This is a genomic window from Pseudomonas weihenstephanensis (genome assembly GCF_016812185.1).
GTDB classification, from domain to species: Bacteria; Pseudomonadota; Gammaproteobacteria; order Pseudomonadales; family Pseudomonadaceae; genus Aquipseudomonas; species Aquipseudomonas weihenstephanensis.
Map to the genome: position 1 here is coordinate 281,651 of NZ_JAAEBV010000003.1, position 56,366 is coordinate 338,016.

56 protein-coding genes, 1 tRNA gene, 1 pseudogene and 1 riboswitch (2 of these 59 running past the window's edge) are annotated in these 56,366 nt (G+C 56.3%); of the genes and pseudogenes, 39 read left to right on the forward strand and 19 right to left on the reverse strand.

Annotated features, from left to right (window positions below):
* From GYN01_RS12120 to GYN01_RS12130, 3 genes are all read left to right on the forward strand, one after another.
* Positions 1–8 carry the 3' portion of a YfdQ family protein gene (locus tag GYN01_RS12120; protein ID WP_048364932.1) on the forward strand. It extends 814 nt beyond the left edge of the window, so the window shows 8 of its 822 coding nt (coding positions 815–822); the start codon falls outside the window, past its left edge; the stop codon is at positions 6–8.
* A gap of 145 nt (positions 9–153) precedes the next feature.
* Complete coding sequence (locus GYN01_RS12125; protein ID WP_203302665.1) at positions 154–390, forward strand: DUF4224 domain-containing protein; 237 nt, start codon at positions 154–156, stop codon at positions 388–390.
* A gap of 5 nt (positions 391–395) precedes the next feature.
* Positions 396–1,460, forward strand: a complete 1,065-nt coding sequence (locus GYN01_RS12130) for a phage integrase (protein ID WP_203307196.1) — start codon at positions 396–398, stop codon at positions 1,458–1,460.
* Positions 1,461–2,360: 900 nt separating this feature from the next.
* On the opposite strand, the gene GYN01_RS12135 is transcribed toward GYN01_RS12130, so the two are convergent.
* Positions 2,361–3,185: a restriction endonuclease gene (locus GYN01_RS12135; RefSeq protein WP_203307197.1), complete on the reverse strand. Its 825-nt coding sequence runs from the start codon at positions 3,183–3,185 to the stop codon at positions 2,361–2,363.
* A 456-nt stretch (positions 3,186–3,641) separates the two neighbouring features.
* Between GYN01_RS12135 and GYN01_RS12140 the strand changes: the two genes are divergently transcribed.
* Positions 3,642–4,541: a DUF6602 domain-containing protein gene (locus GYN01_RS12140; protein ID WP_203307198.1), complete on the forward strand. Its 900-nt coding sequence runs from the start codon at positions 3,642–3,644 to the stop codon at positions 4,539–4,541.
* A gap of 808 nt (positions 4,542–5,349) precedes the next feature.
* Here GYN01_RS12140 and GYN01_RS12145 read toward each other — a convergent pair.
* Positions 5,350–5,423, reverse strand: a tRNA-Cys gene (locus GYN01_RS12145).
* 467 nt (positions 5,424–5,890) lie between these two features.
* Between GYN01_RS12145 and GYN01_RS12150 the strand changes: the two genes are divergently transcribed.
* Positions 5,891–6,322, forward strand: a complete 432-nt coding sequence (locus GYN01_RS12150) for a hypothetical protein (protein WP_048401931.1) — start codon at positions 5,891–5,893, stop codon at positions 6,320–6,322.
* Between the two features lie 160 nt (positions 6,323–6,482).
* Here the strand turns inward: GYN01_RS12150 and GYN01_RS12155 are convergent, their stop codons facing one another.
* Entirely contained in the window at positions 6,483–7,046 is a 564-nt protein-coding gene (locus GYN01_RS12155) for a helix-turn-helix domain-containing protein (protein ID WP_203307199.1), read from the reverse strand.
* 166 nt (positions 7,047–7,212) lie between these two features.
* On the opposite strand from GYN01_RS12155, the gene GYN01_RS12160 reads away from it, so the two are divergent.
* From GYN01_RS12160 to GYN01_RS12190, 7 genes are all read left to right on the forward strand, one after another.
* On the forward strand, positions 7,213–8,070 hold the full coding sequence (locus GYN01_RS12160) for a DMT family transporter (protein ID WP_238936250.1): 858 nt from the start codon (positions 7,213–7,215) through the stop codon (positions 8,068–8,070).
* Between the two features lie 180 nt (positions 8,071–8,250).
* The gene (locus GYN01_RS12165; protein ID WP_048364938.1) at positions 8,251–11,169 is read left to right on the forward strand and encodes a monovalent cation/H+ antiporter subunit A; all 2,919 of its coding nucleotides are present in this window, start codon (positions 8,251–8,253) and stop codon (positions 11,167–11,169) included.
* A complete protein-coding gene (locus tag GYN01_RS12170; RefSeq protein ID WP_003446102.1) occupies positions 11,169–11,513 on the forward strand; it encodes a Na+/H+ antiporter subunit C in 345 nt (114 codons plus the stop codon). The genes GYN01_RS12165 and GYN01_RS12170 overlap by 1 nt, the downstream gene beginning before the upstream one ends.
* Positions 11,510–13,195, forward strand: a complete 1,686-nt coding sequence (locus tag GYN01_RS12175) for a monovalent cation/H+ antiporter subunit D (protein WP_048401926.1) — start codon at positions 11,510–11,512, stop codon at positions 13,193–13,195. Before GYN01_RS12170 ends, GYN01_RS12175 begins: the two co-directional genes overlap by 4 nt.
* Positions 13,192–13,680, forward strand: a complete 489-nt coding sequence (locus tag GYN01_RS12180) for a Na+/H+ antiporter subunit E (protein ID WP_048401925.1) — start codon at positions 13,192–13,194, stop codon at positions 13,678–13,680. The genes GYN01_RS12175 and GYN01_RS12180 overlap by 4 nt, the downstream gene beginning before the upstream one ends.
* Positions 13,677–13,955: a K+/H+ antiporter subunit F gene (locus GYN01_RS12185; protein WP_048364941.1), complete on the forward strand. Its 279-nt coding sequence runs from the start codon at positions 13,677–13,679 to the stop codon at positions 13,953–13,955. Before GYN01_RS12180 ends, GYN01_RS12185 begins: the two co-directional genes overlap by 4 nt.
* Entirely contained in the window at positions 13,952–14,323 is a 372-nt protein-coding gene (locus tag GYN01_RS12190) for a Na+/H+ antiporter subunit G (RefSeq protein WP_048364942.1), read from the forward strand. Before GYN01_RS12185 ends, GYN01_RS12190 begins: the two co-directional genes overlap by 4 nt.
* Positions 14,324–14,499: 176 nt before the next feature.
* Here the strand turns inward: GYN01_RS12190 and GYN01_RS12195 are convergent, their stop codons facing one another.
* The 3 genes from GYN01_RS12195 to GYN01_RS12205 form a co-directional block, all read right to left on the reverse strand.
* Complete coding sequence (locus GYN01_RS12195; RefSeq protein WP_048364943.1) at positions 14,500–15,990, reverse strand: DASS family sodium-coupled anion symporter; 1,491 nt, start codon at positions 15,988–15,990, stop codon at positions 14,500–14,502.
* Positions 15,991–16,078: 88 nt separating this feature from the next.
* Entirely contained in the window at positions 16,079–16,348 is a 270-nt protein-coding gene (locus GYN01_RS12200; RefSeq protein WP_053221352.1) for an energy transducer TonB, read from the reverse strand.
* A 52-nt stretch (positions 16,349–16,400) separates the two neighbouring features.
* A complete protein-coding gene (locus GYN01_RS12205; protein WP_048401919.1) occupies positions 16,401–17,432 on the reverse strand; it encodes an Ldh family oxidoreductase in 1,032 nt (343 codons plus the stop codon).
* A 131-nt stretch (positions 17,433–17,563) separates the two neighbouring features.
* Here GYN01_RS12205 and GYN01_RS12210 point away from each other — a divergent pair, with 131 nt between their 5' ends.
* The 14 genes from GYN01_RS12210 to GYN01_RS12275 all read left to right on the forward strand — a co-directional run bounded on the left by GYN01_RS12210 (position 17,564) and on the right by GYN01_RS12275 (position 29,129).
* Positions 17,564–18,439 (forward strand): MurR/RpiR family transcriptional regulator, encoded by an 876-nt coding sequence (locus GYN01_RS12210; RefSeq protein ID WP_048364945.1) that lies wholly within the window; start codon positions 17,564–17,566, stop codon positions 18,437–18,439.
* Positions 18,440–18,452: 13 nt separating this feature from the next.
* A complete protein-coding gene (locus GYN01_RS12215; protein WP_048401917.1) occupies positions 18,453–19,202 on the forward strand; it encodes a transporter substrate-binding domain-containing protein in 750 nt (249 codons plus the stop codon).
* A gap of 103 nt (positions 19,203–19,305) precedes the next feature.
* A complete protein-coding gene (locus tag GYN01_RS12220; protein ID WP_048364947.1) occupies positions 19,306–20,025 on the forward strand; it encodes an ABC transporter permease in 720 nt (239 codons plus the stop codon).
* Positions 20,022–20,732: an ABC transporter permease gene (locus tag GYN01_RS12225; RefSeq protein WP_048364948.1), complete on the forward strand. Its 711-nt coding sequence runs from the start codon at positions 20,022–20,024 to the stop codon at positions 20,730–20,732. The genes GYN01_RS12220 and GYN01_RS12225 overlap by 4 nt, the downstream gene beginning before the upstream one ends.
* A gap of 48 nt (positions 20,733–20,780) precedes the next feature.
* Positions 20,781–22,022: an NAD(P)/FAD-dependent oxidoreductase gene (locus GYN01_RS12230; RefSeq protein ID WP_203307200.1), complete on the forward strand. Its 1,242-nt coding sequence runs from the start codon at positions 20,781–20,783 to the stop codon at positions 22,020–22,022.
* 79 nt (positions 22,023–22,101) lie between these two features.
* On the forward strand, positions 22,102–22,827 hold the full coding sequence (locus tag GYN01_RS12235) for an amino acid ABC transporter ATP-binding protein (protein ID WP_082149407.1): 726 nt from the start codon (positions 22,102–22,104) through the stop codon (positions 22,825–22,827).
* Positions 22,828–22,984: 157 nt separating this feature from the next.
* Positions 22,985–23,548: a nicotinamide riboside transporter PnuC gene (pnuC, locus tag GYN01_RS12240; protein WP_048364951.1), complete on the forward strand. Its 564-nt coding sequence runs from the start codon at positions 22,985–22,987 to the stop codon at positions 23,546–23,548.
* Entirely contained in the window at positions 23,545–24,069 is a 525-nt protein-coding gene (locus tag GYN01_RS12245) for an AAA family ATPase (RefSeq protein WP_048364952.1), read from the forward strand. Before pnuC ends, GYN01_RS12245 begins: the two co-directional genes overlap by 4 nt.
* 323 nt (positions 24,070–24,392) lie before the next feature.
* Positions 24,393–24,851, forward strand: coding sequence for a hypothetical protein (locus GYN01_RS12250; protein ID WP_048364953.1), 459 nt, complete (start codon positions 24,393–24,395; stop codon positions 24,849–24,851).
* Entirely contained in the window at positions 24,848–25,417 is a 570-nt protein-coding gene (locus GYN01_RS12255) for a hypothetical protein (protein ID WP_048364954.1), read from the forward strand. Before GYN01_RS12250 ends, GYN01_RS12255 begins: the two co-directional genes overlap by 4 nt.
* Positions 25,418–25,487: 70 nt before the next feature.
* Positions 25,488–26,261 carry a hypothetical protein gene (locus GYN01_RS12260; RefSeq protein WP_048401912.1) on the forward strand — a complete coding sequence of 258 codons (774 nt, stop codon included), beginning with the start codon at positions 25,488–25,490 and terminating at the stop codon, positions 26,259–26,261.
* A gap of 60 nt (positions 26,262–26,321) precedes the next feature.
* Entirely contained in the window at positions 26,322–27,002 is a 681-nt protein-coding gene (locus GYN01_RS12265) for a C39 family peptidase (protein WP_203307201.1), read from the forward strand.
* Positions 27,003–27,045: 43 nt separating this feature from the next.
* A complete protein-coding gene (locus GYN01_RS12270) occupies positions 27,046–27,792 on the forward strand; it encodes a hypothetical protein (protein ID WP_048364957.1) in 747 nt (248 codons plus the stop codon).
* A gap of 47 nt (positions 27,793–27,839) precedes the next feature.
* Positions 27,840–29,129: a hypothetical protein gene (locus GYN01_RS12275; protein WP_203307202.1), complete on the forward strand. Its 1,290-nt coding sequence runs from the start codon at positions 27,840–27,842 to the stop codon at positions 29,127–29,129.
* Between the two features lie 64 nt (positions 29,130–29,193).
* Here GYN01_RS12275 and GYN01_RS12280 read toward each other — a convergent pair whose 3' ends face one another.
* Positions 29,194–30,519 carry a sigma-54 dependent transcriptional regulator gene (locus tag GYN01_RS12280; protein ID WP_203307203.1) on the reverse strand — a complete coding sequence of 442 codons (1,326 nt, stop codon included), beginning with the start codon at positions 30,517–30,519 and terminating at the stop codon, positions 29,194–29,196.
* Between the two features lie 342 nt (positions 30,520–30,861).
* On the opposite strand from GYN01_RS12280, the gene GYN01_RS12285 reads away from it, so the two are divergent.
* Entirely contained in the window at positions 30,862–31,128 is a 267-nt protein-coding gene (locus tag GYN01_RS12285; RefSeq protein ID WP_048364960.1) for a hypothetical protein, read from the forward strand.
* A gap of 158 nt (positions 31,129–31,286) precedes the next feature.
* Here the strand turns inward: GYN01_RS12285 and GYN01_RS12290 are convergent, their stop codons facing one another.
* The 7 genes and pseudogenes from GYN01_RS12290 to GYN01_RS12315 all read right to left on the reverse strand — a co-directional run bounded on the left by GYN01_RS12290 (position 31,287) and on the right by GYN01_RS12315 (position 41,169).
* Positions 31,287–31,859, reverse strand: a complete 573-nt coding sequence (locus tag GYN01_RS12290) for a vWA domain-containing protein (protein ID WP_338053159.1) — start codon at positions 31,857–31,859, stop codon at positions 31,287–31,289.
* A gap of 92 nt (positions 31,860–31,951) precedes the next feature.
* Positions 31,952–32,959, reverse strand: a complete 1,008-nt coding sequence (locus tag GYN01_RS12295; RefSeq protein ID WP_048401904.1) for a magnesium chelatase ATPase subunit I — start codon at positions 32,957–32,959, stop codon at positions 31,952–31,954.
* Between the two features lie 15 nt (positions 32,960–32,974).
* Positions 32,975–36,745: a cobaltochelatase subunit CobN gene (gene cobN / locus GYN01_RS12300; RefSeq protein WP_203307204.1), complete on the reverse strand. Its 3,771-nt coding sequence runs from the start codon at positions 36,743–36,745 to the stop codon at positions 32,975–32,977.
* 3 nt (positions 36,746–36,748) lie between these two features.
* The gene (cobW, locus tag GYN01_RS12305; protein WP_238936231.1) at positions 36,749–37,816 is read right to left on the reverse strand and encodes a cobalamin biosynthesis protein CobW; all 1,068 of its coding nucleotides are present in this window, start codon (positions 37,814–37,816) and stop codon (positions 36,749–36,751) included.
* 93 nt (positions 37,817–37,909) lie between these two features.
* Positions 37,910–38,108: riboswitch (cobalamin riboswitch) on the reverse strand.
* A 64-nt stretch (positions 38,109–38,172) separates the two neighbouring features.
* Positions 38,173–38,348: pseudogene (locus tag GYN01_RS22680) on the reverse strand (amidase); the annotation flags it as partial.
* Between the two features lie 58 nt (positions 38,349–38,406).
* Positions 38,407–39,489 (reverse strand): NAD(P)H-dependent flavin oxidoreductase, encoded by a 1,083-nt coding sequence (locus GYN01_RS12310; RefSeq protein ID WP_048364965.1) that lies wholly within the window; start codon positions 39,487–39,489, stop codon positions 38,407–38,409.
* Between the two features lie 111 nt (positions 39,490–39,600).
* Positions 39,601–41,169 carry a L,D-transpeptidase family protein gene (locus GYN01_RS12315; protein ID WP_048401899.1) on the reverse strand — a complete coding sequence of 523 codons (1,569 nt, stop codon included), beginning with the start codon at positions 41,167–41,169 and terminating at the stop codon, positions 39,601–39,603.
* A 138-nt stretch (positions 41,170–41,307) separates the two neighbouring features.
* On the opposite strand from GYN01_RS12315, the gene GYN01_RS12320 reads away from it, so the two are divergent.
* Positions 41,308–42,021, forward strand: coding sequence for a murein L,D-transpeptidase catalytic domain family protein (locus GYN01_RS12320; protein WP_048401897.1), 714 nt, complete (start codon positions 41,308–41,310; stop codon positions 42,019–42,021).
* 113 nt (positions 42,022–42,134) lie between these two features.
* Positions 42,135–42,401 carry a hypothetical protein gene (locus GYN01_RS12325; protein WP_203307205.1) on the forward strand — a complete coding sequence of 89 codons (267 nt, stop codon included), beginning with the start codon at positions 42,135–42,137 and terminating at the stop codon, positions 42,399–42,401.
* 1,747 nt (positions 42,402–44,148) lie between these two features.
* On the opposite strand, the gene GYN01_RS12330 is transcribed toward GYN01_RS12325, so the two are convergent.
* Positions 44,149–44,523: a type II toxin-antitoxin system VapC family toxin gene (locus GYN01_RS12330; RefSeq protein ID WP_203307206.1), complete on the reverse strand. Its 375-nt coding sequence runs from the start codon at positions 44,521–44,523 to the stop codon at positions 44,149–44,151.
* A complete protein-coding gene (locus tag GYN01_RS12335; protein WP_203307207.1) occupies positions 44,520–44,747 on the reverse strand; it encodes a type II toxin-antitoxin system Phd/YefM family antitoxin in 228 nt (75 codons plus the stop codon). Before GYN01_RS12335 ends, GYN01_RS12330 begins: the two co-directional genes overlap by 4 nt.
* A gap of 292 nt (positions 44,748–45,039) precedes the next feature.
* Here GYN01_RS12335 and GYN01_RS12340 point away from each other — a divergent pair, with 292 nt between their 5' ends.
* Positions 45,040–46,599 (forward strand): ATP-dependent nuclease, encoded by a 1,560-nt coding sequence (locus GYN01_RS12340; protein ID WP_203307208.1) that lies wholly within the window; start codon positions 45,040–45,042, stop codon positions 46,597–46,599.
* Positions 46,587–47,627 (forward strand): AAA family ATPase, encoded by a 1,041-nt coding sequence (locus GYN01_RS12345; protein WP_203307209.1) that lies wholly within the window; start codon positions 46,587–46,589, stop codon positions 47,625–47,627. Before GYN01_RS12340 ends, GYN01_RS12345 begins: the two co-directional genes overlap by 13 nt.
* Positions 47,628–47,687: 60 nt before the next feature.
* Here GYN01_RS12345 and GYN01_RS12350 read toward each other — a convergent pair whose 3' ends face one another.
* The 3 genes from GYN01_RS12350 to GYN01_RS12360 form a co-directional block, all read right to left on the reverse strand.
* A complete protein-coding gene (locus GYN01_RS12350; protein WP_203307210.1) occupies positions 47,688–48,482 on the reverse strand; it encodes a DNA adenine methylase in 795 nt (264 codons plus the stop codon).
* Positions 48,483–48,639: 157 nt separating this feature from the next.
* On the reverse strand, positions 48,640–49,659 hold the full coding sequence (locus tag GYN01_RS12355; RefSeq protein ID WP_094992990.1) for a phage portal protein: 1,020 nt from the start codon (positions 49,657–49,659) through the stop codon (positions 48,640–48,642).
* Entirely contained in the window at positions 49,659–51,416 is a 1,758-nt protein-coding gene (locus tag GYN01_RS12360; RefSeq protein WP_203307211.1) for a terminase ATPase subunit family protein, read from the reverse strand. The genes GYN01_RS12355 and GYN01_RS12360 overlap by 1 nt, the downstream gene beginning before the upstream one ends.
* A gap of 168 nt (positions 51,417–51,584) precedes the next feature.
* On the opposite strand from GYN01_RS12360, the gene GYN01_RS12365 reads away from it, so the two are divergent.
* From GYN01_RS12365 to GYN01_RS12400, 8 genes are all read left to right on the forward strand, one after another.
* Positions 51,585–52,418: a GPO family capsid scaffolding protein gene (locus GYN01_RS12365; RefSeq protein WP_203307212.1), complete on the forward strand. Its 834-nt coding sequence runs from the start codon at positions 51,585–51,587 to the stop codon at positions 52,416–52,418.
* A gap of 41 nt (positions 52,419–52,459) precedes the next feature.
* Positions 52,460–53,494 carry a phage major capsid protein, P2 family gene (locus tag GYN01_RS12370; RefSeq protein ID WP_203307213.1) on the forward strand — a complete coding sequence of 345 codons (1,035 nt, stop codon included), beginning with the start codon at positions 52,460–52,462 and terminating at the stop codon, positions 53,492–53,494.
* A gap of 3 nt (positions 53,495–53,497) precedes the next feature.
* Positions 53,498–54,202: a phage terminase small subunit gene (gene gpM, locus GYN01_RS12375; protein WP_203307214.1), complete on the forward strand. Its 705-nt coding sequence runs from the start codon at positions 53,498–53,500 to the stop codon at positions 54,200–54,202.
* Between the two features lie 117 nt (positions 54,203–54,319).
* Positions 54,320–54,781 carry a head completion/stabilization protein gene (locus GYN01_RS12380; RefSeq protein ID WP_203307215.1) on the forward strand — a complete coding sequence of 154 codons (462 nt, stop codon included), beginning with the start codon at positions 54,320–54,322 and terminating at the stop codon, positions 54,779–54,781.
* On the forward strand, positions 54,781–54,993 hold the full coding sequence (locus GYN01_RS12385; RefSeq protein WP_203307216.1) for a tail protein X: 213 nt from the start codon (positions 54,781–54,783) through the stop codon (positions 54,991–54,993). The genes GYN01_RS12380 and GYN01_RS12385 overlap by 1 nt, the downstream gene beginning before the upstream one ends.
* A 50-nt stretch (positions 54,994–55,043) precedes the next feature.
* Positions 55,044–55,358, forward strand: coding sequence for a phage holin, lambda family (locus GYN01_RS12390; protein ID WP_169964835.1), 315 nt, complete (start codon positions 55,044–55,046; stop codon positions 55,356–55,358).
* Positions 55,355–56,197: an N-acetylmuramidase domain-containing protein gene (locus GYN01_RS12395; protein WP_203307217.1), complete on the forward strand. Its 843-nt coding sequence runs from the start codon at positions 55,355–55,357 to the stop codon at positions 56,195–56,197. The genes GYN01_RS12390 and GYN01_RS12395 overlap by 4 nt, the downstream gene beginning before the upstream one ends.
* Positions 56,194–56,366, forward strand: partial view of a hypothetical protein gene (locus tag GYN01_RS12400; protein ID WP_169892405.1) — the 5' portion only. It continues 34 nt past the right edge of the window; only the first 173 of its 207 coding nucleotides appear in the window; it begins with the start codon at positions 56,194–56,196; its stop codon lies beyond the right edge, outside the window. Before GYN01_RS12395 ends, GYN01_RS12400 begins: the two co-directional genes overlap by 4 nt.

Genomic DNA, 56,366 nt, shown 5'->3' on the forward strand with positions numbered 1-56,366 from the left:
CTTTGTAAATAACCACCCGCACCATCCCGCCGCGGGCCTCTCACCAACGATCCCTGCGGCGGGTTTTAACGAGGTACACAGCACATGCATGCACAGCACGCTTTAGCCAGAAAATCGGGAGCCGAGAGGCACGAGCCCCGGGAGAGCCGCATGATGGCATTTCAAAGTGAAACGCTTACTGATGAAGAGCTGGCAACCATTACCGGCTATCAAATCCCATCCAAACATATCCAGTGGCTAGTCGAAAACCGCTGGGAGTTTGTCCTGACTGGTGCTCGTCGCCCAATTGTTGGTCGGTTATATGCCCGAATGAAGCTGGCAGGCGTGAAGCCTGTAGCCGGAAATGTTGAGGCCGAAGTCTGGACCCTCGACTTGTCGAAGGTTAGTTGACCCCCATGCGTAAAAAAAACACGGCAAACCTAGATCTTCCACCGCGAATGATCCGCCGCATAAGAAAAGGCACGACCGGGAAAATATGGGTGTCGTACTACTACAACGGCAGGGACGCAGCCGGAAAGCGAAAAGAGATACCTTTGGGCACGGATCTCGACCAAGCAAAAGTTGAGTGGGCCAGGCTTGAACGCAAGGCACCGCCGAAACCCAACCACCTGATGGCCTACCTGTTTGACCGGTACGAGAAAGAAATCATCCCCGGCAAATCAATCCGTACTCAGTCCGATAACCACAAAGAACTTAAGCAACTGCGACGAGCATTTGAAAACGCTCCTATCGAATCGATTACGCCCCAAGTTGTGGCCCAATATCGCGATGCAAGAACAGCCAAAGTCAGGGCTAACCGCGAGATCGCCCTACTCTCCCACGCGTTCACCATTGCACGGGAATGGGGTCTCACAGATAAGGCCAACCCTTGCTTTGGTGTTCGCCGCAATAAGGAGAAACCGCGAGACTATTACGCGGGTGAAATCGTATGGAACGCGGTATACACCGAGGCGGTGCAGGAACTGAAAGATGCAATGGACATGGCGTATCTGACTGGGCAACGTCCGGCCGATGTACTCAAAATCGCGGCAACTGATCTGAACAATGGTTTTTTGCTAATCGGACAGGGCAAAACTGAAAAGCGCTTACGCCTTCGTTTGGAAGATGCAGGCGTCCAATCCGGACTGAGCACCTTCATTGATGACTTGCTGGAACGACGCGCTATTAACGGGGTTAAAACTTCGACGCTGATAACTAACTCGTCGGGGCTGCGTATGAGTCAGCAGATGCTACGCAACCGGTGGGACGATGCGAGGGAGAAAGCTGCTATTAAAGCTGCTGCAGATGGTGATTCAGCACTTGCTGCTAGTATTAGGCAGTTTCAGTTCAAGGATATCCGCCCCAAAGCAGCCAGCGAGATCGAGCTAACGCACGCAAGCCGCTTGCTGGGGCACTCCACTGAGGAGATTACGAAGAAGGTGTATCGGAGAGTTGGGGAGATTGTTAAGCCTACAAAGTGATCCAAATGCGGCCAAGATGATAGTTACCAAGGACGGCAATAGCCGATGCACAATTCGAACCAGTTTCGCCTTCATAAGAGGTTAAAAATGTCCGAAAGAGACTATTCCGGATAGGCTGCTACCGGCCAGAAGCGGACGCTAAGAGCAGAAGAATCAAATCTGTCCGTTTCTTTCTCGCGATCTGTCAGCGGGAGGGGATACGTGCGATTCCATATTTTTTTACAGGGTTGTGAAATTTTCGCGGTCTAACTCGACTTCCTGGGGTAGGATTGAATTAGGGCGATCCTAGCTAAGCCAGGACGTCTTAGGTGGGTGACTCCTCCGACTGCGACCCCGTCAGGCCGCTTAAGGTGATGGTGTACGAGTCCGTTCCCGGTGGAGCCGATCGGATACCTCAAACACTTGAGCCGATGCTTGTGGCCATTCGCGGTAAGCCAAAAGCAAGCGCCCGGCACGGCGCTTTATAAATAACCAACCTTTAAAAGTTGGCAGCGCTGTCAGCACTTCGCAGGGCTCCTGCCATGTTCAAGTTGCGGACAAAAGCGGTACAGGTGGAAGTCAGTCTTTGGGCGCTAGCATTTATTGCTAGTGGTCTGTTAGACAGATTTTTTTCCTAGGCAGATGGGGGGAGGGATACCTCCCCCCTGATCCTGGCAATTCACTTCGGTTACGCGCTCAATAACCAGTCCACGTTGGATTTGCAAATTAGAGTAATGATTTTAAGTAGCACCCCCATTCCGGACTCGTAGAAACTCGTCTGCAACATTGAGAATGTGTATTTTCCTTACTTTAAATTTCATCTTCTGGCCAGCAAGCAGCCTTATACCGCGACTATATCACTATTATCTTTCCATAACGTGTAGGGCAAGCCATGAGTACATGGTAAGCCCCTGTGTATCGTTAATTATTTTTATGATGCATGTGCTCAACTTCTCCACTGCTGAAGTCTTGCAATACCGCCTCTACAAGATTCATAGCATCAATTTCAAGATCTTGATCAAACTGCGTAGACATGTACGCAACCACAACTTTGCCTAGCTTCAATTCCCGATTGTCAGAAGTTACGAGATAAGAATTCTCAGGAAACAATGTCGTCTCACATTCGACGCCAAATTCATCAGATTCTGTCAGGACATGCCGATCAAGCCAAAAATTAAAAGCACAGGGCTCATGACCTTCGTCTCTGACGACTATTTCAGTTGAGTTGGTAGACATGACTGATGGGTCTTGTTCGACAATATTTCTGGTTGCCTGATCCTTCCCGTCAAACGACAATTTGAAATCAAGGTAATGATTTCTTAGAAATTTCATTTGAATATTGACTATTTGAATATAGCCATCCCAGTCCTCCCCGCGTGGCTTCCTAATAAGCTTGAGACCCATTTCGTAAAAGTCTGCGTATTCTTTGGCGCCAGATTGAAAGCCTATGGTTGTAACTATTATTCCTATGCTATTTGGAATGTCTGTTGTAAGCCCATGTAGGTTTCTAACGTGCAACAAACTTACAGCATGACTGTAGTGCTTGCATTCTATGAGTACACGGTGAGTTACCCCCGCGTATTTGTACTCCCAAAAAACATCTATTTGGTGTTCAACACCAGATTTACCCTTGATTTTCACGTTATGTCTTACGTCAATATTTTCTACACCTTGAAGAGCAAGGATCTCCTCATAAATTTTCTGAGCCAACTTCTCATAATCTGTGGAGGTATCAGAGATTTTCAAGACGTTCTTCCTTGATGCATGACGAATAGATGGAAATCACTCATAAACCGATAATAGAGGGTTCTCCGTAACCCCGCCCGCTTCATGGATGATATTGATGCTGGACGTAAGCTTTCGGGTTAACTCTGCTTGTCGTGAATGACCGCTTTTAGCAGTTTTCGACCCAAAACGGACCCTTACGGTCACTAATGGGTCAGTCGTTGTTCGTTGGATCGGATTTCGCCTTGTCCTCATTAACCTCCACTCTGACGCGACAACGCGTCGATCTGCAATAGGTGGGTTTGTTCTGCGCTGTAAGGGTGCATCCAGGATGGCACAGTCGCTCAGTATGGCAATGCCATTGACAGAACAAGACGCTGGAATTAAATGTGGCACTTTGCTAGCGTCAGAGGCTACCGAAAATGCTTGTTGGATCTCGCGTTTTCGCAATTTTTGAAGCTGAAATGTGGGGTGGGTATGAGCGCTAGCAAATTCTATAAGCTTGAACAGCAAAGATTGTTCTTGGAAGCCGAGAAAATATCACTATTTACCAACCATGGTCCTACTATAGGTGCTTACAGAGAAGGCGTTCTCAGGGACTATATAAAGAGATTCATGCCGAGCTCATTGAAAGTTACATCGGGGTTCGTATCAGTCAATAAAAATCATGCGAATCTTATAGAGGGCCAGAGTCGGCAAGTAGACATACTTATTTGTGATACCGACCAATATGTTCCGCTTTTGGAGGTTGATGGGTTTTCAGTCATCAGGCCGGAATCTCTGAGGGGATGTGTCGAGGTGAAATCCTCACTTACATTTTATAAGAACCGGAATCCAGAGGGTTCGATAGAGACCAGCGATGCCTATCCGTTGGGTGGAGGCTATACCACTGCTTATCGATGGGCGGGTACCCTCGTAGATGCTTTGGAAAACATAAAGCACTGCGCTGATGCATGTGAGTCCAGGAAAGCGGAGGGATACTTTTCAAGCATCCTAGCATTCGACTCTACGTTTGAAACTCGAAAAATCTACGAAGCGCTGGACAGTGGCAGCCTGCAGAAACAGCTGGGCATTAATCATCTGCGACAACTTCCGATTTCAATTTGTGTGCTTTCAAAGTTTATAACATTCTTTTTTGAAATTGATATGTTTGAGTCGGGCAAGCAATATCCAATTGAATATGAGACATTTTATAATGAAATGACTGCTGTTAAAGGAAGTGAAGAGTATCCGTTGCAGTTTTTCTCTGCCTACTTATACAATCAGGTCGGTTATTCACATTCGAAAAGGCCAGCAGAGTCTGAAGGGATTCATGCAGGAATAGGCAGCGTAGGCATCTGGAGCCATCACTTCGACCTCTGCTCGGGTGATTTGTAACGATGTGATCTTAAGCGTCGAGTCCAGACGCGGAGTGGCTTTCAAGCAGCGGGCCACCTGAGGGCAAAAAGACAGCTATGCACTGACGAAGGCCTTGAATACTCCTTGCGACCACTCCAGACGCACATCGAACCGCCTCCACGGACACCTCGCGCCGATTGCCGAGCCAGTGCGGTACATTCGATGCGGCTCAGCACAGCCAAGAGCCAAGGGCGCGATCACCGGCTCGGCGTACACCCGTTGCGCTGAACTTTCACGCGCAGCCAAATGCTGGCATGATTAAGGACCTGGAGTGATCAAAATCTCACGCAACCGGGTCGCCTGACCCATTAGCTGCAGTACGCCCCCACGACCGATTACTACCGAACCAACGCTGACGGTGGCTACAGGCATAAATTGGCCTTTGTTGAAAGGCCGCTTCTGGCTGTTCTCTGCCCATCACGACTGACTGCTTTTGGCCGATTCTGTTGAAAAAGTCGGTCCTTTCAAATTGCCCATGTACTGACTGCTGAAAAAGCCATTTTTGCGCGCCGCCACGCGAAATCTGACCCCCGGCATCCTCTGCTCAAAGCAAAGATTTCAATCTCAAGCGCGTACTTTTCTAACCATGGAAACCATGGCCGACTTTTTCAACAGAATTGGCCGAAAGCAGGCTACCTAGGCTATAACACCCCAACCCTCCGTCACAAGGCTCCAGCTACGGATTAAAGAGGCTGCTTGCGGAAGCAACCCAAAAAATTGCGGAAGCTATCGTCAAATCGCAGGCATAAAAAAACCCCGTAGACGGTAATCTACGGGGTTTTCAATATGGAGGCCGAGGCCGGAATCGAACCGGCGTGGGCGGATTTGCAATCCGCTGCATAACCATTTTGCTACTCGGCCATTCGCTTCTGACCTCTCAATAAGGCATCAGAAACAAAAGAAATTTTATCGCGCTTATTACTTCAAGCATTTGATTCTTCAGCAGTTCAGGCAGTGCCCCGTGCTGATGGCGCGCATTATGTACCAGAACACTGAAGCTGGCAACCCCCTGAATTCTAATAATTTTTCATGGTTACGTGAGGGATGGACCGCCAACTGGGAATATCCTCCGGCCGGCCATCGCTCGCCCATGCAAAGAACGTTAGGCCGTGACATTTGAGGATAGGCATTTCAAGGTTTAATTAAGGAGTGACGCCTCCCTCCCTCGCTGAGAGGAAACTAACCCTCAGCCATATTGCAATCTCCTACAGAACGCATCATTTCTACCCTCGACCAATGAGGATCCGACTGACTTCAACGTTCGAGCCACTCCCGTAAAGTCTCGCCGCCGTTAACGAACGGACTGACGCATTTATTGGAGCTTCAAGATGAAAAAAATATGGATGACTGCAGCAGTTGTAGCAGTAGTTTTGGTAACCAGTGGCTGCATGAGCCACAACGTAAGCCAACCAAATGCCCCGATCGCGGGCAGTGTCACTGCCGATTTGAAAGCAAACATTGATGTCGGTGGTGAAATTAAAGGCCAATCCTCTGCGAACATCCTGTTTGGTGTGTTGAAGATCAGTGGGGACAGTGAGTTCGCTGACGGGGTGACCTATGGTGGTCAGGCCTCAGCCTTCAGCCTGCCAGATCCCGTATCGGCCATTAAGGCCGCTGCCGCTTATAAAGCCGTCAAAGATTCAGGCGCGGATTTGATCGTAGCCCCCCGCTACGCGGTCTCTGTTGAGGATTACTTCATCTTCAAGGCAGTGAATGTCACTGTGACCGGCAATAAAGGTACGATCAAGAGCATCCGTTAGACCGTCACTTAGTCTGTCTGCTGTTTAAGAGGCTGCTTGAGCTGATCCCCCAGTCAGTACATACCCGGTCGTGACAGGTTAACCTAATGGCCTGTAACCACTGCGAGCGGTCACCCTGGAGCAGTTGGGCTGGACGGGGCGCAAGCCCCGTCATCTGCACCTATATGACAACATTGCGTACAAAGCGCACCACGCAATCACTTTCATTACGATAAACGTGAGGCTGGTTGCTGGCGTACATATAAAACTCGCCCGCATTGAAGCGTAAGGCCTGGTCGTCGATGATCAAGGTCAAGCATCCCTCAAATACATATAGCTGCTCACTCCAGCCTTCAGCATCAGCTTCCGAGAAATACGTTTCCCCCGGCTCCAGCCGCCACTCCCACAACTCCACTTCCCTGGTTGCTGCGGCCTTTGCCAGCAAGACGGCCTTGCTGCCCGCGATAGCCCCGGTCCATGCAACTTCATTAATGCGACTCGGGTCTGGAGAGCCCGGCGCCTGAATCAAGTCGCTGAAAGCGACATTCAGGGCTTCAGCCACTCGATCCAGAGTGCTGAGGCTGACATTTTTCTCACCCGCCTCTATGGCAACCAGCATGCGCCGACTCACGCCGGACAATTCGGAAAGCGCGCTTTGGCTAAGCTGTGCGAGCAATCTCAGGCGTCGAACGTTTTGACTGACGTGCTGGAGCACCGAAGCACGCTGTGAATTTTCTTTGGGCACTATATTGCTCACCTCATGGGACTGCGCAGTATACTGCTCAGCAGTTGGCGCATTGTGCGTCGCCCTCCCCGTAACGTGCAAGGTCGTGACATCTTTGAAAGCTTTTAGTCTGCAACCTTTAACTTCACGCCTCAGCAAAGCTGAATGCGTGCTGATCCTGATTACCATGGTTTGGGGGGTGACCTTTCTACTGGTGCAAAACGCCCTGACGTCCAGCGGCCCCCTGTTTTTTGTAGGCCTGCGCTTTGCAGCGGCAGCCGTCATGGTCGCGCTTTTTTCATTGCGCAGTTTGCGCGGCATAACACTGTTCGAACTCAAGGCAGGGATGTTTATCGGCGTGGCGATCATGCTGGGTTATGGCCTGCAAACGATTGGTTTACAAAGCATCCCAAGTAGCCAGTCGGCCTTTATTACCGCGCTTTACGTCCCTTTTGTACCGCTGCTGCAATGGTTGGTGCTGGGACGTCGCCCTGGCCTGATGCCAAGTTTGGGGATCATGTTGGCATTTGCAGGGTTGATGCTGCTGTCTGGGCCCAGCGGCGCATCGCTAAACTTTAGCTCCGGGGAGATCGCCACACTAATCAGTGCTGTCGCCATAGCGGCCGAGATTATTCTGATCAGTGCTTACGCCGGTAAAGTCGATGTCAGACGCGTAACAGTGGTGCAATTAAGCACAGCCTCCATTCTGGCGTTTATCCTGACCGTTCCGACTCAAGAAGCCGTTCCGGATTTTTCGTGGCTATTATTAATCAGTGCTGTGGGCCTCGGTGCCGCCAGCGCCGTGATACAGCTTGCAATGAATTGGGCACAAAAGAGCGTTTCTCCGACACGCGCTACCCTCATTTATGCAGGCGAGCCGGTGTGGGCCGGTATCGCCGGACGTCTTGCCGGTGAGCGATTGCCCGGTATTGCATTGCTTGGCGCAGTATTGATTGTTGCAGCAGTGATCGTGAGTGAGTTAAAAACAAAGGGTAAAACAATCGAGGAACCCGATGAGAAGCAAGGCGATAAAGCCTGCGACTGATTCCAGTTCTCTGACACACAACGTAAATACTCATACTCGGGAGCGCTCATACAAGGATGAAGTTGGGCAAACCCTTCAACGGTTTGTACACATTTTGTAGGATTGAGCCGCAGCATGGCTGTTGGTGATCCCCTGCTCGCCACGTATGATCGCTCACAAACTCCTGCAGATTAGAAGCCTATGTCCCTGATAGTTCTACTGCTTCTGCCCTTTATCGGCAGCTGTCTAGCGGCTGTTTTGCCGCACAACGCGCGCAACAGTGAATCACTGTTAGCCGGTCTGATTGCACTCGTTGGCACCATTCAAGTCGCTATGCTCTATCCGCAAATCGCCCACGGGGGCGTGATACGTGAAGAGTTCATGTGGCTGCCCAGTCTCGGCTTGAACTTTGTTCTGCGTCTGGACGGGTTTGCCTGGCTGTTCTCGATTTTAGTGCTGGGAATCGGCACCCTGGTGTCGCTGTATGCCCGCTACTACATGTCCCCCGAAGACCCTGTACCGCGCTTTTTCGCGTTTTTCCTGGCGTTCATGGGCGCGATGCTCGGTCTCGTGTTGTCAGGCAACCTGATTCAAATCGTGTTCTTTTGGGAACTCACCAGCCTCTTTTCATTCTTGCTGATTGGTTACTGGCACCATCGCTCAGATGCTCGACGCGGCGCCTACATGGCGTTGATGGTCACCGGCGCGGGGGGACTGTGCCTGCTGGCAGGCGTCATGCTGCTCGGCCATGTCGTCGGCAGCTATGATCTGGATGCCGTGCTGGCAGCGGGCGATCAAATTCGCGCCCATAGCCTTTATCCAATCCTGCTCACACTCATACTGATCGGCGCCCTCAGCAAAAGCGCACAATTTCCGTTTCATTTCTGGCTGCCTCACGCAATGGCGGCACCCACCCCCGTTTCGGCGTACTTGCATTCGGCAACCATGGTCAAGGCCGGGGTTTTTCTGTTGGCAAGGCTGTGGCCTTCGCTCTCGGGCAGTGAACAATGGTTCTGGATCGTCAGTGGTGCGGGGGCCTGCACCTTGGTATTAGGTGCTTATTGCGCCATGTTCCAAAACGATCTCAAAGGTCTGCTCGCCTACTCGACCATCAGCCATTTGGGCCTGATCACCTTGCTGCTGGGCCTGAACAGTCCATTGGCCGCTGTCGCTGCTGTCTTCCATATCCTCAATCACGCCACCTTCAAAGCGTCATTGTTCATGGCCGCAGGCATCATCGACCACGAAAGCGGCACGCGAGACATTCGCAAGCTCAGTGGCCTGTTCAAGCTGATGCCGTATACGGCGACGCTGGCCATGGTCGCCAGCGCCTCGATGGCGGGTGTCCCCCTGCTCAACGGTTTTCTGTCCAAAGAAATGTTCTTCGCCGAAACCGTGTTCATCAACTCCACAAAATGGGTTGAAATCGCACTGCCTGTCATCGCGACCGTTGCCGGTACGTTCAGCGTGGCCTACGCCTTGCGCTTTACGGTCGATGTGTTCTTCGGCCCACCCGCGACTGACCTGCCGCACACACCGCACGAGCCGCCGCGCTGGATGCGCGCCCCGGTAGAGCTGCTGGTATTCACCTGCTTGATGGTCGGCATCTTCCCGGCGCAAACCGTAGGCCCGCTGCTTGCTGCCGCCGCGCAACCCGTCGTGGGTGGCGAACTGCCCGAGTACAGCCTGGCCATCTGGCATGGCCTCAATGCTCCAATGATCATGAGCCTGATTGCCATGTCGGGGGGCATCCTGCTCTACGTGCTGCTGCGCAAACAGCTCAAACTCGATCGTTTTGCCCTTCCGCCGTTGATTCGCTACTTCAGTGGCAAGCGTTTCTTCGAGCGCAGCCTGGTCGTCATCATGCGCGGGGCACGGCGTATGGAGCGTCGCATCAGCACCCAACGCCTGCAAAGCCAGCTGTTCCTCTTGGTATTGGCGGCCGTGATTGCCGGTTTAATCCCACTGATCTACAGCGGCCTGAGCTGGGGCGACCGCCCCAAAATCCCGGGCTCAATCGTGTTTGTCACCCTGTGGTTGATGGCCATTGCCTGTGCACTGGGCGCCGCCTGGCAAGCCAAGTATCACCGTCTTGCGGCCCTGACCATGGTCAGCGTCTGTGGTCTGGTGACGTGCGTGACCTTCGTATGGTTCTCGGCGCCCGACCTGGCCCTGACCCAACTGGTGGTCGAAGTCGTGACGACCGTCCTGATTTTGCTTGGTTTACGCTGGTTGCCACGCCGGATCGAAGAAGTCTCGCCACTGCCCAGCTCATTGCGTAAGGCGCGCATTCGTCGCCTGCGTGACTTGCTGCTGTCTGCCGTTGTGGGTGGCGGCATGGCCCTGCTGTCTTACGCGATGCTGACCCGCCAGACCCCTAACGACATTTCCTCGTTCTACCTCAGTCGCGCCCTGCCTGAAGGCGGGGGCAGCAATGTGGTGAATGTGATGCTGGTGGACTTCCGGGGCTTTGACACCCTGGGAGAGATCACCGTTCTGGTGGCCGTTGCCCTGACTGTGTTCGCCTTACTGCGCCGCTTCCGCCCTCCCAAAGAGAGCATGGAGCTGCCCGCCCAGCAGCGTCTGCTGGCCAAGGACGTGGTCACCGACCTGGTGAACCCGCGCAGCGCCAGTGACACTGCGCTGGGCTTCATGATGGTGCCTGCGGTGCTGGTGCGCCTGTTGCTGCCCATCGCGTTCGTGGTGTCGATGTATTTGTTCATGCGTGGGCACAACCAACCGGGCGGCGGTTTCGTCGCCGGGCTGGTGATGTCGGTAGCGTTTATCCTGCAATACATGGTTGCCGGTACGCAGTGGGTTGAAGCTCAAATGAGTCTGCGACCGCTGCGCTGGATGGGTACAGGCTTGTTGTTCGCCACCGTCACCGGCTTGGGGGCGATCGGTTTTGGCTACCCGTTCCTGACGACTCACACCGCGCACTTCAGCTTGCCGGTGTTGGGTGATATCCACGTGGCCAGTGCATTGTTCTTCGACATCGGCGTCTACGCCGTTGTGGTGGGCGCTACGTTGCTGATTCTCACTGCGCTCGCTCACCAGTCAGTACGGGCGCACCGTCCAAGCCAGCAAGCCGCTGCACAATCAAAGACAGGAGCCGCTTGATGGAAGAAGTCATTGCTATTGCTATCGGGGTGCTCGCGGCCTCTGGCACCTGGCTGGTGCTACGCCCTCGTACCTTTCAGGTGGTCATGGGCCTGTGCCTGCTGTCTTACGGGGTCAACCTGTTCATTTTCAGCATGGGCAGCCTGTTCATCGGCAAAGAACCGGTGATCAAGGACGGCGTCCCGCAAGACTTGCTCAACTACACCGACCCATTGCCGCAGGCATTGGTGCTCACTGCAATCGTTATCAGCTTTGCCATGACCGCGCTGTTTCTGGTGGTCTTGCTGGCCTCTCGGGGCCTGACCGGTACCGACCACGTGGATGGCCGGGAGCCTAAAGAATGAACCTGATGCCGCATCTGATTATTGCGCCCATCCTGCTACCGCTGCTCACCGCCGCGTGCATGTTGCTACTGGGTGAAAAGCACCGCCCCATGAAGGCCCGAATCAACCTGGTGTCGACCCTGATTGGCTTGGCCATCTCTGTGACCTTGTTACTCTGGACCCAGCAACAAAGCGCACCGGCTTCGATTGGGGTCTATTTACCGAGTAACTGGCAGGTGCCGTTTGGCATTGTGCTGGTGGTCGATCGCCTGTCCGCCTTGATGCTGGTTCTGACGGGGGTGATCGCCAGTTGCGCGCTGCTGTTTGCGATGGCGCGATGGGACCGGGCCGGTGCCAGTTTCCATGCCCTGTTCCAGATCCAGTTGATGGGGTTATACGGTGCGTTTCTGACCGCAGACCTGTTCAATCTCTTCGTGTTCTTTGAAGTGTTGCTGGCCGCCTCTTACGGGCTGATGCTGCATGGCTCGGGCAAAGCCCGCGTGTCTGCGGGCTTGCATTACATCTCGATCAACCTGCTGGCTTCCTCTTTGTTCCTGATTGGCGCGGCCCTGATATACGGCGTCACCGGCACGCTGAACATGGCCGATCTGGCGCTGAAAATCCCGCTGGTGCCTGAAGCCGACCGTGGTTTGCTGCACGCCGGAGCGGCCATTTTGGCAGTCGCCTTTTTAGCCAAGGCCGGCATGTGGCCGTTGAATTTCTGGCTGGTCCCGGCTTACTCCTCTGCGAGTGCGCCAGTCGCTGCGCTGTTTGCCATCATGACCAAAGTCGGCATCTATACCGTTCTGCGCCTCTGGACCCTGCTTTTTTCAGGTCAGGCGGGCGCTTCGGCGTACTTTGCCAGTGACTGGCTGATCTACGGCGGCATGGCCACCATTGTGTGTGCCGCCATCGCCATTCTGGCCGCACAACGACTCGAACGCCTGGCCAGTTTGAGCATTCTGGTCTCGGCAGGGATTCTGCTGTCGGCGGTGGGCTTTGCACAGCCCAACCTCACGGCCGCTGCCCTGTTTTACCTGGTCAGCTCCACCCTGGCCCTCAGTGCCCTGTTCCTCTTGGCTGAACTGATCGAACGTTCACGTTCTTCAAATGAAATGCTCCTTGAAGATGACGTCGGGCAACTGCCCAGTTTGATGGAATCGCTCAATCCGCCGCGTGGCACCAACCTGGACGACGAACAAAAAGCCGTGGTGGGGCAAATCATTCCCTGGACCATGGCCTTCCTCGGCTTGAGCTTCATTGCCTGCGCGCTACTGATTATCGGCATGCCGCCACTGTCCGGGTTCATTGGCAAACTGAGCCTGCTCAACGCCCTGCTCAACCCGATGGGACTGGGCAATGCCAGTGACGCACCTGTTTCTACCGCCGCGTGGTGTCTGCTGGCACTGTTGATTCTTTCCGGGCTGGCGTCGCTGATTGGCTTCTCGCGCCTGGGTATTCAGCGTTTCTGGACACCTCTTGAGCGGCCATCCCCGCTGTTGCGCCGCTATGAGTGCATTCCTATTGTGGTGCTGCTGGGGCTGTGCGTCGTGCTGACCTTCAAGGCTGAACCCCTATTGCGCTATACCCAGGCCGCGGCAGACACGCTGAATAACCCCGAGCGCTACGTCATGGCGGTCATGGGTTCACGCCCTGTGCTCAGTCCTGAATCGAAAGCGGCCATGCAAGAGGTGCAACCATGAAGCACCTGTTCCCTGCGCCGTGGCTGTCACTGGCATTGTGGTTACTGTGGTTACTGCTGAACTTGTCCTTAAGCGCGGGCAATCTACTGCTGGGGGCGGCCCTGGGGTTTTTGGCCCCGCTGATGATGGCTCCGCTGCGCCCGCTGCCGATCCGCATTCGGCGCCCCGGCGTGATCATCAAACTGTTCTTTCTCGTGGGGCGTGACGTTATCGTCTCTAACATCGCGGTTGCGTGGGGTGTCTTGAATGCGGGCAAAAGACCACCACGATCCCGGTTTATCAAAATCCCGCTGGATCTGCGTGACGCCAACGGCCTGGCAGCCTTGTCGATGATTACCACCGTCGTACCGGGCACTATTTGGTCGGAACTGGCACTGGACCGCAGTATCCTGCTGTTGCACGTGTTCGATCTGGACGATGAAGCGCACTTCATTGAGCACTTCAAGTCCTCATACGAGCGCCCACTGATGGAGATCTTTGAATGAGTGCCCTGCTCTCCAATGCGATTTTGCTGAGCCTGTTCGTTTTCAGCCTGGCCATGGTCCTGACACTGATCCGGCTGTTCAAAGGCCCCTCTGCACAAGATCGGGTCCTTGCACTGGACTACCTGTACATCGTGGCCATGTTGATGATGCTGGTGCTAGGCATTCGCTATGCCAGTGACACGTACTTTGAAGGTGCACTGCTGATAGCGCTGTTTGGCTTTGTCGGATCGTTTGCGCTGGCCAAATTCCTGCTGCGCGGTGAGGTGATCGAATGAATTCAATCAGCGAGTTATCCCTGTGGATTGAAATACCGGTAGCGGTCTTGCTGGTGCTGAGCAGCCTGTTCGCCCTGTGCGGCGCCATCGGCTTGTTACGCCTCAAGGACTTCTTCCAGCGCATGCACCCGCCTGCGCTGGCATCCACCATCGGTGCCTGGGGCGTGGCACTGGCCTCGATCCTGTACTTCTCGGCGCTTAAATCCACACCGGTACTGCACGCCTGGCTGATCCCGATTTTGCTGTCCATCACCGTTCCGGTCACTACGTTGCTGCTCGCACGTACCTCGTTGTTCCGCAAACGCATGGCAGGCGAAAACGTACCGGCAGAAGTCAGCAGCGGCGGGCGCAGCGAAGGTGGCAGTTAAACGGTTACCCACATTCTTGTAGCCGTTGCCCAATGCATCGCCAGATTGCGCAGCAATCACAAACCTGAACGCTGCGCAGTATCGGATGTAGCGGGCGGCATGGTTTTACGACCACCCAGCCGCTGAGCACAGCCTTCGGCAGCGGCGACAAGAGACGCTAGACGCTGCCGCAGGCTTTACATCAACCCCAACCACTTCCAGTACGTCGCGCCAAAGCCCAGCATCAACACATACCCCACAGCGGTAACAATCAAACCCACCTTGGCGAATTGTTTGGCGGTGAAGGTCTGCGTGCCCAGGCACACCATGTTTTGTGGCGCATTGATCGGCAAGATAAAGCCATAACTGACTACAAAACCCAGCAGCATGGTCATGCCCAGCCGATTGAACTCACCCGGCAAGGTTTGCAGCACTGCAATCAAAATGGGTAATAAAGCCGAGGTCAGCGCGGTTGCACTGGCAAATCCCAAATGAATCAAAATCAGGAACGCACCCAGAATCGCAAAGATCCCCAGCGGCCCAACCTGATCAAGCCCCGTGTGCGCCACCACCTGCACGCCCAGCCATTGCCCGGCCTGGGTAGTGAGCAGCGCAGTCCCCAGGCTGATGCCCACCCCGAATACAATCACCGTGCCCCACGGAATACGTGATTGCACGTCTTTCCAGGTCATCACCCCATACCGCGGCAACAGCAAGAAAACCAGGCCCGCATAGGTGGTCGAGGTGGTGTCAAAGCTGTGCAATTTGCCCTCGGTCGCCCACGCCAGCAACAGAGCAATGGACACCGCCATCAAGCGTTTTTGCGGGCCCGTCATCGGCCCCAATTCACGCAATGATTGCTCCACCGCTTCCTTACCGCCCGGAATGCTGTCGCTTTCAGGCGGCAGCATTTTAAGCACCACAAACAACAACACCGCTGACATGATGATCGCCCACGGCGCCCCGGCAATCAGCCAGTCGATCCAGCTCACACGTGCGCCCAGCATCTTGTCCATAAAGCCCACGGTCAGCAGGTTTTGCGCCGCCGCCGTTTGAATCCCTACGTTCCAGATGCTGGTACCTTGCGCGACCACAATCATGATCCCGGCGGCGATGTTGGAACGTTTGTCCACACCGAACGCCAAAATCACCCCCATCATGATCGGCACCACGCAGGCACTGCGCGCCGTGGCGCTGGGCACCACCAGGCTGAGCAAAATGGTGACGGCGATAGCTCCCAGCAGAATGCGCCGGGTACTGGTACCGATTTTGGACAGCGTCACCAACGCGATGCGCCGGTCCAGACCGGTATGGGTCATGGCCGCCGCAATAAACAGCGCACCCGCCACCAGCGCCAGTGCGGCATTAGAAAAGCCAGTCAGGGCCATCGTGATCCCGGCCGAGGTGCCATACAGTTTGGATGGATCGTCCAGTGTCGGCGCCATACCGATCAAAAACGCCATCAGCGACGTGATCATGATCGCACTGGCTTCGTAAGACACTGCTTCGGTGATCCAGACCACCACCGCAAAGGCCAGAATCGCCAGCATACGGTGCCCTGCGACCGGTAAATCTGCCGGCAGTGGCAGCAACAAAATGCCGACCATGACCAGAACAGCAATCACGAGACCCAAGGGCAATTTCAATTTCGCCGTCGTCGGCTCCGGGGTGGTTGCAGGCGCATTCATGGTCATCTCCTCATGCATAAAATCGCCTGCAGCATAGGTCAGGATCGAGGCTCGGGCTTTGATGTTTGTCAGCTTGGGGCGTGATGCATTACTGAATTGTGTAGTGGACGGTGTTGCGAACGCCCGGCACGCTCACGGCCTGCCCATCCACCACGCGCGGTTGATATCGAAAGGGGGCGGCCGCCAACAGCGAGGGACGCATAAACATCGGGCGGCCGTTGCCGACCACCTTGGGGTTTTCGACCTTGCCTTGTGGGGTGACCGAATATTCCACCGTGCAATCCTCTTCAATGCCTTTGTCAAGTGCCCGTTGCGGGTAGGCCGGTGCTTCTTTGCTGATCGGCAGGTATGCGGACATCGGCCACAGCTGCGGGCTGTTGAGTCCGCTGCGCGTTAGCTGCCGCCAGCCGTTATTGCGCCAGCGCGCGCAGCCTGGCCAGTTCGTCCGCTGCCAACGGAATGCCCGCAAGCAGCGATTTGGCCCGTTCCTTAAAGCGACGATCACCCGGCAGGCGTTCAAGCCCCACGGCTTGCATCTGACGCACCAGTTCGCTGCTGCGTTGCGCAAAACTGTTGCCGCCCGATTTGCCGGGATCAATCACAATCAGCAACTGCCCGGTCCACGGTGTTTGCGCCCCCGGATGCTTGGACCAGTCAAATTCGAACGAAAAGTTACCGCCAGTCAACGCCGCGGCCAGCAACTCCACCATCATCGACAGCGCCGACCCCTTGTGCCCGCCAAACGGCAGCAGCGCGCCGCCGTCAAGGATGGCTTTGGGGTCTTGTGTCGGTTCACCGCGACGGTCCACGCCCATGCCCGCAGGCAGCTCATGGCCTTTACGCGCAGCAATTTGGACATCGCCATGGGCAATGGCGCTGGTGGCCAGATCGAACACGATGGGATCGGCATCGGCGCGTGGCGCAGCGAATGCGATAGGGTTGGTGCCGAACAACGGCTTTTGCGCACCATGCGGCACCACGCAGGTCATGCTGTTGACCACGCTCAGCGCCACCAGACCTTCTTCGGCGAACGGCTCAACGTCGGGCCAGAGCGCGGCAAAGTGGTGCGAATTACGAATGGCCAGCACCGCAATCCCGGCACTGCGGGCTTTTTCGACCAACAGCGCACGTGCGGCTGCCAGCGCAGGTTGGGCGAAGCCATTGGCCGCGTCTACCCGGATAAAGCCTGAAGCCACGTCTTCCACCTTGGGGGTGGCCTGCCCATCCACCCAATGGCTGGCCAGTGACGACAAATAGCCCGGGATGCGAAACACGCCATGGCTGTAGGAGCCATCGCGTTGTGCCCGTGCGCAGTTGTCGGCCAACACCCTGGCAACGGCCGTCGAGGTGCCGTGGCGTTCAAAAATCTGCTGCAACAAAGTGGTCAGTTGATCCAGAGACAGCGATTCCACGGCCTGCGCGGAAGAGGCGGACTGAGACATGCGGGCGCTCCAATCGAGTTGTTATTGTGGGGCCAACTATCCGGCGGTGACAGATATCTGTCAATTGTTGACTTAATGACAGAAAACATTCACTTTCTGCAACGCGCTGAAATAAAAACAGGAAAACAGCCGTGAGTCAGTCGATCAAACAACGTTTGGAAAGCAGTCTGTCAACCGCCGCGCCTTCGGGCCGGGCGATTGCCAGCTACATGCTGGCCAACCTTTACGCGCTGCCTTTCCAAACCGCCGCCGACATCGCCAGCACACTGGGGGTCAGCGAATCCAGCGTCGGGCGTTTCTGCCGCGCACTGGGTTACAGCCATTTCAAAGAACTGAAAAACGACCTTAGAGACGACTTGGGCGATGGTCCCTGGCTGGTCGGTGATCGCCTGCAAGAGTTCCGCCAGCAATCAAGCCAAAGCCCGCAGGCACTGCCACGCAGCTTTGAGCTGGAAGTCGGCGCGCTGGTCAAGGTCTACGAACACAGCCTGACGCGCGAATGGCAAACCGTCAGCCAGCGCCTGGCCACGCGGCGCAACGTGTTTATTGCCGGTTTTCAGACCGAACGCGGGATCGCCGCCTCTATGGCGCACTTGCTGCAATACCTGCGCGATGGCGTGCACCTGGTGGATGGCGCCGCCGGGCATTACGCCGATGTGCTGTTATCCCCCGCCAATGATTGCGCACTGGTGGTGTTTGAGGCCCGGCGCTACTCGCGCCATGCCCAGCACCTGTGCCGCAAGGCGCGTGAAGCGGGCATTGCGGTAACGCTGGTGACGGACACCTTTTGCGACTGGGCCGACGCCTACGCCGATGAAGTGTTTCGCGTACCCAGCCAATTCAATCTGTTCTGGGAATCCACGGCAGCCATGCTGTCGCTGGTGCATTTGCTGGTCAATGAAGTGTGTAAACAACTGGGACCCGACGTTGAAAAACGTCTTGAGGCAACCGCGGCCTTGCACAACGAGTTCGTGGGCTACACCTCCTCACCCGGCACAAAACAATAAAACGAGGTGCTAGATGAACAATGTCATTCGCTTTGCCAGTGCATGTGCAATGGTTGTGGCCGCAGCGTCCAACGCTTGGGCCGATAAACTGACAATCGCCACGGAAGGCGCCTACCCTCCGTTTAACTACGTTGACTCAGACAACACGCTGCACGGTTTTGACGTCGACATCACCCTGGCGCTGTGCGAGCGCATGAAAGCCGAGTGCACCCTGGTGGCTCAGGATTGGGACGGCATCATCGCCGGCCTGATGGCAAAAAAGTACGACGCCATTGTGGCCTCGATGATTGTGAACGAAGAGCGTAAACAGAAAATCGCCTTCACCAATCACTATTACCGCACCCCGCTGTCGATCGCGGTGCCAAAAGATTCGCCGATTACCGATGCCCAGAGTGATTTCAAAGGCAAGGTCGTCGGTGCACAGAGCGCTGCAACCCAAAGCATCTATGCCGAGGAGCACTACAAAGACGCGGATCTCAAACTCTATCCAACCCTGGATGAGGCCAATAGCGAACTGGCCAACGAGCGTGTTGACGTGGTGATTGCCGATAAATTCCCGCTGCTGGAGTGGGTCAATAAAACCGGAAAAGATTGCTGCAAGATTATTGGCGATGTCGACGGCACGATGGCCGATGCTGCCATTGCCGTGCGCCAGCAAGACACCGAACTGCGCGAGCGTTTCAACAAAGCGCTGGACGAGATCGTGGCTGACGGCACTTACAAAAAGATCTCCAGCAAATACTTCGACTTCGACATTTATTAAGTTGCCTGCCCTGTATTAAGGGCATCCCGCCCATTACCTTGCCCTGCGCACCCTGTGTGCGCAGCGGCTGAATATCGGCCCGATTTTGCCCGGGGATTCGAGCATGCTCGATCAACTTTCTCTGCTTTCATTTGCCAGTGGTGGCTGGGGCTCGGCACTGCTTGCCGGCTCGCTGGTGACCATTGCCCTGGCCTTGAGCTGCCTGCCCATTGGTTTACCTCTGGGCCTGGTGGTGGCGGTGGCCGCACGTTCCAAAAACCGCTGGATGCGCGCTTGGGCGACAACCTTTTCGACCGTGTTTCGCGGGCTGCCAGAACTGCTGACGCTGCTGATCATTTACTACGGCTGCCAGATCGCTGCGCAAAAGATCCTGGCGCTGATGGGCTACGACACCCAATTTACGATCAACACCTTCGTCGCCGCCATGATCGCCTTCAGCCTGGTATTTGCCGCGTTCTCCAGTGAAATCTGGCTGGGAGCGTTCAAAACCGTCCCTAAAGGCCAGTTCGAAGCCGCCTCGGCGCTGGGCCTGTCGCCCTTCACCACGTTTCGTAAAGTCGTGTTGCCACAACTGGCACGCATTGCCTTGCCCGGCCTGTCGAACAACTGGCTGTCGCTGCTCAAGGACACGTCGCTGGTGTCGACCATTGCACTGGTCGATTTGATGCGTCAAACCAACCTGGCCGTCAGCGTGACCAAAGAGCCCATGCTCTTCTACAGCGTGGCGTGCTTCATCTATCTGTTTTTTTCAGCCATCTCGGGGCGCCTGTTTGCCTTTCTTGAGCGCCATTTCAACCGCCATCAGCGGAGCGTGCAGCCATGAGCCTGACGGAACTGCAAAACATGTTTCTCAGCCCCGACTTGCTGGAACGCTATGGCCCGCGTTTTATCGACGGATTGCTGGTAACCAGCAAACTGGTGGCCATTTCATTCACCCTGGGTGCCGTGCTCGGCCTGTTGATTGCGCTGGGCCGATTGTCCAACAGCCGTTTCTTGCGCAGTTTCACCGGCGCCTACGTGTACTTTTTTCGCGGCTCGCCCCTGCTGGCGCAACTTTTTTTGCTGTATTACGGCCTCGGCTCGTTCAAAAGCCTGTGGCAAGACGTGGGCCTGTGGTGGTTCTTTCGCGATGCGTGGCTGTGCACCTTACTGGCGTTCACCCTCAACACGGCGGCGTACCAGGCCGAAATCTTGCGCGGCGCCATCCTGTCCGTGGCACAAGGGCAGCGTGAAGCCTGCAAGGCGCTTAACCTGTCGCGCTGGACCACCTTTCGCAAAATCGTCCTGCCGCAGTCGTTGCTGGTGGCCATCGGTCCGCTGGGCAATGAACTGATCCTGATGATCAAAGCCAGTGCCATTGCCTCGCTGGTCACCATTTATGACCTGATGGGCGTGACCAAGATGGTGTTTTCGCGCAGCTTCGACTTTCAGGTCTACCTGTGGGCCGCCGTGCTCTATCTGTTGATCGTGGAAGTGGTGCGCCGCACCTTGAAACTGATCGAAGGCCGCCTCGGCCGTCATTTGCAGTAAGCCCATTGTTCGGGCTGCGAACACGGCCCTCGTCTCAAGGATTTGTTTATGCATTGCGACACCATCGTTCTGGGAGCCGGCATTGTCGGCGTCAGCACCGCGTTGCAACTCCAGGCCAGAGGCCGCAACGTCGTGCTGCTCGACCGTGCTCAGCCCGGCAGCGGTACCAGCCACGGCAATGCCGGGCTGATTGAACGCGCCAGTGTTATCCCCTACTCGTTCCCACGCGAAATCTCACGCTTGCTGCGCTATGGTCTCAACCAACAGTCGGACGTGCGCTACAGCCTTAAGCACCTGCCCAAAGCCGGACCGTGGCTGATGCAGTATTGGCGCCAATCCAGCGACAAAGGCCTGGCCAAAGCCACCCGGGCCATGTTGCCGCTGATTGAACGCTGCGTCAGCGAACATGACCTGCTGGCAGAGCCTGCAGGCATGAGTGCACTGATTCACGACAGTGGTTGGGTCGAGGTTTATCGCACCCGGGCCGACTTTGAAAAAGCCCAGCGAGATGCCGTGGCGCTCGTGCAATACGCACTCAATTACCGCGTGCTGGGCCAACAGCAAATCCATGCGCTTGAACCCGGGCTGCATGAGGATGTGGTCGGCGGCATTCACTGGCTCGACCCCAAAACCGTGAGCGATCCCGCCGGCCTGACCCGCGGCTACGCCGAGCTGTTTATCAAGCGCGGCGGCACCTTTGTGATTGGTGACGCCAGCAGCCTGCGCCCTACGGCCGGGCAATGGCAGGTAGACAGCCACAAAGGTTTGATTGTGGCCAACGAAGCCGTGGTAGCCCTGGGCCCGCAGGCACGCGATATTTTTGAGCCGCTGGGTTATCGCATTCCGCTGGCGATCAAGCGCGGTTACCACATGCACTACGCTGCCAAGGACGGGCACACCATGCAGCACCCGATTCTGGATTCAGTGGGGGGGTATGTGCTGGCACCGATGGTTGGCGGGATTCGCCTGACCACCGGTATTGAGTTTGCTGACAGCGACGACCCGATCAACGAGATCCAGTTGCGCCGCTGCGAAGAGCGCGCGCAGCGCCTCTACCCGCTGGGCGAACGACTGGACCCCGAGCCGTGGCTGGGTCGGCGCCCGTGCCTGCCGGACATGTGCCCGGTGATTGGCCCGGCCAGCCGGCATAAAGGGTTGTGGTTCAACTTTGGGCATGCCCATCACGGCTTGACACTCGGCCCGGTGACAGGCCGCCTGCTGGCCGAAATGATGACCGGCGAGTACCCGTTCACCGATCCGACGCCCTATAGCGCCGAGCGCTTTTACTGATCACTGGAGACACACAATGCATGCACAACCTGCTTACGTTCACACGCCCGTGTCTCCATCTACCGACACCCGCAAGGTGGTGGTGGATATTGCTGGACTGAACAAGTACTACAGCGCCTTTCATGTGCTCAAAGGTATCGACCTCAAGGTGCGCGAAGGTGAACGCATCGTCCTGTGCGGCCCTTCAGGCTCGGGCAAGTCCACCCTGATTCGCTGCATCAACCGTCTGGAAATTGCCGAACAGGGCCGCATCCTGATCAATGACACCGACCTGTCGCACACCACCCGCGAAGCCGCCAACGTGCGCAGTCAAATCGGCATGGTGTTTCAACACTTCAACCTGTTCCCGCACATGAGCGTGCTCGACAACTGCATTCTCGCGCCGATGTCGGTGCGCGGTCTGTCGCGAAAAAAAGCCACCGAGCTGGCACAGCATTTTCTGACCAAAGTGGGCATCGCCAGCCAGGCCGATAAATACCCCAGCCAGCTCTCCGGCGGCCAGCAACAGCGCGTGGCGATTGCCCGAGCCTTGTGCATGGAGCCGAAAATCATGCTGTTCGACGAGCCCACCTCAGCGCTGGACCCGGAGATGGTCAGCGAAGTGCTCGACGTGATGGTTAACCTGGCAGGCAGCGGCATGACCATGCTCTGCGTGACCCACGAAATGGGCTTCGCCCGCCAGGTGGCCGAGCGCGTGTTGTTTCTGGACGGTGGCATGATCATCGAAGACTCGCCGCCCAACGACTTCTTCAGTGCGCCGAAAAGTCCGCGCGCCAAGGCCTTTCTTGCACAGATCGTGCATTAAGCTGCGTTCGGCCAGCCCGGCACCTGCTCGCCGCCTCCCCTGGAGGCGTGGGCAGATCGGCCTCCTCCCCTACGGGATGTTTGTCGTTGCCGACGACCACAACGAGCGCACCTGAGGTTACAATCCTCGCCCTTCTCTCTCCCCCCAAGGAACCCCCATGTCAGGGCTTGAACTGTTTGCCGCCGCACTCGGCGTCATTGCCGTCTGGTTGACAGTCAAACAAAACCCTTGGTGCTGGCCCATCGGGCTGGTCATGGTGTTGCTCTATAGCTGGATTTTCTTCGAGGTGAAGCTCTATTCCGACATGCTGCTGCAAGTCATTTATGCGGCATTGCAACTCTATGGCTGGTGGCAGTGGACACGTGCTGGCGCACAACACCAAGGTCGTCAAGTGACGGCGCTCAACACGCGCCAGGTCGCCACGGGGCTGGCCATCGGCGCCGTGGGCAGTCTGGCTCTGGGCGCCGCCATGGCGCACTGGACCGACGCCGCGCAGCCGTGGCTTGACGCTGCGCTGACCGCTTTCAGCCTGGTGGCGCAAATGTGGATGGCGCAAAAACGGTTGCAGTGTTGGGCGCTGTGGTTTGTGGTCGATGTGATATTTGTCGGTTTATTTGTGTACAAGGGCTTGTACCTCACGGCAGGTCTGTACGCCCTGTTCACGGTGATTGCGATTCAGGGCTGGCGTGACTGGCGTCTTGATCCGGCGCTGCGTACATGAAGGTCGTGGTGTTGGCCGGGCCTGAGTCAAGCGGTAAAAGCTGGTTGTCGGCGCAGTTGCAACAGCAGTTTGGCGGCCTGTTGGTCGCTGAATATGTGCGCTATTTCATGGAGCAAAACCCTCGCGATACCTGCCTTGGCGATATTACGGCCATCGCCCGTGGTCAATTGGCATGGGAGGACGCCGCTCGCGCCCAAAGCCCGCAATTGCTGATTCTCGACACGCATTTGCTGAGCAATATCCTGTGGAGCAAGACCCTGTTCGGCGACTGCCCGGCCTGGCTTGAACCTGAATTATTGAGCCGTCATTACGACCTGCATCTGCTGTTGTCGCCCGAGGATGTGGACTGGACGCCCGACGGTCTGCGTTGCCAACCGAGCCTGGTCGAGCGCCTGCAATTCTTTGAACAAAGCCGCACGTGGCTCGAACAGCACCGTCAACCCATGCAAATCATTCGCGGGCGTTGGGATGAGCGCCAAGCTTGCGCACTGCACGCTGTGGGCCAGCTACTGGCCAATTGACACAAATCCGCGCCTGATATGTCCGCTACTGAAACACCCATGCCCTCACCCCCCCTTGATTAACAGGGCCTGCAGGCGATTCAGGCGACTGTGTAACAGTGCCGTTACATAGGCTATTGGAGCCGCCAAACCCGCACCAAGCACCCGCAGCCCACCATTACACGCTCGAGCCGCTGTCTCAGCATTGAGACAGTGGAGGCGACGCGTCCCTGGCACCAACTGACAACTCATTGCTTTTAAACGCAATTGAAAAAGCGGCACAGCTTCTGCTCTCTCTTTCGCAACGCTGATCAGGGCCAGCGTATTGAAGAGAGAACGATGTCATGGGGACTTTACGCACTCAACTCACCCGTTACGCGCTTACGGCTTGCAGCCTCAGCGCTGTACTCGTTTGCCTGAGCGCCCAGGCGGCGGACAACGGCGAAATCGTTATCACGCGCCAGGTGTACCCGCATGCCGTCGGCAGTATCCCGGCCCCGCCTGACCCCAACCCCACCGTCGTCAACGCCAACCCTGCAGCACAGATCAATGCGATGACGGCCCAAGGCGAACTGGGCGATGGCGATTTTGCCCGCATCAGCACGGGTTCGAGCATTACCCGCACCATCACCACCGGTACCCATAACCTGCCAGGCATGATCGACCACACCGGCATGCCAGGCCTGACCAGCAGTGGTCGAGCCGGCGGCTCAGGTGGCCCGAGCGCCAATCTCGGGGGCCAGATCAATCGCAGTATCGAGCAAGGCATGCGCCCGCTCACCACCTTGGGCGGCGGGCAATGAACGTGAAAATCTCTGTGCTGGTGCTAGCCCTACTGGCATCCCCCCCCGTGCTGGCTGACAGCAATCAGGCCCAAATCAATAATTCCGGCACCGGTTACACCGGCAACATGATGATCAACCAGGCTGCCGGAAACCAGCAGCAACAAGTCAATGCCCGCACTATTTCCATTGGCAGTCAGGTGCAGGGCAACACCAGGGTGAACCAGCAACTCACTGGGCAGGCCGACCCCGCGCTGGACGCCCAGGTCAGTATTAACGGCGACTCGTTCAGTCATGGCAGCGGTATTTTGGGGATCAACCAATCTGCGGGCGCCAACAATCAAATGGTCAACGCCGTGCGGATCAGCATCAGTACAGCGGCGCAAAGCATCGACGACAACGCCCTCGCGCAACAGAACGTGGCGTTGACACCAAACTCGGTAACGGGAGCACTCAACACAGGCAGCCGCCAGGTCGTTACCAGCGATCAGGCCTTCACCGGCAGCCGTGGAGTGCTTCAAGTCAACCAGAGTGCAGGGGTGGGGAACCGCATGGCTAACACCCTGAATGTACGGGTCGCGCAATGACTCGGGTAACGCGCAGTGCAATTAGAAAAATGCCAACACTCACTAAACTAATGAAGCACGGAGAATCACCATGAAACCTGCAATGGCTCTTAAACCACTGGTTTTCGCTCTGGCTGCACTTATGGCTGTGGCCGCTCAAGCGGACACCAGTGATCGCCACCCCACCCCTACCCCCACGCCTACCACCGCTGTGGTTAACGGCGCCAGTGCTGTGATCGCGGATGTGCAAGTCAGTCACGACAACAACATCACCAATAACGGCACGCTGAACAGCGCAAAAGTTGACGATTCGATCAAAAGCACCAGCGGCAACATCGGTGCCAACGTCGCGTCGGGTGCCGGTAACCAGCAAGATAACGCCGCAGCCATCGCCAACAATGACCAGAACTTTGTGCTCGGGACCGGCGCTGCGCTGACCAGCGCCAGCCAGTCCAGCTATTACAACAAAGTGAACAACCACGGCACTCAGAACGGGGCAACACTCAACAACTCGGTCAACACCACCTCGGGTAACGTTGGGGTAAACGTGGCTGCGGGCGACCTTAACCAGCAGAAAAACAACCTGGCCATTGCGGTGTCCGGTGGCAACCTGGCAACCGCCGGTGCCGGAGCAACGCAGACCTCCAACAACCTGACCGTGGTTAACGACCTCAGCTCGGTCAGCACCCACACCCCGTGGAGCTTTGGTTCAACCACCCCCCGCGTACCGGTCAGCAACAACTCCAACATGACCAATGCGCTTAAATCCACCTCCGGCAACGTGGGTGCCAACGTCGCGTCAGGCGTGGGTAACCAGCAGAGTAACTCGCTGTCTATCAGCAGCGTCAGCAAAACCGCCATGTAACACGCCGGTTCAAAGGGCCTCTGCATCAGAGGCCCTTTCTTTGTTCGAGGTGGCCTGCTCATGTTACGCATCGCACTCGCTGTGTTGCTGTGTTTGACCGGTGTTGCGCAAGCGGCGCAAATGGCGGTGGCTGCGTTGCCGGGCGCCAACCTGATTTACAAACCGGTGCAAAGCATTCGCGAACGTCGTTTCACTGACCTGGTGGAACAGAAAACCGACTTCAGTTGTGGCGCCGCCGCACTGGCGACGATTCTGCGTCAGGCGTACTGGCTGGATGTCGATGAAGACCATGTGATCAAGGGCATGCTGGTCAATGCAAACGAAGAGCTGGTGCGCACCCAAGGTTTTTCGATGCTCGACATGAAGCGCTACATCGAAAGCATCGGCATGCGGGCACGGGGTTATCGCATCCCGGCGCAAAACCTGCAAAACATCAACGTGCCGGTGGTGGTCCTGTTGGACATTCGTGGCTACAAGCACTTTGTGGTGCTGCAACGCACACAGGACAACTGGGTGTACATCGGCGACCCGGTACTGGGTCATAAGCGTTATTCCCAAGACGATTTTGTTAAAGGCTGGAACGGCATTGTGTTTGCCGTGATTGGCCCCGGCTACGACAAAACCAATGCATTACGTGATCCGCCTGTTCCGCTCTCGGCCAAGAACACACTGAACGGGTTCAGCCCAGTCAAAGATGCCGAGCTGCTGGACTTCGGTTTTATCCAAAGCGATTTCTTTTAAGTGCACACACTGACCACGGGGCAGGACGCTTCGGGAGAGGCACATGAATATCAACTATTGGCTGGCAATCAGTTGCGTTGCCGTCTGTTTGCAGGCGCAAGCTGACTCGATGTTTAAACCGATTGAATTGAAGGATCAGGAGTTGGCTGAGTTGCGCGGGCGGTTTGTGATGCCCGGACGCATTGTCAGTTTCGGTCTGGTCATGAGCAGCACCTGGACCAACGCCCAGGGCAACAGCATAGGCGCCAGCACCTCCCTGCACTTACAGAACTCGGTCACACCGCAATTCTACGTGACCACCTACTCGACTCAAGGTCAAAGCCGTCCCGGCACGCCCACCGTCGGCACCGGCAGCGTGGTGGGCGGCGCCGGGCTAGGTGCGGGGCAAGGCGTGGTCCAAAGCGTGCGCGCGGCGGGCGACAACAACGGGGCCAACAACACTGTCGATATCAATGTCAGCTATGGCAATCAGGCGCCAGTGCTTAATCAGCAAGGTACATTGCTCACGGCCAACGCCCCGGTACAGCTCAACAATGCGGCGGGCAACCTGAATGTTTCAATAAGCGGCGGCGCGGTTCAGTTAGCAATTACCGCCAACAATAACCAAGGCACTACATTGCAGCAGATCGCTCAAGGCGGGGTCTTACAGAACACCACGTTGCTCGGCGGCGGTAATGCGGTGAATAACATGACGCAGTTAAATATGGTGCTGCGTAACAACGCGGTGAATACCGACGGACTTAATTCCAGCATTAGCCAACTAAAAGCCCTTCGCGCTGCGGGATATTGAACTAGGCTGAGGCACTACTAAATAGACTTCCCCGGACGGCTTATTTCATGCATCGATCGTTTACCTTTCGCGCCGTTGTATGTATGAGCACTCTGCTTCCCTGCGCGCTGCTACAGGCAGCCCCGGAGGGTGATGTCGAGACACTAAAGCAAGAATTACTGGAACTGCGTCAACGTTACGACCAGCAACAAAAAGCCCTGGCAGTACTCGAACAGCGAGTACGTCAAGTGGAAGAACAGCCTGCAGCCCCAGCCCCGCAACGGCTGGTCAAGTCTCCGGCAGACCTCAAGCGCGGCCAGACCGTGTCACAAGCCAGCGGCGGCGGTGCAGGCGGCAGCGGCAGTTCTTACGGTCAAGCCCTCAAAGACGACTCGGCACCAGCGCAGAGCGTGACCAACCTCTACGACGAAGCCAGTGGTTTTTTTGGCGGCGGCAAGTTCAGTGTTGAAACCGGCGTCACCTACTCGCGCTACGACACACGCCAGTTAAACCTCAACGGCTTGCTGCTGCTCGACTCGATCCTGCTCGGCAACATCGACCTGGACCGGATCAAGGCCGATAACTGGACGCTTGATCTCACCGCACGCTACAACCTCGATAATCGTTGGCAGTTCGACATCAACGTGCCGGTGGTCTATCGCGAGTCGACCTTTCAATCGGCGGGCGCAGGTGGCGACGCCACCCAAACCGCCGAAAAAACGGTCACCCGCGACCCGACCCTGGGTGACGTCAACGTCGGCGTGGCCTACAAGTTTCTCGACGAGTCCGCCAACACCCCCGACGCGGTATTTTCTGTGCGTGTAAAAGCGCCCACGGGTAAAGACCCCTACGGCATCAAACTGGTCCAGGCGAGCGGCAGTGGCGACAACATTTCCTACCCTGAAAGTTTGCCCACGGGTAATGGCGTGTGGTCCATCACGCCCGGCATCTCACTGGTCAAAACCTTCGACCCGGCGGTGCTGTTCGGCTCACTCTCCTACACCTATAACCTGGAGGACTCCTTCAGCGATATCGGCTCCAGGGCCAATCAAACCCAACCGGGCAGCGTCAAACTGGGTGATAGCTACCAGATCGGCGCCGGTATCGCCTTTGCTCTGAACGAGAAAATGAGCATGTCGTTCTCGGTGTCTGACCTGATCCAAAGCAAAAGCAAAATCAAATACAAGGGTCAGGACTGGCAAACCCTCACCACCAGCGACGCCAACGCGGGTTATTTCAATGTGGGCATGACCATTGCGGCCACCGACAATCTGACCATCGTACCCAACCTGTCGATCGGCCTGACCGAAGACGCGCCCGACTTCACTTTCAGCCTGAAATTCCCGTACTACTTCTAACCCAACGCCCATGGAAAAGGCCCGCCGTGGGTGAACACGGCGGGCCTTTTCGTTGTGCCCCGCCCTAGCGGATCTGGTGCTTGTGCAACAAACGGTAAAACGTAGGCCGCGACACGCCGAGCACGCGTGCGGCCACGCTGAGGTTATTGCTGTGGCGTTGCAATACGTCACACAGTGCCTGGCGTTCGGCCCGGTCTTTGTATTCTTCCAGCGTGCCCATTGCCACGCAGGGCGCTTGGCGCGCTTCAAGGCCCAGGTCAGGCGGTTCAATCTGCCGCCCTTCCGCCAGCACCAAACCGCGCCGAACCCGGTTGGCCAACTCGCGCACGTTACCCGGCCATTGATGATTGCCCATCGCAACCAGGGCCTGGGCACTGAAGGTGCGCGGGCGGCGGCCGGTTTCAAGGCTGTAGAAGTGTGAAAAGTGATTGGCCAGCATGGCCAGATCACCATGGCGTTCACGTAAAGGCGCGGTTTCCACCTGCAATACGTTGAGGCGGTAGTACAAGTCTTCACGAAACCGCCCATTGACAATGGCCGCCTCCAAGTCGACGTGGGTGGCCGCCAACACCCGCACATCCACGGCAATCGGTTGACTGCCACCCACCCGTTCGATGTGTTTTTCCTGCAAAAAACGCAGCAAATTGGCTTGCAACTCCAGCGGCAGGTCGCCAATTTCGTCGAGGAATAACGTACCGCCGTTGGCGGCTTCAATACGGCCGGTCTTGCGTTGATGCGCCCCGGTAAACGCACCTTTTTCGTGGCCAAACAACTCGGACTGGATAAGGTGTTCAGGGATCGCCCCGCAATTGATCGCAACAAAGGGTTTGTCGTGACGCTGTGACTGACGGTGCAGGGTGCGGGCAACCAACTCCTTGCCGGTGCCGCTTTCGCCGCGGATCAACACCGGGGATTCGGTGGGTGCCAGTTTGCCCAGGAGTTTGCGCAGGTCACGAATGGTACGGCTTTCACCCAGTAACTCATGACCGGCGCTCGCCACCGCACTCAAACCCTGCCCACGTAACCGGGCCATGCCAAACGCTCGCCCCAACGTGACCTGGACCCGTGATACGTCAAAGGGCAAGGTGTGGAAGTCAAAAAACCACTCGCCGACAAAATCGCCCATTTTCTTCAGTTTCAAGACCTCAGGACTGAGCACGGCAATCCACTCGGTGCCGCTGCGGCTGATCATGTCTTTGACGGCTTCAGGGCGCTCCAAGTGAAACGGTTGCAGGCGAAGCAAGCCTACGTCACATGAACGATCAAACACGGCGTCCAGATTACAACTGTCCACATCCCAGCCGATGGTGCGCAGCCCGGGCAGTATCTGATGACAATCATCACAAGGATCAACCACTAACAGACGGCGGGATGAGGACAATTCGAGCATGACTGTTCCTTGGCGCCAAAATAATAAAAGGTTTTTAGAAACAGTAAGTTGTAGAAGCTGTTGGTAACGGTAGTCATTCTTTGACGCGCGCTTGTACCGTTTCTTTATAAGCCTAATATCAAATTGAACTTTACCCACTCAAAGAGCATTAGCTGTCACTCAAAAGAATGTTTTCGAGCACGCTGAAAATTGACCTGAATCAGGTTTATGAAAAAAGGTTTAAAAAAATCGATTCTATGTGTGACCTGAGAGGGGGCATCGGTCATCAGTACAAGTAACCAACCGAACGGTATGCCCAGCCGACGGTTAATCACTTGATGGGCCTATTAGAGAGACCACCTTATGAACGCCCCGCTCCGTTTCAACGAAGCACTTTTGATTGCCGGCCACGCTTTTGAGCCTTTCCAATGCGTTGCCTGGGCTGCACAAGAAGGCCATGGCGAACTGAGCCTGAGCGTCATTGACCGCACCAATACCCGTATTGTTAGCAAACAGATCCCACGCAGTGCCTGCGCTGACGCCGCCCAACTCGAAAACCTGCTGGCCCAAACCCGCGCCGAGTTAAGCAATGACGGCTACACGCTGCAACCTTGGGTGATGCCGGCTTAAGGCGCAGATCAATACGGCTGTAGCCCTGATGAGTCGTGCGAGGCTACGTCTGCCCGCGCAGCAGTTGTAACAGCATCAATCTGGTGGTTCAGACACACCGCAGTGCTCGGGTTTACGGCTGCTGCGCACCCGAGCGCTGCTTCGTGCCTCGTCAGCGCCTACACGATTTTGAGTTCGTCGATGTGCCGGTAATCCATGCCCAGACCGGTCGCCATTTGCTTGGCCCGGCCCAGGCGGATCGGCCCGCGCTCTATATCGACAAGTACCCCCGGGCACTCGATCCGCGGTAGTGTTGACCACTCTTTGAGCCGACCGTCCGTGAACAGCAACACCTGCTGCTGTTCATTCACAAGGCGCTTTTGCCGGGTGCTCAGCCAGGACGCCGCCTCAGCCAGCGCCTCCAGTAATGGCGTGCCGCCTCCCGCCCCCAAAGTAGTCAGCCAGTCGTGCAACGTCTTTGAGGCTTTTAGCCCGCTCACGTGCCAGGTCGGCACATTGCCACTGGCGGTCATGACGGCAACCCGCGCACGCTCGCGGTAAGCCTGTTCAAACACCTGGGCCAATAACCCTTTGGCATCGGTCAGCGATTGATGGCGACGGGTTGAAGCCGAAGCATCAACGATCACCAGCCACATGGCCTGCGGCGTACTTTGACGCTGATTAAAGGCCAAATCCCGGCGTGTTCGCGGGCGCCCGCGCAGCAGTGTCTGAACCCAATCAATTGAACCCAATGCACCCCTGCGACTGGCACCTTGCTTGCCCGTTTTCAACATTCCGGCTTGGGGTTTGGCACCCGCCCCCAACGCTGAAAGGGGGCGAATGCCTAAGGCTTTTTTGGCCAGACGGGTATTTCTCGGCGCGCACCTACCGCCTGTGGCTGGGCTGGCAACTCGCCCCACTGCCCTTGCCCTGCGCTGGAAGTCGAGTTGCCGGTTGTGGTTTGAGGCGGCATCGACTCCGGGGCTGGCGATTGTGCCGCATGCGCTCGCCGACGATGACGCAAGGCAAACTCGGCGACGGCATCTATGTCGTGCTGGGCAATTGCGCTGGCGCCGCGCCAGGCCGCATGGGCACGGGCAGCACGCAGCCACACCAGGTCGGCACGCATGCCGTCGACACCTGCGGCGAAGCAACACTCGGTAATGGTTGCCAGCGCCTGGTCATCCAGCGCTATCTGGCCGAGCAATGCGCGGGCCTGCTCACACCGTGCGCGCAAGGCATCCTGATGGCTGGCCCAGCGGGCGCAAAAGCCTTGCGGATCAGCGTCAAAATCCAGACGCCGACGAATGATTTCGCCGCGCTCGGCCGGTAGCGGCTGCCCGCTCATGACCACATTCAGGCCAAAACGGTCGAGCAACTGCGGGCGTAATTCGCCCTCTTCCGGGTTCATGGTGCCAATCAGCACAAAACGCGCCGGGTGACGATGGGATATGCCATCACGCTCAACCACGTTGGTGCCGCTGGCGGCAACGTCGAGCAACACGTCGACCAGGTGGTCGGCCAGCAAGTTCACTTCATCGACATACAGCACGCCGCCATCGGCCTTGGCCAACACGCCGGGCGAAAACTGCGCCGTGCCTTGACCCAACGCGGCATCCAGGTCGAGGGTTCCGACCAGTCGCTCTTCGGTAGCCCCCAACGGCAGCGTGACGAACTGACCGCTGGCCAGCACATCTGCCAGGCCGCGGGCCAAGGTCGATTTGGCCATGCCGCGCGGGCCTTCGATCAGCACGCCACCGACCTTGGGGTCAATTGCAGTCAGGCACAGCGCCAGTTTCAAATCCTCGGCGCCCACGACTGCGGAGAGTGGAAAGTGCGGGGTGTCAGTCATGTCCAGATTTCCAAGTCAGTCTTCTTCAATGTCGAGCAGCAGGTTTTCCAACGCCTCGCGGTACTCACCCGGCTCACGCCACAATCCACGCTGCTGGGCTTCCAGCAGGCGTTCGGTCATGTCGCGCAGGGCGTGCGGGTTGTGTTGCTGCACGAACTGGCGTGTGTCGCCATCCAGCAAGTAGGCATCAGCAAGCAACGCGTACTGATGATCGTCGATCAAATGCGTGGTGGCATCGAACGCAAACACATTGTCCAGCGTGGCGGCCATTTCAAACGCGCCTTTATAACCGTGACGCTTAACCCCCTCGATCCACTTGGGGTTGGCGGCACGCGAACGGATCACCCGGTTCAGCTCTTCTTTGAGGGTACGGATTTTAGGCAAATCGGGCTGGCTGTGGTCGCCGTGATAGCTGGCCGCCGATTGACCGCTCAAGCTTTCCACGGCCGCCAGCATGCCACCCTGGAACTGGTAGTAATCATTAGAGTCGAGCAGATCATGCTCACGGTTGTCCTGATTTTGCACCACGGCCTGTACCTGACTCAGGCGCTGGGCGAACTGGTCACGCGCGGCCGTGCCTTCATCGGCACCGCCATACGCATAACCGCCCCAGTTCAGGTACACCTCGGCCAGGTCCTCGCGGCTCTGCCACACCCGCCCATCAATGGCATTTTGCACCCCGGCGCCATAAGCACCGGGCTTGGCCCCGAATATGCGCCAGCCCGCCTGGCGTGCAGCGGCTTGCGGCGCAATGCCTTCGCGCTCCAATTGCTCGCGCTCGGCACGCACTTTGGCCGCCAGCGGATTCAGCTCATCCGGTTCATCCAGCGCCGCCACGGCTTGCACGGCGGCGTCAAACAGGCGAATGAGGTTGGCAAAGGCATCACGAAAGAACCCGGACACCCGCAGCGTCACATCGACACGCGGCCGGTCGAGCAAGCTGACCGGCAGGATTTCAAAGTCATCCACCCGCTGGCTGCCCGTGGCCCACACCGGGCGTACGCCCATCAGTGCCATGGCTTGCGCGATGTCATCACCGCCCGTGCGCATGGTGGCCGTGCCCCACACCGACAGTCCCAACTGACGCAGATGGTCGCCGTGGTCTTGCAAATGACGTTCGAGAATCAGGTTGGCCGATTGAAAACCGATGCGCCACGCGGTGGTGGTGGGCAGGTTGCGCACATCCACCGAAAAGAAATTGCGCCCGGTGGGCAATACATCCAGTCGCCCGCGGCTCGGTGCGCCACTGGGGCCTGCGGGCACAAAGCGTCCCTGCAAGGCATCGAGCAAACCTTGCATTTCAGCCGGGCCGCACGCATCCAGACGCGGGGCGACCACCTCAATCAAGGCGTCAAAAATGCTCTGCACTTCGCACCATTGCTCGCCGTCAGGCAGGTGCAATTGACCGTCTAACGCCTGCTCGATCAATTGCGCGGCATACAGTTCAAGGCGCTCACGGGTATCACCTGCGGTGCGCCAAAGCGCCTCACTGACCGCCAGCAACACCCCCGGCCGGGGCGCTGTCCACGGTTCAGCCAGGGCGCAATCGAGCGGGTCAAAGCCCAGTTCGAATGCCTTGGCCAGCGCACGCAATACGCTGGACTGCGCCCCACGTCCGTCGCCACGCGGAATGCGTAACAACGCCAACAGCGTGTCGATGCGCAAACGGCCGCTGGGCGATTCGCCGAAGATGTGCAGCCCGTCGCGTATTTGCGACTCTTTGAGGTCGCACAGGTAGGTGTCGAGCCGCGGCAGCCAGATCGCAGCATCGGCATCGCTGTCGAGCTTTTCATCCAGTTGTAATTCGCGGTCGATATGGGTTTCGCGCACCAGCTTCAGAATGTCGCGTTGCAGCTCACGCGCGCGCCGCGGGTCCAGCAGTTGGGCTTCGTAATACTCGTCAGCCAACAGCTCCAGATCGCGCAACGGGCCATAGGTTTCTGCACGGGTCAGTGGCGGCATGAGGTGGTCGATGATCACCGCCTGCGTCCGCCGTTTGGCCTGCGCGCCCTCGCCCGGGTCATTCACGATGAACGGGTAGACATTGGGCAGCGGGCCGAGCAGTGCGTCGGGCCAGCAGTGCTCTGAAAGACCGACGCCCTTACCCGGCAACCATTCCAGATTGCCGTGTTTGCCGACGTGGACCACGGCGTGCGCGCCGTAGGTGTGACGCAGCCAAAAGTAGAACGCCAGATACGCGTGCGGCGGCACCAAATCCGGGTCGTGGTAGACCGCGCTGGCGTCCACTTGGTAGCCACGGGCGGGCTGAATGCCGACAAAGGTCTGGCCAAATCGCAGGCCGGCGATCATCAGCCGCCCACTGCGAAACATTGGATCGTTTTCAGGGCTGCCCCACCGTTCCAGCACGGCGCGCTGATTGGCTTGAGGCAAGGCCCTGAACATGGCGCCGTATTCGTCCAGCCCCATGCTTTGATGGCAAGGTCGCAGGTCAAGGCTGTCCAGGTCGTTACTGACGCCGCCAAGCAAGGCGTGAATCAGCGCGGTGCCACTGTCGGGCAGGTCGGCGTCGAGCGGATAACCCTGCGCCTGCAACGCGCGCAATATATTCAACGCGGCCGCCGGGGTGTCCAGCCCTACCCCGTTGCCGATACGACCGTCACGGGTCGGGTAGTTGGCGAGAATCAGGGCAATGCGCTTTTGCGCATTGGGCACCCGTGCCAGCTCAACCCAGCGCCGCGCCAGGTGTGCGACAAAGTCCATGCGCTCCGGTTGCGCGCGGTAGCACACCACATCCGACTGGCTGCGCTCACTGCGCCAGGCCAAATCTTTGAAACTGATGGGGCGGCTGATGATGCGCCCGTCCAGTTCCGGCAAGGCTATGTGCATCGCCAGATCACGCGGGCCAAGGCCCTGTTCGCTGGCGCGCCAGCCTGGCTCGTTGTCTTGGGCGCAAATGGCTTGAATCACCGGGATGTTGCGCCGAAATGGCCGCAGGTGCGGCGCTTCGGGGCTTGATTGAGCAAACCCGGTGGTGTTGAGAATGACCCCGGCTTCAACCTGATCCAGGAGGTCCTGCACCACCGCCAGACAACCGGGTTCCTTAAGACTGGCCACGGCGATGGGCAACGGATTCAATCCGGCCTGTTGCAGGCGCTGGCAAAACACATCGACAAACGCCGTGTTGGCCGCTTGCAAATGCGAGCGATAGAACAGCAGCGCCGCCACCGGGTAGTCCGGGTGCCAGTCGGCTTGCCAGTCCTTGAGCTGTGGGCTGGAATGCGCAGGGTGATAGATCGCGGTGCGCGGCAAAGTGAGCGGCGCGTCCCACGCATAGTCGCGGCCCAGCCACTGCTGGGCCAGGCAGTTATACAGTTGCAGTGCGTTGTGTCGCCCGCCCTGACGCAAAAAATGCCATAAGCGTTCGCCCTGTTCGGGCGCAACCGTGCTCAGCGCACTGAGTTCCGGGTCGGGACGATCGTCACCGGGCACCAGGATCAGCGTGACCCCGCGCTCGGCCAACTGCATCAGTTGTTCTATGCCGTAGCGCCAATAGCCAATCCCGCCGTGCAGCGACAGCACAATGACTTTGGCGTGTTGCAGCACCTGATCGACATATAAGTCGACCGAGGCATGATTTTGTATCTGCATCGGGTTGGCCAGACGCAGGCTGGGGTAGTCGTGCGGCAACTGCTGGGCCGCTTCGGCCAACAGCGCCAGGCTTGAGTCGCCGCTGCACAGGATCACCAGCTCGGCGGGGGTTTGCCCCAGGTCAGCAATGTTGTCGTCTGATACAAAGCCGCCGGGTTGGGTCCTGAGCAAATGCATGGTTTAGGCGCTCAACGCTGTACGCAGGGAGGCTTCGAGCAGGGCGGCGTCCAAGTCCTGGCCAATCAGCACCAGCTTGGTCACACGGCTTTCATCAGCGCCCCAGGCGCGGTCGAAATGCTTGTCAAAACGCGTGCCCACACCCTGGATCAGCAAGCGCATCGGTTTGCCAGGAATCGCAGCAAAACCTTTAACCCGCAAAATACCGTGCTTGATTACCAGTTGGGTCAAGGCGTCCAGCAGTACACGCTCTTCGGCTTGCGGCAATTGGATGGAAATGGAGTCGAAGGCATCGTGGTCGTGGTCGTCATGGTCATCGCCATCATGATGATGGTCGTGATGACTGTGGCGGCTGTCGATGTGTTCTTCCGAGCCGTTGCCCAGGCCCAACAGCACGTCCAGCGGCAGGCGACCGCTGCTGGCTTCGATGATTTTCACCGCAGGCGGCAGCTCTTCGGCAACTTCTGCGCGCACCTTGGCCAGGTCCTGCAGGTTGATCAGGTCGGCTTTGTTGAGAATCACCAGGTCGGCGCTGGCCAGTTGATCGGCAAACAACTCATGCAACGGTGATTCGTGGTCCAGGTTAGGGTCCAGTTTGCGCTGGGCGTCGACTTGATCCGGGAACGCGGCAAACGTACCGGCCGCAACGGCTGGACTGTCGACCACGGTAATCACCGCATCAACGGTGCAGGCACTGCGGATTTCTGGCCACTGGAACGCCTGGACCAGCGGTTTTGGCAGTGCCAGACCCGAGGTTTCGATCAGGATGTGGTCGATGTCGCCACGGCGTGCCACCAATTCGCGCATCACCGGGAAGAATTCTTCCTGCACGGTGCAGCACAGACAGCCGTTAGCCAGTTCATACACACGGCCGTTGGCTTCTTCTTCGGTGCAACCGATGGTGCACTGCTTGAGGATTTCACCATCAATGCCCAGCTCGCCGAACTCGTTGACGATCACCGCAATGCGTCGACCCTGTGCGTTGTCGAGCATGTGACGCAACAAAGTGGTTTTGCCCGAGCCGAGGAAGCCGGTAACGATCGTGACGGGGATTTTGGCCAGTGTTTTCATCGGATGCCCTTTGGCAAAGCGGCGGGCATACGGGACGACGACCGCAGGCAGTGTGCGGTCGTTTTCGCCACCGGATCACCCCGCCCGGTTGAAGTAAGAAACAGTCACGAGGCAGGTCTCCTGGCTTACGGCTGGGCCTCAGCCAGTGGCTGTGCCCCTCCTTGCGCCTTCCCGCGGATCAGGCAGTGGCGATGCAAGGCAATTGACCGTTTACAGTTGCGGGGGCAGCCGCGGCATACCGCGTTCCCTTCTTAGCTTCGCGTGGCGAAGAACCTCGAACGCGCAAGGCTACGCAGTGCGTTGTAACAGGTCAATGTTAAGGCGCATGGTGTCGCGTGAGACGGTGGGCAATTTAGCCCAAGGCCGCGGGTGAACATCATGCCTATCGGCAGTGATAGGGCCGGTTCCCCGCTGACATTGGCCAGCACGGTGAAACTGGCGCCGCCCATCGCGTTGTGGGTGTCACATTGGCCGTGACCGGGGACAGGATCAGGTCATAGCACTGAAATTGATCTTCCATGTAGTCGCCAATGACGCAGGTGCCGAGTGCGCCAGCGCCTTGGGCGTCTTCGCGAACAAAACACTCGGCCTTAGGCTGGGCGGCGTGCGGCATACGCATCGATCAATGTGCGTGTCAGCTCATAAGAGGACAGCTCGGCAGTACGCCCTGGGCTTAACGTAAAGCCCTGGCCCGCCCACAGGTTAATGAAGTCGCCTGAACCGTGGGGTTCGGTTTTGGCTTTGAGCGCCAACAACACCCCGCCGGCCAACGGAAAGGCTGGCGCCTGAGGGTTGATCGGGCCCATTTCGCGCATCACTCGATTGACGATCCCGCGCGCCGGGCGCCCGGTAAATAGATTGGTCAGCGCCGTTTGGCTACCACTGGCTTCGCGCAGGGCGCGGCGATGCGGTTGCGTCAACGTGGCCTGCGGGCAAAACAGATACGCCGTACCGATTTGTACTGCACTGGCGCCTAACGCAAACGCGGCTGCGATGCCCCTGGCATCCGCAATCCCGCCTGCTGCAATAACAGGCACACCCACCGCGTCAACGATCTGCGGCACTAGGGCGAACGTACCGATTTGTGTGCTCAGCTCATCACTCAAGAACATCGCCCGGTGGCCACCGGCTTCGTAGCCCATCGCAATGATTGCGTCGCAGCCGTGGCGCTCCAACCATATCGCCTCCTCCACCGTGGTGGCCGAACTCAGCACTTTTGCACCACAGGCTTTAACCCGTGCCAACAGCTGCGGAGCCGGTAAACCGAAATGAAAACTCACCACTTGCGGGCGTAACTCTTCAACCAGCGCACACGTCGCCTCGTCAAACGGTGCGCGGCTTGACACGGGAGCAGGCGCATCATAATCGACACCCAACTCTTGGTAGTACGCCTTGAACAGCGACTTCCACTGTTGGGCACGACCTTCATCGTGGGCGGGGGGCTGGTGGCAAAAGAAGTTGAGGTTCAGTGGTTGATCGCACGCCTCGCGAAAAGCTGCAACCTCGGCACGAATCGAGTCCAACGTCAGCGTGGCACACGCCAGAGACCCCAGCCCACCCGCCTTCGCCACGCCGATCATGAGGTCTGCGCCCGCCCCCAACATCGGTGCTTGAATGATCGGCGCGCTAATACCTGCCAATTCAATAAAGCGTGAATCCGGCCAACCGTTCATGCGGGTATCTCCAGAATCGATCATCAGAAAAAAGTGAATTGAAGCGCGCCATGGGGCTTGAGTGATTCAAAGCCGGGATGCCTGCCACCCCGCTACAAACACGAACCCTGACTACGGGGTTGGTGACTTGCTGACAAGCGCCGCAATCAGCGCTGGATCGTGGTCATAGATGTCCGGGGCGAAGGACACTTTACCGTCCTTGTGGGCTTGTGCGGTCCAGTAAGTCATCAAGATGGGCATGGGTTGTGCCAGTCGAAACTCATGAGTGCGACCGGTACTGAGCAATTCTTCGGTGCGGGTTTTTTCCGCAGGATTGACCAGCCAGTCCCGCAACTCAAAAGCCGACTCAACCCGCACGCAACCCGAACTAAAGGCGCGTGGGCCTTTACTGAACAGCGCCTGGCTCGGTGTGTCATGTAAATACACCGAGAACGGGTTAGGGAAGCGCACCACAATTTTGCCCAGCGGATTGCGCGGGCCTGCACCCTGGCGCAACAAGATATTGCCGGGGCGATCCCAGTTGACATCCTGAGCGGCCAGCACTTGCCCGTTGCTGTCGAGCACTTGCAAATCATGGCGGGCCAGATACGACTGATCGCGGCGGATTTGCGGGAGTTTGTCCTGTTTGAAAATGGTCGGCGGAATGGTCCATGTCGGGTTCAGCGTCAACCGCGTGACGCGCGACTTCAACAAGGGTGTTTGTCGATCCGCCCTGCCCACCTGCGTTCGGGTCTGCCAAACCGGCACCCCATTCTGATAGACCATCAGCAGCGCCGCGGGCACATTGACCAACAAACTGGTGGGTTCGAAATCGTGCGCCATCCAGCGAAAACGCTCTAGGTTGATACGCAACTGATCACGCCGCATCTGTGGGCTGACGTTCATCTCTTTCAAGGTGCCCGGCCCGATGACCCCATCGGCTTGCAGCGAATGATCCAGTTGAAAACTCTTCACTGCAGCGGCCAACTCAGGCGAGTAGGTGTTGTTACTCACGTTGGGTAATGCGCTTAAATAGCCTTCGCTGAGCATGCGCTGCGCCAACACCGGCACCCGCGCATCCTGCATGCCGGGTTTAAGCAGGGGGCCACTGCCCACAACCGGCCACGTCGGCAAGGGTTGTTGGCGCAAACGTGCATAGACCTTGCGCAAATTTTGATAACGCTCAAGCGCTGGACGTGCCTGATTGAATGCATCGGCGACGTCCTGCACACCCGGCACTGCAAGGGCAAGAAGTGCCGCCTGGCGGTCCGGCATAACGTCGTTGGAGTGCCACACCGGCTCGAAGCGCGACGGGTCTAGACGACCGTAATGCAAGTCGTGCAGGGCTTGCAGGTAGTGCAGGCTGATGTCGATGTCGGCACACATGCCCTCGTTTTTGGGCAAGGCGTAGTGCCCGGGGTCGAGGCCATCATCCGCAAGCTGGGGCAACGCGGCCTGCAAGGCAGAAAGGCGACCGTTGACCGACCACACCGGCTGATAACTCTGGCCCTGGTAAAATCCCTGCAACAGTGGCTGAGTGGACGCAGTCAGGCGCGGTGCCAACTGCGGGCAAACCTTGGCCAGTTCTGTGGGCGCCACTTGCAACAACGTGACGGGATCAACCGGCACTTCATCCGCCAGCGCGACCAATGGCGCTACCAGCAAGGCAAGGCTCAAGTAACATGCGTGTTTTTTGATCAACTGCTTTACTCCAATCCATGGCCATCCGGTAGATGGGGCACCGTATCACCCGTCGCACTCAGGCCAGCCTTTTATACAGTCGTTGCGCGTTACCCGCGAAGCGTCAGGAGCCCATTCAACAGTGAGAATATTCAACTTATGCTGATTTTTTTGCGTCGGCTTTGTCTGGCCGCTGCGACTCTGGGCACACTCTGTAGCCCCGTGTTCGCCGCCAGCCCCTCTAAACCGGTATTGTTCAACAGCCTCGCCCAGGCAGCACCAGAACTCAATCCCCAAGCACTAAAAAGTGCCCTCAGTGCGATGCAATGCGCGGTCAACAACGGCGCCAGTCAAGCTCAACACCTGGCCGTGATCGACTACTCCCAGCCCTCGACAGCACGCCGCTTGTGGATATTCGATCTGCGCAAAAAAACGCTGGTACTGCGTGATCTGGTTGCTCACGGGCAAAACTCCGGTGAAAACTTCGCGACTCAATTCTCCAATAAAGAAGGTAGCTTTCAGTCTAGCCTGGGCCTGTTCCGTACCCAGGAAAGCTATAAAGGCGCGCATGGCTACTCCTTGCGCATGGACGGCCTGGAGCCTGGTATCAACGATCGAGCCCGTGAGCGTGACATCGTGATACACGCGGCCAGCTACGTGAACCCGCTTTGGAGCCAGCGCCAAGGCCGTATCGGCCGCAGCCAGGGCTGCCCCGCCGTACGGCCGCAAGTGGCACGCCAAGTGGTAGACAAACTCAAGGACGGTCAGTTCATGTTTGCCTGGTATCCCGACCAGCGCTGGCTACAGTCCTCAGCCTACCTCAACTGTCAGCCCCGCTTGGTAGCGACTATCGTGACCGCTAAAGGCAGTTAAACCCTTCGACTTTCACCGAGTGTCACTACAGACCTTCCGCTAAGAGACTACGCTAAGAGCTGTCATTAACATGGCACCTCTTAGTGAAGTTCCAATAGACAAGGAACGCTGAAGTGACATTTCTGTTGAAGTTCCTCCAGGCAGGTAAAGACAACGCCATCAACGTTGCAGGAATTGAAGAAGCTCTTTCACTGATTACCCAGGCTGATACAGCACTGGAACAGCCCACATTGTTTTTCGAACCCAAGCAAACTTATTGCGCCCTGCACCGCGGCTTGCCTTACGAAGCTGTCGCAGAAGAATTGGACAGCCAGTGGGAATGGCCCACAGACGACCCCTTAAAAGTTCATCCCAGGCTAAAGGCCAAATACCAGACATAATCTGCGGGTCGGCCGCAACCGTGCCCAAGCGCAATAAGCCTGTTCTGCCAACATGCTTACAAACGTGATGTACCGGCTCTAAAAGGCGCAAAGGGATCAAAATGAGTATTGCAATCCGCAGTGAACAAGGCGACGACATCGACACCATCAACCGAGTTGACTGAGGCCGCTTTTTTAAACGAAGAACACTCCAGCCATACAGAGCAACACAGCGATCACCTTTGAAGGTGAACTCTCTGTAGGAACAGTCAAATACCATGATGCGTTTGATACCACTGAGTAAGCTCAAACCCGCTGGATACTGATCTGATGGACGTTGCCGGCTCATCTTCACACTTGCTAACCCTCGCATGAGCTGCCTGCCTTGGTAGACTTGCATTGCGTTGCGTCAAATGCGGATCTGCGCGGTCGTGGTAACAACCCCACTCGCCCGTTTTCTTGCCATCAATAGTTGCCTTGGAAAAGTGGTACCTCGTACCCGCGAGTCCTGAAAAACGCCCTAACCCCCCCTAAAACACGTAGAGCAAAATGGTACAGAATTCAGCTACACCCCACGTAAACACAGGCTCTGCGGTGTCCAGACGCTTTAGCGTGGCACCTATGATGGATGATACGGACTGAGCCGCTAGCCCCTTTAAAATAAGGGTTTACGACCTACTTAATTTATCTCTGTACCATTTTCGTACCAGCCAACTTTCACTGCCCTCCCCTTTAATCCCCAGTCTTGAGCCTTCTCGTCGCTCACGGCACATCCAGTGCAGCAAACAATATCGATCCAATACATCTATCCCATCCTATGCACCCTCAAGCTATCGGGACGTTGAACGAGAGATTCGAAACCAGCAGCCTCAACTTTTTCAACAAGGCCACCGGTTTATAGGGACTGTAAAGGAGCGGTGTGCGCAAAAGCGTTCCCATGACGTTCCCATGAGTTTGTGCGCCAACCTGTGAATCTGCCGCCTGATAAGCCATGTGTGTTTTTTGGGGAGCGCCATCGGAAAAAGGTAAGAATGGTAAGTGCCTGGGTAAAACGTCTGGAACGCCCGGATTTAAAGGGCTACAGCCGATACGATGCAGGTAATATCTGAGTAACCTATAAGTAATCTAATTACTCTTTCATTAAGTGATTTTCTATTAGATCAAGGCCTTATAAATCAACTACTTACGATTAAATTACCTTACATATCACTCAAAATAACTTCTCTGTGTAATACGCCAAAGCCAACAAACACGGGGCCTCCAATACCGTATAGAGGCAATGGCTTAACGAATTACCTGTTTCCGTCGACGTCCCTGAGAGTTCGTGCCAAAAAGTCTTGAATACTCCCTCACAGCCGCTCCAAAAGACCTTTGCCATAAAAGCACTCTCCGTGCAGGGATTCGCAGGCTTTTCACACCACAGCAACCTCAAGCCAGACCACAGCCCAGCCCGCTGTCAGCCTGGTGCAGAAGTGCGGAAAAAAAGACCTATTTAGCCCGCAGGCGAGGTGGGGGGACGACGGCGCGCGCCGGGGTTGAAGCACGTCACTACCCAAATCCCTTCAACATAACAATCCAATAGCCTTCACCTGAGAGCCCTATAGCCTGTATGGGTGGCGCCAAAGTGCAACCGACTTCCTTCAGCACTTTAACGAGAAATGCTGTGCGCTCGTACTGGCAACCTCACAAGGTGCGTTTAGAGGTCTATTTATGACAGACCGAAAAAAACCGCCTCGATAGGCGGCTTGGTAATACTGAAACGCACAGGTCAAACGATAATCGTGTGAGGGTATGCGTGCATGGCGCTGTCGTGTGTTACCAGGCTGATACCTTCTGCAAGCGCTTGGGCCACCATGATGCGGTCAAATGGATCTCGGTGATGGTTCGGCAGATTACCTACAGTTAGCCCGTGATCAGAAGTGATCGGCAATTCAAGGTAGCCCGCATCTAACAGCACTTTGCGTAGCACAGCAGGAATAACGCCAGTGCGCTCGGCGCCTTTGACGGTCAGCTCCCAGATACTGGCTGCGCTGAAATAAAGGGTGTTGGCCTCATCGTCGATAAGCTGAGCCGCTGCCTTGGACAGTTTGTCGTCGCCGATAGCTGCCCAAATCAGGATATGCGTGTCGAGCAATAACCTCATGCCTTGCCCTCAAACAGATTCGCTATTTCAGCATCCAGAGCGTCCGATGCCTCGGAGTTGAATGTCACACCAGCGAGCATCCCGCGACGCTTGGGGGCGGTAATCGGAACCAGCTTGGCCACTGGCACGCCTGCCTTGGCGATGATGATGGTCTCCCCACCCGCTGCCGCATCAACAAGCTGCGAGAAGTGCGTTTTCGCTGCATGAATGTTGTGGGTCTGCATGCTGATATCCCCCAATGGTTGGTTAACATGGCTAGCTTAGCCCACATGATAGACTAAATAAAGGATGCTTTTGTGGCACCACCTAAATGCAGCCCTGCGCACGAAACGACTGTTTAGTCCACGGGCAAGGTGTGATCAATGGCGGACGCAAACGGAGTAGCGAACAATAACGTGACATAGCCTTTTGCCATCGTGTATAAAATATATCCATGTAGGCATACAAAAATGCAAGACAAGAGAAATAATTAATATTTCTCACCTATCTAGCTAACCAAATTATTAAGAAGACCTAATGAGCACAATAATAAAACTAAAATTAGTAAACTTTAAAAAATTCAAAAATTTCGAAATCCTTTTTGACGATAAATTAAATTTATTAATTGGGGATAACGAAGCAGGTAAAAGCTCAATACTTTTAGGATTAGATCTCGCAATTTCTGCAAGCAAAAGCAAAGTTGAAACCTTCGGACTGGAGGCTCTGTTTAACACAGAAGCAATACATATTTTCCTTGAAGGAGACAAAAAATACATCAACTTGCCAAAGCTTCAAATTGAAGTTTATCTAGCAGATCAACTTACACCAGACCTGAACGGCAAAAACAACTCAGACAAGATAGTTTGCGACGGCATACGGCTTATAATTGAGCCCATAGAAGAATTAAACAAAGAAATACAAGAAATACTTGACCAAGCTGACGCCAACTTTCCATTCGAATATTATTCGATTAGATTTTCTACATTTGCTGACTCCCCATACACCGGCTTCCGTCGCTACGTAAAACACCTGCTAATAGACAGCTCACTTATAAATAATGAATATGCGACTCGAGAATACATCCGAACAATCTATAACACGTCTACAGAATCTGTAGAGCGCAACAAATATCAAAATGAATACAGACGTCATAAATCCGCATTCAAAGACGGGATACTTTCAGACGTAAACAAAGGGCTCACTGACTATGAGTTCGCCATCAAGACCAACTCAAAATCCAATCTGGAAACTGATTTAACAATAACAGAAGACAATATCGCCATTGAGCAAAAAGGGAAAGGCAGGCAGTGCTTTATAAAAACTGAGTTTGCGCTTAAAAAAAACAATAGAACAAAAGAACTCGACGCCCTTTTCTTAGAAGAGCCTGAAAATCATCTAAGCCATTTGAATATGAGAAGACTCATTACAAAAATAAAAGATTCTGACCAAAAACAGCTTTTCATTGCAACTCACTCTAGCTTAGTAGCAACCAGGCTAGATCTTAGAAAAGCAATACTGCTCAACAGTGGCTTTACGGCCCCCCTGACGTTAAAAGACATCCCAAAAGATACAGCCAGTTTCTTTATGAAAGCACCGGATAACAACATTCTTGAGTTCATACTTTCAAAAAAAGTAATATTAGTCGAGGGTGACGCAGAATACATACTAATAGAGGACCTTTTTAAAACGATAGCCGGACTTACACCAGAAGAAGCAAACGTACATATTATTTCTGTAGGTGGCACCAGTTTCAAAAGATACTTAGACCTAGCAAAAATATTAAAAATACAAACAGCAGTCATCCGGGACAACGACAAGGACTACATAGCCAACTGCGTGAACTCTTATACAGATTACACGGACAAACACATTAAAATATTTAGCGATACCGACAAAAATAGAAGCACATTTGAAATATGCTTCTATCAAGACAACAAAGCCATTTGCGATGAGATATTTGGGGGAAGAAAGACTCTAACAGTGCAAGAATATATGTTAAAGAACAAGGCCGATGCAGCCTTCTCTTTACTTGATAATTGCGCAGGAAAACTAGAGTCACCTCAATACATCAAGGATGCAGTGCTATGGATAAAGTAGTATTATTCGCCGTTGCCGGCTCAGGAAAAACCTCTAAAATAATCAACGATCTTGACGTGACGGAGAAGTCTTTAATACTTACATACACCGAGAATAATACCACCAACTTAAAGAACAGAATACGCTTTAAATTTGGTCATATACCAGAAAACATCACCATACTTACGTACTTTACTTTTCTACATTCTTTTTGTTACAAACCATTCCTGTCTGACCTAATGAAAACAAAGGGGATAAACTTTAATCCTCCTCCAAGCATGACATTACGTTTCAAACGGACAGACCGCGCATTCTACGTAGATAAGCAGCAATACCTTTACCACAACAGAATCGCAAAACTATTAGAAGCAGCAAACGTTTTAGGCGATGTAAACAACAGACTTTCCAAATATTTCACTCGCCTTTACATCGATGAAATACAAGACTTTGGCGGCCATGACTTCACACTACTAACCAACATATTAAAAGCAGACTTAAAAATACTTTTAGTTGGGGATTTTTATCAATATACTTTTGATACCAGTAGAGATGGGAAAACTAATAGCTCACTACATGACGACTTCAAAAAATACAAAAAAACATTTGAAAATAATGGCGCAACAATCGACACAAATTCTCTTGAAAAGAGCCATCGCTGCAGCCCGTCCGTTTGTGATTTTATAACTAATCATTTGGGAATACACATAAGCTCCCATAGAAGCGACACAACAAAAGTTGAGTTCATTTCAGACAAAGAAGCCGTCAGAGAAATACTCAACAATCCCGACACAGTAAAATTATTCTACCAATCACATCAAAAGTACGACTGCAACTCAAATAACTGGGGAGCTACAAAAGGCGAAGACCATTATTTAGATGTATGCGTGGTCCTAAACCCAACAACTTTAAAGCTATTCGAGCAAGGAAAACTTAGTGATCTACCGTCAAAAACAAAAAACAAACTGTATGTAGCTTGCTCACGAGCCAAAGGGAATTTGTATTTCGTTCCTGAGTCACACGCAAAGCTGTCACACATGAAAAAGAATTGAATACAAAAATGCCCGTTACTAGTTCTGATAGTAACGGGCAAACAGTCATACTTACTCAAATCAAAACAACATCCCCAACGCCTCCGGTGCCCAATTCATAATCACCAACTCCCCACTGACATCTGCCATCCCCTGCCGCTGATTCGCAGTGCTGTAGCGAATATCCACCGTCTCAAAGTGAAACCCCTCAAACACCCGTCTGATATCCGGGTGGTCGTTGATACTGACCATGACCTTCCCTTTGCAGCGGCGCATGAAATCGGCCATACGTTCATAGTTTTCAAATGGAAAGTCCACTCCATAGCCAGCCGTCTGCCAATACGGCGGGTCCATGTAGTGGAAAGTATGTGGCCGGTCGTAGCGCTCAGCGCATTCAAGCCAGGGCAGGTTTTCCACGTAAGTGCCGGACATCCGCTGCCACGCTGCTGACAGGTTTTCTTCAATCCGCAGCAGGTTGATCGCTGGCCCAGTCGTGGCTGTACCAAACGACTGTCCACTGACCTTGCCGGCAAAGGCATGGTGCTGCAGATAGAAAAACCGGGCTGCCCGCTGAATATCCGTCAGGGTTTCAGGCCGGGTCATTTTCTGCCATTCGAATATCTGCCGTGAGCTGAGCGCCCATTTGAATTGGCGCACAAACTCTTCCAGGTGGTTCTGCACCACGCGGTAAAGCGTCACCAGATCGCCGTTGATATCATTGAGGACTTCAACAGGCGCAGCCTGAGGCCGCATGAAGTACAGCGCGGCTCCCCCGGCAAAGACTTCGACATAACATTCGTGCGGTGGGAACAGTGGAATCAGGCGGTCTGCCAAGCGGCGCTTACCGCCCATCCACGGGATTATTGGGGTGCTCATAAGTGATCCTTGTTTCAATAAGTGGATTCGCTTAGGCTTCGCACCCCCTGCGCAGTGGGGCGAGGCCTTGGTTGGAGCACTCGGCTAGATCGAGTGTTTCAGCGTCGAGCCCGGTGTTAGCGCACCGGATCGTCGCCTCGTTTACTGCGCGGGGGCTTTATTCGCCCCCGGCGATTTCATACGGTTTAAACCTCACGACCTCTTCCCCCAGCCAGTCATTCAACTGCGTCATGCGCGATTGAATCGGCTCCAGCTCGTTCGCCACGTAGATCTGCGCCGCCTCCCGAATCGAACCAAACCCACCAGCGTTCTGCGGCACGATGCCCATCAACTGCGGCGGTATGCGCAGGCTGGCGAGCACGTCATCACGGGTCTGGTTTTTGATTGAGCTGAATTCGTCTTTGGCCGCGACTTCACTGACTGGGATCAGTTGAATGCCGTCTTTTTTACCGTTTGGCGAGTACACGAAAAGGTTGCGAAAGTTACCCGGTCCTTTTGAATCCTTCAGCGCTTTGCGCAGAGCATCGACGTCTGATTCGTTCTGCGCCGGGTCGGTCATGTAGAGGATGAAACCGGCATGGCTGCCGTTTTCGTAGTACTTGCGGCGAAACAACGTCGCGGATTCGTTGAGCAACGCGGACTGTAAAGCGCTGATCCATTCCGGCAGTCCGTACACCTCCTGGTGCAGATCGGCTTCGCGCAGGTGGAAGATGCTGCCCGCGTCGAATTCGTGTTCTTCTTTCCAGCCCTGCACCAGAAAATAACGCCCGTCCTGCCCTGCCCGCATGTACTTGGCCAACGCCGGTTTAAGTTGAAAAGTCGAACCCAGCATCGAGCGGCGCGCTTCGATGTAGCCGTTGCCGAGACTGAGAAAATCCAACGCGAACTGTTCAAACGCGGCCCGCGACAGCAGTCGGTGCGGGATAAAGGTTTTGCTCAGCAGGTTGCGCTTGAAGGTCAGGCCCGAATGCAGATGTACGCTGGAACCCACCGAGCGCGACAGCCCGTCGAGCGACAACGGCGGTTCGTACCAGCGCCCGTTAAACCAGCATTCCAGATAATCAAACACCGCACGACCGCCTAGCACCGGGGTCGGATCGCCAAAACTGAAGGCCTGAATCGACTGATTCACTTTGCCGTCTGCCACGTGAGGTGCGGCGACCGATTGATCGTTCATTAAAAAATCTCCATCCGCCCGGTATTCGAGGCGGTTTGCCCCTCCAGCGGTTCGTTGTGCAATGCGTGAAAGAGCGCCCAGGCCAGATCGGCGTGGCCGGTGGTATCGTTGCGCCCTGCGGTGTAGGTGTATTGGCGACCGCCTGCGGTGACGGTTTTGCGGATGGCCATCAGCGACTGAGCCATGTCCGTCCAGCCGGCGTCGAACTCCAGCCGGCCGTTGTGGATCACGTCATAGGCTTTGAGCACCAAGCGGGTTTTGACTTCGGGCGAGTAGCTGAAGGTGGTGACATTGGGGAAGAACTGGCGCACCAGTTGCGCCACGCCGCTGCCCAAGCCGGTGACATCGATGCCGATGTAGGTCACCCAGTAGCGGTCGCAAACACTTTTGATAAACGCCGCCTGTGCTGCGAAGTCCATGCCCCGGAACTGGTGCCGTTCCAGTACACGGAATTTGCCACCCGGTACCAGCGGCGGTGCACACACCACCAGACCTGAACAGTCGCCGGTTTCGGCCGGGTCGTAACCGATCCACACCTGTCGGTCGCCGAACGGGCGTGAAGCAAACGGCTTGTAGTCTTCAGCCCACTCGACCCAGCTATCAACCATGCACGTCTGCAATAGCGCGAGCGGGAAAATGCTGGCCCCGTCGTCGATGAACTCGCACATCAGCAGGTTGGTGTAAGCCTCGGGGCTGTATTCGTGGCGTATCTCCTCAATATCGAACAGATCGCAACCTCCGCGCTCCGCGTCGAGGATAGTGACGATCTGCCGCCACAGTCGATCCTCACACCGGCGCCCGTGTTGCAGGCTGCCGTGGGAGGTATCGATTTTGATATGTTGCGCGGCGGGTAAACCCTTATTGAAGCGCTCGCCCGTCCAGAAGGTGTACGCCTCGTGGGCCATGCTCGATGGCGTGGAAAAGTAAGTTTTGCGCCACTTTTTGTGCAACGCCATGCCCGACGCGACTTTGTTTAGCTCTTCGAATTTGAACGTCCAGAAGAATTCATCGAAGTAGAAATTGCCGTGGTAGCCCTGAGCCGTTCGCGCGTTGGTGCCTAGAAAATGCAACTCGGCACCATTGGGCAACACAATCGGATCACCCGTCAGCTCGACCCCGCACACCTCGCGTACGAACGCCAAAATGTAGCCCCGGAACAGGTAAGCCTGGTTTTTCGAGGCCGAAAGGAAAATCTGATTACGCCCAGTGTCCAGGGCATCGATAAACGCCTCACGGGCAAAGTAGTACGTGGCGCCGATCTGGCGGCTTTTGAGGATCACACGTGTGCGTTGATTACCTGCCCGGTACCAGTCTTTCTGGTAGTCAAAACAGCCATCGATAAACGCCTCGCGCAGCAACTCGATCTGGTCTTCGTTGATCTCGTTTTTGACCGCTTTTTTCTTCGGCTCGCTGTTGCGCTTGGCCAGGTTCGGGTTGAGGTCAGTCTCAGTGCCGCCGTCCTGATAGCGCACAATCCGCGCCTGCCGCTCCAGTTGGCGGTGCAGCAGATCAATTTCCTTGAAGTCGCCGCTGGTCTTGCCCTCTTTGAGGATCAACTGCACCAGGCGCGCTTCCAGTGCGCCGCCGATGCGCTCGACGTTGTCCGCCCGATCCCACTCGTCGCGGGTCTTCCAGCTGTGTAGCGTTTTCTCTTTTTCGCCCGTAGCCTCGGCGATCTCACAGATGCGCCAACCCATCCAATACAGAAATTTGGATTGGCGGCGCGCATCCATCGGTAACAAAGCGGTCGTAGTCATGGCCGCGATGCTGCCGTCCGCGCCCGTTACTCAATAGCTGCCCCCCTTGTAACCTCCAGCCCTACAAGGGCGCCTCGTTGCCGCAACACGCGCGCGTCCCGACCATGCCCCTCATTGCAACGCGTCTTTTCCGAGAGGAACGCGCCCCACGCATCGAGGATCTACGGCATGAAAAAATTTCGCAGCAAATGGTTCCGGGTCGCCGTTGAAGGCGCGACCACCGACGGGCGCCGCATCGAAGGCGACTGGATCGACCAGATGGCCAACAGTTACGACCGCAGCAAATACGGTGCCCGCGTGTGGATGGAACATATTCGCGGCACGCTGCCGGACTCCCCTTTCCGCGCGTACGGCGACATCCTCGCGGTCAAGGCTGACGACGTCGAAATCAACGGTAAGAAAGTGCGGGCACTGTTTGCCCAGATCGAGCCGACCGACGATTTGGTCAGCATGGTCAACAAACTGAAGCAGAAGATTTTCACCAGCATCGAAGTGCGCGAGAAATTTGCCGACACCGGCAAGGCTTATCTGATGGGCCTCGGCGTCACTGACACCCCGGCCAGCCTTGGCACGGAAATGCTGGCCTTCTCGGCACAGCATCCAGATGCCAGCCCGCTCAAATCGCGTAAACAATCGCCAGACAACCTGTTCACCGTGGCCGAAGAAACCGAGTTGGTGTTTGAGGAATACGAAGAGAAACCCGGCATCGGCGCCCAACTGTTCAGCAAGGTTCAAGACCTGCTCAAACGCAAAGAAGCCAGGGACGACAGTGAGTTCGGTGCGATTGGCCAAGCCGTCGAGGCCATTGCTGAGCACGGCAAAAGCCTGGAAGAACAGTTCTCAGCCGCCCAGACCAGTAACAGCGAACTGCGCACCCAAGTGCAGCAACTCAGCGCGGACTTGAACACGTTGAAAACCGCTCTTGGCAACACTCAGGATCACTCCCAACTCTCTCGCCCCCCGGTGACCGGTGGAGGCAGCCAGGCACTGGCTGAATTCTGACCTGACGGCCCACACCTGCACGCCCACGACCGGAGACACCCATGCGTAACGACACACGAAAACTCTTTACTGGCTACCTCAGCCAAGTGGCCAAACTCAACGGCGTCGAGTCTGCCAACGCCACGTTCAATGTAGACCCGAGTATCCAGCAAAAACTGGAAACCAAGATTCAGGAATCCAGCGAATTTCTCGGCAAGATCAACATCATCGGGGTCGATGAGCAGGAAGGCGAAAAGGTCGGTCTGGGCGTTGGCAGCACCATTGCCGGCCGCACTAACACCAACGTCAAAGCCCGCGAGCCACGCAGCATCGGCGCCTTGTCGAGCGACAAGTACAAAGCCGAAAAAACCGACTTCGACACCTTTGTCACTTATCGCCAGCTCGATGCCTGGGCCAAGTTCCCGGACTTCCAGACACGTCTGTCGAGCGCCATTGCCCAACGCCAAGCCCTGGACCGGATTCAAATCGGTTTCTACGGCATCAAGGCTGCCGAGCAAACTGACCGCGTCGAAAACCCGCTGCTGGAAGACGTCAACATCGGCTGGCTTGAGCAGTACCGCCTGCACGCCCCAGACCGCGTACTCAAAGAAGGTGCCGAGAAAGGCAAAATTCGCATCGGTAAAAACGGTGATTTCAAAAACATCGACGCCCTGGTGTATGACGCCATCCAGTTGCTCGACCCGTGGTATCGCCGCAATCCGGGCCTTGTGGTGCTGACCGGCCGCGAACTGGTACACGACAAATTCCTGGCCCTGGTCAACAAAGATCAGGACGCCACCAACACCCTGGCCAGCGACCTGATCATCTCGCAACGTCGCGTCGGCGGACTGCCACTGTACGAGGTGCCTTACATGCCCGAAGGCGCCGTGCTGATCACCACCTTCGCCAACCTGTCGGTTTACTGGCAGCTCATGGCCCGCCGTCGCTACCTGAAAGAAGAACCTGAGTGGAACCGCATCAGCAACTACGAGTCGTCGAACGACGCTTACGTGGTCGAGGACTACGGCCTTGGGTGCCTGCTGGAGAACATCACCCCGGTCGATGCGGTTGAACCTGATCCGGTCAGCGAGGGTTAACTCATGGCGCTCAGCCTTGCTCAAGCCCACCAACGCCGCGCCCGCGCGGCGATGGAGTCCGCTAAAACCGCGCCCATGCAGTCAATGGCGGGCGCGACGGCGTACGAGCATCAGCTCAACCAACTGCTTCAGGATCGGCTGCGCCTGAAGTCAATCCAGTCCAACGAAGGCAAGGCCGCGCTGAAGCTCCAACTGCTGCCCGAATACATCCCTTACGTCGAAGGCGTGTTTGAAGCCGGCAACGGCGCGCAAGACGAAGTCATGACCACCGTCATGGTCTGGCGGATCGATGCCGGCGATTACAAAGGCGCACTGGATGTGGCGGCCTATGTGCTCAAACACAAACTGGTGATGCCGGACCGTTTCGAGCGCACAACCGGCTGTTTAGTGGCCGAGGAAATCGCCTCAGCCGCGCTCAAAGCGCAAAAGGCCGGCGACGACAGCTTCGACATTGGCGTGCTGTATCGCACCCTCGAAATGACCGAAGACCAGGACATGCCCGATCAGGCTCGCGCCAAGCTCTATCTGGCTGCCGGACGCGCCACGCTGGTCGGCCTTAATGCTGAGACACGCGGGCAAGCGGGTCAGATGGAAGCAGGCATTGACCTGCTCAAACGAGCGATTGAGCTGCACGACGGATGCGGCGGCAAAAAAGACCTGGATGGCGCCGAACGCCTTCTGAAAAAACACACTGTTTCAGCTGAATAAGCTTCCACGGTTAACCGAGCGTCCCCACGCACCCCGCCGGCTCGGGGTTGAACAGGCAGTGTCTTTAGCGCTGCCCTGTAACACCCCGACCACCGGCGACCTATTTAGAGCTTACGCATGAGCGGATTCGTAGCCAGCGGCAGCACGCCCAGCGGCCATATCAACACCGACCCTTTCTGGCCGTCCATCGATCTGGATGTGCTGCGCGGCACCTTGCGCGTCGATGCCAGTGTCACCCCGGCTCGCCTGGAAACTGCGTGCATCTCGGCTGCCATCAACCTCAACCGCGAGCTGAAGGCATGGCGCGCCATCCAGCAAGCAGCGGGCTACAACGAACTGGCCCAAGTCCCTGCCGAGCAGGTGCAGGACGTTTCTGCACTGGTCCACCTCTATCGTCGCGCTATTGAGGCCGGGACAGGCGCCGAAGTCTGTGAACGCTATCGCTCCTACGACAGCACCAACAGCGGCAATAAAAACGCCGAAGAACTCACCCCGAATATCGACGACTACCGTCGCGATCTGCGCTGGGCAGTGCGTGATTTTCTTGGCATCAATCGCAGCACTGTGGAGTTGATCTGATGACGACCTCGGTGCGCGCCCAACAAAACGACACGGTTGACGCCTTGTGTTGGCGCCATTACGGCCGTACGGCGAGCGTGACCGAGGCCGTATTAGAAGCCAACCCCGGTCTGGCCGAACACGGCCCGTTTCTGCCACATGGCACCCCCGTGAGCATGCCCGATGCCCAACCCGCCGCGCCTCAGCGGCAAGTGGTGAACCTATGGGACTGAACCGCAGAAAAACCTTGAACCCACGACCCCTGGACACTGGAAAACATCACATGCCTGAACGTCCCGACACTTGGGCCTGGCTGGCCACTTGGCTCGAACAGAACTGGCCAACCCTGTATGCCGGGGTTTTAGCCCTGGTCATTGCCGGCCTGCGGGTGATGTACGGCGGCGGCACGCTGCGCCGCGTATTGATCGAGGCACCGTTGTGCGGCGCCTTGGCCCTCACTGCCAGCCACGGGCTGGCCCTGATCGGTGTGCCCATCACCACCGCCCCGTTCTTTGGGGGCGTGATCGGTTTGCTGGGCGTAGAGGGCACCCGCGCGGCGGCCAAAAAGTTTTTCATCCGTAAGGCAGAACAGTCATGACCACCCTGCGCCACGGCGACCGCTCGCAAGCGGTGCGCATCCTGCAAACCAACCTCAACAGTAACGGGGCCAATCTCAACGCCGACGGCCATTACGGCGACCTGACCGAAGCCGCCGTGCGTGCTTATCAGTTGAAAGCCGGACTGGTGGCCGATGGTATTGCTGGCACTAAAACCCTCGCGAGCCTGTCTGGGGGCGATTGTCAGCAGTTGCTGAAAAACCATGACCTGGTCAACGCAGCCCAACGCCTCGACGTGCCACTGGCCAGTGTTTACGCGGTCAATGAAGTGGAATCCAACGGCAAAGGTTTTCTCGACAACGGCAAGCCAGTGATTCTGTTTGAGCGGCATATCATGTATCGCCAGTTAGCCACCCCTCGTCACGAGGGGGATAACCCGGCCCAACTCAAACAGCACGCCGACGAACTGGCAGCCCTAAACCCGGCCATCGTCAACCCCAAGCCCGGTGGTTATGCCGGGGGCAGCGCCGAACACCAACGCTTGACTCATGCGCGCCTGATCGACGACAACGCGGCCCTTGAGTCCGCCTCCTGGGGTACGTTCCAGATCATGGGCTTTCACTGGCAGCGCTTGGGCTATGCCAGCGTTCAAGCGTTTGTTGCGGCCATGAGTGCCAGCGAGTCGCAGCAGTTCGACGCATTCGTGCGTTTTATCGAGACCGACCCAGCGCTGCACAAAGCCCTCAAAGCGCGTAAATGGGCCGAGTTCGCCAAGCTCTACAACGGCCCGGATTACCAGCGCAATTTGTACGACATCAAACTGCAACGGGCCTTTGAGCGGCATGCGGACTGCGGTTGTGGTCAGGAGGTGGCGGCATGATCGATCTCGACGAAGTCCGCGCCCTGCGCGTACAGGACGGCGACCTGCTTGTGGTGCCACACAACACCGAAATCGAAGGCATGCAGCAGTTGGTCACGGCGCTGCGCCATATTCAGCCCGACGCCAAAGTCATCGTCATACGGGGTCCAGTCGAACACCTTGACATCGA

Bases quoted from the DNA above. Each gene is read 5' to 3' on its own strand.
- GYN01_RS12215 (WP_048401917.1), top strand. From the start codon at position 18,453: ATGAACAATGTCATTCGCTTTGCCAGTGCATGTGCAATGGTTGTGGCC.
- GYN01_RS12265 (WP_203307201.1), top strand. From the start codon at position 26,322: ATGTTACGCATCGCACTCGCTGTGTTGCTGTGTTTGACCGGTGTTGCG.
- GYN01_RS12275 (WP_203307202.1), top strand. From the start codon at position 27,840: ATGCATCGATCGTTTACCTTTCGCGCCGTTGTATGTATGAGCACTCTG.
- GYN01_RS12185 (WP_048364941.1), top strand. From the start codon at position 13,677: ATGAGTGCCCTGCTCTCCAATGCGATTTTGCTGAGCCTGTTCGTTTTC.
- GYN01_RS12355 (WP_094992990.1), bottom strand. From the start codon at position 49,659: ATGAACGATCAATCGGTCGCCGCACCTCACGTGGCAGACGGCAAAGTG.
- GYN01_RS12130 (WP_203307196.1), top strand. From the start codon at position 396: ATGCGTAAAAAAAACACGGCAAACCTAGATCTTCCACCGCGAATGATC.
- GYN01_RS12160 (WP_238936250.1), top strand. From the start codon at position 7,213: ATGGTTTGGGGGGTGACCTTTCTACTGGTGCAAAACGCCCTGACGTCC.
- GYN01_RS12295 (WP_048401904.1), bottom strand. From the start codon at position 32,959: ATGACTGACACCCCGCACTTTCCACTCTCCGCAGTCGTGGGCGCCGAG.
- GYN01_RS12380 (WP_203307215.1), top strand. From the start codon at position 54,320: ATGAGCGGATTCGTAGCCAGCGGCAGCACGCCCAGCGGCCATATCAAC.
- GYN01_RS12310 (WP_048364965.1), bottom strand. From the start codon at position 39,489: ATGAACGGTTGGCCGGATTCACGCTTTATTGAATTGGCAGGTATTAGC.
- GYN01_RS12360 (WP_203307211.1), bottom strand. From the start codon at position 51,416: ATGACTACGACCGCTTTGTTACCGATGGATGCGCGCCGCCAATCCAAA.
- GYN01_RS12170 (WP_003446102.1), top strand. From the start codon at position 11,169: ATGGAAGAAGTCATTGCTATTGCTATCGGGGTGCTCGCGGCCTCTGGC.
- GYN01_RS12225 (WP_048364948.1), top strand. From the start codon at position 20,022: ATGAGCCTGACGGAACTGCAAAACATGTTTCTCAGCCCCGACTTGCTG.
- GYN01_RS12220 (WP_048364947.1), top strand. From the start codon at position 19,306: ATGCTCGATCAACTTTCTCTGCTTTCATTTGCCAGTGGTGGCTGGGGC.
- GYN01_RS12320 (WP_048401897.1), top strand. From the start codon at position 41,308: ATGCTGATTTTTTTGCGTCGGCTTTGTCTGGCCGCTGCGACTCTGGGC.
- GYN01_RS12340 (WP_203307208.1), top strand. From the start codon at position 45,040: ATGAGCACAATAATAAAACTAAAATTAGTAAACTTTAAAAAATTCAAA.
- GYN01_RS12165 (WP_048364938.1), top strand. From the start codon at position 8,251: ATGTCCCTGATAGTTCTACTGCTTCTGCCCTTTATCGGCAGCTGTCTA.
- GYN01_RS12125 (WP_203302665.1), top strand. From the start codon at position 154: ATGGCATTTCAAAGTGAAACGCTTACTGATGAAGAGCTGGCAACCATT.
- cobW (WP_238936231.1), bottom strand. From the start codon at position 37,816: ATGAAAACACTGGCCAAAATCCCCGTCACGATCGTTACCGGCTTCCTC.
- GYN01_RS12280 (WP_203307203.1), bottom strand. From the start codon at position 30,519: ATGCTCGAATTGTCCTCATCCCGCCGTCTGTTAGTGGTTGATCCTTGT.
- GYN01_RS12230 (WP_203307200.1), top strand. From the start codon at position 20,781: ATGCATTGCGACACCATCGTTCTGGGAGCCGGCATTGTCGGCGTCAGC.
- GYN01_RS12370 (WP_203307213.1), top strand. From the start codon at position 52,460: ATGCGTAACGACACACGAAAACTCTTTACTGGCTACCTCAGCCAAGTG.
- pnuC (WP_048364951.1), top strand. From the start codon at position 22,985: ATGTCAGGGCTTGAACTGTTTGCCGCCGCACTCGGCGTCATTGCCGTC.
- GYN01_RS12195 (WP_048364943.1), bottom strand. From the start codon at position 15,990: ATGAATGCGCCTGCAACCACCCCGGAGCCGACGACGGCGAAATTGAAA.
- GYN01_RS12270 (WP_048364957.1), top strand. From the start codon at position 27,046: ATGAATATCAACTATTGGCTGGCAATCAGTTGCGTTGCCGTCTGTTTG.
- GYN01_RS12140 (WP_203307198.1), top strand. From the start codon at position 3,642: ATGAGCGCTAGCAAATTCTATAAGCTTGAACAGCAAAGATTGTTCTTG.
- GYN01_RS12390 (WP_169964835.1), top strand. From the start codon at position 55,044: ATGCCTGAACGTCCCGACACTTGGGCCTGGCTGGCCACTTGGCTCGAA.
- gpM (WP_203307214.1), top strand. From the start codon at position 53,498: ATGGCGCTCAGCCTTGCTCAAGCCCACCAACGCCGCGCCCGCGCGGCG.
- GYN01_RS12255 (WP_048364954.1), top strand. From the start codon at position 24,848: ATGAACGTGAAAATCTCTGTGCTGGTGCTAGCCCTACTGGCATCCCCC.
- GYN01_RS12285 (WP_048364960.1), top strand. From the start codon at position 30,862: ATGAACGCCCCGCTCCGTTTCAACGAAGCACTTTTGATTGCCGGCCAC.
- GYN01_RS12205 (WP_048401919.1), bottom strand. From the start codon at position 17,432: ATGTCTCAGTCCGCCTCTTCCGCGCAGGCCGTGGAATCGCTGTCTCTG.
- GYN01_RS12180 (WP_048401925.1), top strand. From the start codon at position 13,192: ATGAAGCACCTGTTCCCTGCGCCGTGGCTGTCACTGGCATTGTGGTTA.
- GYN01_RS12190 (WP_048364942.1), top strand. From the start codon at position 13,952: ATGAATTCAATCAGCGAGTTATCCCTGTGGATTGAAATACCGGTAGCG.
- GYN01_RS12335 (WP_203307207.1), bottom strand. From the start codon at position 44,747: ATGCAGACCCACAACATTCATGCAGCGAAAACGCACTTCTCGCAGCTT.
- GYN01_RS12345 (WP_203307209.1), top strand. From the start codon at position 46,587: ATGGATAAAGTAGTATTATTCGCCGTTGCCGGCTCAGGAAAAACCTCT.
- GYN01_RS12250 (WP_048364953.1), top strand. From the start codon at position 24,393: ATGGGGACTTTACGCACTCAACTCACCCGTTACGCGCTTACGGCTTGC.
- GYN01_RS12175 (WP_048401926.1), top strand. From the start codon at position 11,510: ATGAACCTGATGCCGCATCTGATTATTGCGCCCATCCTGCTACCGCTG.
- GYN01_RS12260 (WP_048401912.1), top strand. From the start codon at position 25,488: ATGAAACCTGCAATGGCTCTTAAACCACTGGTTTTCGCTCTGGCTGCA.
- GYN01_RS12395 (WP_203307217.1), top strand. From the start codon at position 55,355: ATGACCACCCTGCGCCACGGCGACCGCTCGCAAGCGGTGCGCATCCTG.
- GYN01_RS12385 (WP_203307216.1), top strand. From the start codon at position 54,781: ATGACGACCTCGGTGCGCGCCCAACAAAACGACACGGTTGACGCCTTG.
- GYN01_RS12150 (WP_048401931.1), top strand. From the start codon at position 5,891: ATGAAAAAAATATGGATGACTGCAGCAGTTGTAGCAGTAGTTTTGGTA.
- cobN (WP_203307204.1), bottom strand. From the start codon at position 36,745: ATGCATTTGCTCAGGACCCAACCCGGCGGCTTTGTATCAGACGACAAC.
- GYN01_RS12200 (WP_053221352.1), bottom strand. From the start codon at position 16,348: ATGTCCGCATACCTGCCGATCAGCAAAGAAGCACCGGCCTACCCGCAA.
- GYN01_RS12365 (WP_203307212.1), top strand. From the start codon at position 51,585: ATGAAAAAATTTCGCAGCAAATGGTTCCGGGTCGCCGTTGAAGGCGCG.
- GYN01_RS12245 (WP_048364952.1), top strand. From the start codon at position 23,545: ATGAAGGTCGTGGTGTTGGCCGGGCCTGAGTCAAGCGGTAAAAGCTGG.
- GYN01_RS12350 (WP_203307210.1), bottom strand. From the start codon at position 48,482: ATGAGCACCCCAATAATCCCGTGGATGGGCGGTAAGCGCCGCTTGGCA.
- GYN01_RS12330 (WP_203307206.1), bottom strand. From the start codon at position 44,523: ATGAGGTTATTGCTCGACACGCATATCCTGATTTGGGCAGCTATCGGC.